This is a genomic window from Streptomyces sp. NPDC012835, assembly GCF_042900885.1.
Taxonomy (GTDB): domain Bacteria; phylum Actinomycetota; class Actinomycetes; order Streptomycetales; family Streptomycetaceae; genus Streptomyces.
This window is the reverse complement of sequence record NZ_JBIBBW010000001.1, coordinates 1,397,561-1,452,916: the sequence shown is the minus strand read 5'-3', so window position 1 is coordinate 1,452,916 and position 55,356 is coordinate 1,397,561. Positions and strand designations below refer to the sequence as shown.

The following is a 55,356-nucleotide window of genomic DNA, read 5'->3' as shown; positions in this document are numbered from 1 at the left end:
CCGGTGTACACGTCGGGGACCTCGTCGAGCGGGACCCAGGCGCCGAGCCGCTGGCCGATCTTGGGGTTGGTGGAGAGTCCGCCGCCCACCCACAGGTCGAAGCCGGGGCCGTGCTCGGGGTGGTCGACGCCCACGAACGCGATGTCGTTGATCTCGTGCGCCACGTCCAGCGAGGGCGATCCGGAGATCGCCGACTTGAACTTGCGCGGCAGGTTCGAGAAGTCCGGGTTGCCGACGATGCGGCGGTAGATCTCGTCGATGGCCGGGGTGCCGTCGATGATCTCGTCCTCGGCGATGCCCGCGACGGGCGAGCCCAGGATCACCCGGGGCGTGTCACCGCACGCCTCGGTCGTGGAGAGCCCCACCTCTTCGAGACGGCGCCAGATCTCCGGCACGTCCTCGATCCGGATCCAGTGGTACTGGATGTTCTGCCGGTCGGTGATGTCCGCCGTGCCGCGCGCGAACTCCTGCGAGATCTCGCCGACGACACGCAGCTGCTCGGTGGTCAGCCGCCCGCCGTCGATCCGTACCCGCAGCATGAAGTACTCGTCGTCCAGCTCCTCCGGCTCCAGGATCGCGGTCTTGCCGCCGTCGATCCCGGGCTTGCGCTGGGTGTACAGCCCCCACCAACGCATGCGGCCGCGCAGGTCGTTGGGGTCGATCGAGTCGAACCCCGCCTTGGAGTAGACCGTCTCGATCCGGGCCCGGACATTGAGGCCGTCGTCGTCCTTCTTGAACTGCTCGTTCCCGTTGAGCGGGGTGAAGTGACCCACGGCCCACTGGCCCTCACCGCGGTGACGGCTCACCTTGCGGCGGGGCGTGGGGGTGGACGGCGTTTCCGGGGTGGCGGCCATGACGGATACGTCCTTCGAGACATGCAGGAGGGCGGCTCTGAACCGCACACTCGCGCGAGGGCGCGGCGGTGCGCGGCAGGGACAGACGGGGGGATCGCGGGGGCGCTGGGACTCTCAGCCCGCCGGACAGATGGCGCTGGACATACGGCCGAGGTCGACGTGGCGCCGACTCACCAAGGCAATACCAGCTCTGGACATGACGGAAGCGTGTCACGCAGATCTCCGGGCAGTCCACTGCCTTCCAGAATATGGACGAAGTCGTCTCGGCGAGCGAGACACTGTGGTGTTCCTTACAGCGCTCCGAGGTTTGCGGGACGTCCGATTCCTTCAAGACCGGCTCCGGGGCCCGCACCACCGTCGAAGCATGATCACCACACCACCGACTCCCCCCGCCGCTCCCCGCTTCGACGCGCTCGGCGTGGTCGACTCCGACCCGGCCGCCTCGCTCGCCTTCTACCGGCGGCTGGGCCTGGCCGTCCCGGCGGAGGCGGACTCCGCGCCGCACGCCGAGGCGGTGCTCCCCGGCGGCCTGCGGATCCTGTTCGACACCGAGAAGACCGTACGGTCCTACGATCCCGGCTGGACCCGGCCGCAGGGCGGCGGCCGGGTCGGCCTCGCCTTCCGGTGCGGCGCCCCCGCCGAGGTCGACGCCACGTACGCCTCGCTGGTCGCCGCCGGATACCGGGGCGCCCTCGAACCGTGGGACGCCGTCTGGGGGCAGCGCTACGCGGTGGTGCTCGACCCGGACGGCTGCGAGGTCTCCCTCTTCGCCGGCGCCGGGTAACCGCCGAGCGTCAGCCCGGCCGGCTCACGGACCTCCCGGGCGGGATGCGCCTGGTCGGCGCGGCCCGCGCCGAGCGCGGCGTCGGCGTACGGCACACCGCGCCGTACGAGGGCCGGCGCCCGCTGGAGCCGCAGCACCCGGGCCGGCGTCTTCGGCCCGTAGCCGAAGGCGTCCAGGGCCCGGCGGTGCAGCCGGCGGGCGCTCAGGCCGACGGCGTCGGCGGTCGCCGCGACCGTACGGCCCGCCTCCAGCGCGCCGACCACGGGACGCGGCAGCCGATCGGGCGGGCCTGCCCCGGCCGCCGGCCCGAGGGCGACGGCCTCCGGGGCCGCCGCCGGGTCGGCGGCCCCGGTCGGCCGCGCGGTGAGCCGGCGCGCCTCGGCCGGGGACCACAGGTCGGCCGTCTCCACCCGCGGGTCGCGCGGTTCGCGCGCCGGGACGCCGAGCGGCGCGGGCGCGGTCCCGGGCGCAAAACGCACTCCCGCGCGGTACCGCGTGCTCGGCCCCTGGGGGACGTGCGCGCGGGTGTCGGCTCCGGCAACCAGCAGCCGGCCGCCGGTCCACAGCAGATCCATGCGGCCGTCGGGCAGCACCGGGTACGGGTCGGAGCGGTCCTCCCGCGTGCCGGTGCGGGTCCACACGACCGCGCCGTCCAGCCGTGACGCCCGCTCCTCGTACAGGCCCGCGGGCTACGCGCGGCGCGCCGGCGGCCGCTCGTCACGGTGCGTCGCGCTGATCACGGTGGTCGCGGCCGGTCAGGCGGGACTTCAGGTCGTCCGGCGGCAGGAACCGGGACCAGCGCTCGGGGAACTCCGAGGGCATGTCCGGGTCCGTGACGTCGTCGTCCTGCGGCCCGTCCGGGGCGTTCTCCGCGAAGGACGCCAGGGCCACCGTCTCCGCGGCCAGGGCCGCGCGCTGCCGGTCGTTGGCGGCGCGCGCCGCCGCCGTGGCGACCGACGGCCAGACCCGGTCGATGGCGGCGTTGACGGCGGCGCCCACCAGGACCGCGAAGGCGGAGACGCCTATCCACAGCAGCACCGCGATGGGCGCGGCGAGGGAGCCGTAGATGGTGGGGCCCTCGACGGTGCTGGTCAGGTAGATCCGCAGCAGGAAGCTGCCGAGCACCCACATGGCCAGGGCCACCAGCGCGCCGGGCACGTCCTCCACCCAGGCCGAGCGGGCCGGTACGGACACGTGGTAGAGCGTGGTGAGGAAGGCGATGGACAGCAGGATCACCACCGGCCAGTACAGGACGCTGACGACCTCCGTGCCCCACGGGATCAGCTCCACGACCCGGTCGGGGCCGACCACCGCCAGGGGCAGGACGACCGCGCCGATCAGGAGCGCCACGATGTAGAGGAGAAAGGCGAGGAGCCGGGTGGCGACGATGCCGCGCCGCCCGTCGAGCCCGTACATCACCGTGATGGTGTCGACGAAGACGTTGACCGCCCGGGAGCCCGACCACAGGGCGATCGCGAAGCCGAGCGAGATCACGTCGGGCCGCCCGCCCTCGGTGATGTCGTCCAGCAGCGGTTTGGCGATCTGGTTGACGCCCCGGTCGGAGAGCACCGTGCCGACGGCCGCGAGGATGTTCCTCTCGAACGAGGCGACGGTGGCGGTGCTGGTCCAGTCGTCCACGTATCCGAGCAGGCCGATCAGCCCGAGGAGCAGCGGCGGGAGCGAGAGCAGAGTGAAGAACGCCGCCTCGGCCGCCAGTCCCAGGATGCGGTACTCGACACACGAGTTGACCGTGTCCTTGAGCAGCAGCCAGGCCAGCTTCCGTTTCGAGACGTTGCGGTAGAGCGCTTGGGCCCGGTGGAGTCGACCCGCTGGTCGCTCGGGTGTTTCTTTTGCTGCCTGCACCTCCTTACCGTATCGGCATGGCAGCGAGCACCCACACAGTGACCAACCAGGTACCTCCGCTGGTCGGATACGACGTTTTCGCCACGGACCGGGCCCTCGCCGAGGGCGTGGAGCGGCACGGAACGCCCGAGCTGCTCGACGCGACCCGGGCGGAGCTGACCGGACTCGGCCTCGCCGCGGGATCCGCCGAGGTCCAGGAGTGGGGCCGGCGGGCGAACGACCACCCGCCGGCCCTGCGCACCCACGACCGCTACGGGAACCGTATCGACGAGGTCGAGTTCCATCCCGACTGGCACCGGCTGCTCGACCGGGCCGTCGGAGCCGGGCTGACGGACGCCTGGGGCAGGCCCGACGGCCATCTGCGGCGCGCCGCGGGGTTCTTCGTGTGGACGCAGGCGGAGGCAGGGAACGGCTGTCCGCTGTCGATGACGCACGCCGCGGTGCCGGCGCTGCGCGCCGATCCGGCGCTGGCGGCCGAGTGGGAACCGCGACTGACCTCCCACCGGTACGAGCCGGGGCTGCGGCCGGCGGCCGGGAAGGCCGGCGCGCTGTTCGGGATGGGCATGACGGAGAAGCAGGGCGGCAGCGACGTACGCGCCAACACGACGGCCGCCAGGGCGCTGGACGCGGCGGGCGAGTATCTGCTGACCGGGCACAAGTGGTTCTGTTCCGCGCCGATGTGCGACGGCTTCCTGGTGCTGGCCCAGGCTCCGGGCGGTCTGACGTGCTTCCTGGTACCGCGCGTGCTGGCGGACGGGACACGCAACGTCTTCCGCGTCCAGCGGCTCAAGGACAAGCTGGGCAACCGCTCCAACGCGTCCGCCGAGGTCGAGTTCGAGGACACCTGGGCGCGCCGGGTCGGCGAGGAGGGGCGCGGGGTGCGGACCATCATCGAGATGGTGGCCGCGACCCGGCTCGACTGCGTGCTGGGGTCGGCCGCCCTGATGCGCCAGTCGGTGGCGCAGGCGGTGCACCACGCCACGTACCGGAGCGCGTTCGGCGGGGAGCTGATCGACAAGCCGCTGATGCGCAACGTCCTGGCGGATCTGGCGCTGGAGTCGGAGGCGGCGACGACGCTGGGGCTGCGGCTCGCGGCGGCCTACGACGCGGACACGGAACGGGACCGGGCGTTTCTGCGGCTCGCGGTGCCCGCCGCCAAGTACTGGGTGACCAAGCGGTGCACGCCGGTGGCGGCCGAGGCCCTGGAGTGCCTGGGCGGCAACGGCTACGTGGAGGAGTCCGGCATGCCGAGGCTGCTGCGCGAGTCGCCGCTCAACTCGATCTGGGAGGGCTCGGGCAATGTGCAGGCCCTGGACGTCCTGCGGGCGCTCCAGCGGGAGCCGGCGGGGCTCGACGCCTTCCTCCGGGAGGTGGGCGAGGCACGCGGCGCCGATCACCGGCTGGACGGCGCGATCAAGGGGCTGCTGACCGAGCTGGCCGATCTGAGCGGTATCGAGGCGCGGGCCCGGCGGCTGGTGGAGCGGATCGCGCTGGTGCTCCAGGGGTCGCTGCTGGTGCGGTGGGCGCCACCGGAGGTGGCGGACGCGTTCTGCGCGTCGCGGCTCGGCCGGGACTGGGGGACGGCCTTCGGAACACTGCCCCATACGCTCGACCTGGCGTCGGTCGTGGACCGGGCGCGGCCCGTCGGCTGAGCCGCTGCCGCTGCCGTGTCGGGGGCCGGAGGTGGCCAGGGGTGGTGCCGCGCCGACACGGCACCACCCCTGACCGGCAGTCACTTTTGTGGACGGGACCGGGGTTTACCAGAGTTGCAGGCCGTTGCAGAAGAATCGTTACCGCACCGCTGGTTCGCAGGGGAACACCGATGAAGGACACACCGCTGAAGAATCCTCCGCTCGACCTGACCAGGCTCATGGCCATGGACCAGGCGCAGGCCGGCCGGCTGCTCCACCAGGTGCGCAGCGCCGCTCTCGCGGGCGAGCGCCCACCGGTGGAGCCCCGGCCGCTGATCGACGCGTCCTGGCGGCGCGGGCTGCGCCTGGGGCTCGATCCCGAGCTGCCGACCGGCGGCGACACGGTGCTGGAGCAGGACGAGCTGGAGCACCACCGCCGTACCGCCTCGATCGGTGAGGCGCTGACCACGATCAACCAGTCCCTCGGCGGAATCCTCGACACCTCGCTCCAGATCATGGTGGTCAGCGACGGCGAGGGCCGGGTGCTGTGGCGCGAGGGCAACCTCGGCGTGCTGCGCCGGGCGAGCGGCATCCGGCTCGAAGAGGGCACCTCCTGGTCGGAGCAGGCCACCGGGACCAACGCCATCGGTACGGCGCTGGCGGTGCGCAGGCCGGTGCGGGTCCACTCCGCCGAGCACTTCGCGCACGCGCTGCGCTCCTGGACCTGCGCTGCGGCCCCCGTCCACGATCCGCGCGACGGCCGGCTGCTGGGCGTGATCGATGTGAGCGGGCCCGCGCGCGGCTTCCATCCGACGACCCTGGCGCTGGTCAGCTCGGTGGCCAGGATCGCCGAGAGCGAGATGCGCGAACGGCACGTGCGGGCCCTGGACCGGCTCCGCTCGGTGGCCTCGCCGATCATGTGCCGACTGGGCGGGCGGGCGCTCGCCGTCGACCCGCACGGCTGGACGGCGGCGGTCACGGGGATGGCGCCCGTGGACCGGCTGCCGCTGCCGAAGTCGTTCCGGGCGGGCCGGGTCTGGCAGCCGTCGCTGGGCATGTGCACGGTCGAGCCGCTGCCCGGCGGCTGGCTGATACAGGTGCACGACGATCCGGGGCAGCGGCCGAGCGAGACCGTGAGCCGGGTCGTACTGGACCTCAGCCGGCCCCGGCGCTGGTCGGTGGCCGTGTCCGGTTCGGCGGGCAGCTGGACACAGGAGCTGACCCCGCGCCACGCCGAGCTGCTCTACGTCCTGGCCGTGCACCGGGACGGCCGCAGCGCGGCGCAGCTGGCCGCCGACGTGTTCGGCGACCCGACCCGCACGGTGACCGTGCGGGCCGAGATGTCACGGGTGCGGCGCCATCTGTCGGGGGTGCTGGCGCACCGTCCCTACCGCTTCAGCGAGGAGGTCGAGGTGGAGGTGATCGGCCCGGACGACCCGGAGCTGCTGCTGCCGCACTCGACGGCCCCCGCGGTACGGGGCACCCGGCCCCCGCCGTACCCGTGACCGGCGCGGACCGCGCGGGCCGGCGGGCGACGGCCGCCGGGCCCGTGGAACGCCGGGGTCCGCTCCCTACCGGCTTGGAGCGCGGACCGGACACGTGTTCTCCTGAGCCGCATGAGCATCACCGTGACCACATGGTCCCTGGAGCAGACCTCCGCCGCCGATCTGCGCCCCGCCGCCGCGGCGCCGGACGAGGTGCGGATCGTACGGGCCGAGGTGCCCTCGCCCGAGTTCAGCCGGTTCCTCTACACGTCGGTGGGCGCCGACGTGAGCTGGACGGACCGCAACCCGATGACGCGGGAGCAGTGGCGCGAGATGCTGGAGCGGCCCGGCGTCGAGACCTGGGTGGCGTACGAGAAGGGCACGCCGGCCGGATATCTGGAGCTGGCGGCGCAGCCGGGCGCCACGGTCGAGATCGTCTACTTCGGCCTGCTGCCGGCCTTCCGCGGCCGGCGTATCGGCGGTCATCTGCTCTCGTACGGCACGGCCCGCGCCTGGGACCTGGCCGAACGCTGGCCGGACCTGACCCCGACCAAGCGCGTCTGGCTGCACACCTGCTCCCAGGACGGCCCGCACGCCATGGACAACTATCTGCGCCGGGGCTTCCGTCTCTTCGACACAAAGACGCAGGACGAGCCGGGACCGGCCCCGACCGCCTGAGCCGCGGGCGCGGCGGGACTTCGCACCACGCCCTAGAGGTCCCAGTCCCAGGTCCGCCCGTCCGGTGCCGCGTAGCTGACGGTCTGCTTGTCCGGCGTGGCGTTGACGGTGAACCACTCCCGTCGTGGGCGGTGCAGGGTGAGCCACCGCTCATGTGCCTCCTCCAGCGGTTTCCACAGATCCCGCCCGCCGGAAGTGACAACCGTCGCGCCGGCTTCCGACGCACGGTCCGCGATACGCGCGTACGAATCGTCCATGGGGTCGTAGAGCGTGGTCACATGCGCGCCGTCCGGTCCGCGGTGGTAGTCGCGAACCGTGCCCGCCGGCATGTGCAGTTGGGCGAAGAACGAGAACGTCCAGTCGTCCAGGACGCTTCCCGACACCTTCGATGCGCGCTGCCGGCCGCCCGCCACGGACTCCGGGATCTTCGGGGTTCGCCGCGAGCCGCTGAGCAACGGCATGAACGCGGCCGGTGTGTGCAGGATCCGGCCGACGGCGGTACCGTCGGGGAGTTTCTGAAGCCGGGCGAGCGCGCCCCCGGCAAGGACGCCCTTGAGCGGGACGACCAGCAGCCCGCCCGGCACGCACTGATCGAACCACGCCGCCGGGATCCGTCGTACCGAGCAGGTCGCGATGACGCGATCGAACCGAGCTTCCCCCGGGGCCCCTTCCGCTCCGTCCGCGCACCTGACCGTGGGGGCCGGGCCGCATGCGCGGAGGCGGGCTTCGGCGGTGGTGGTGAGCCGTTCCGACGAGTCCACCGTGGTGACCGAATCCGCTCCGGCCAGCCAGCAGAGCAGCGCCGCGTTGTAGCCGGTCCCTGTGCCGATCTCCAGCACCCGCGTACCGCGCCGCACGTCCAGGGCGTCGAGCATGTCGGCCATGAGGCTCGGCGCCGTTGACGACGAGGTGGGCACCCCGGTGATGCTGCGGGGCCCCGCGTCCTCCGCGTGCACACGGTCCACCTCCGTGATGAGCGAGTCGTCGCTGTACACCTGTGCCAGCCAGGCGTCGGCGTCCGCATCCGTACGGCCCCACGGTGTGAACCGGTCCCCGTCCCTGCGATAGAACACCGGGACGAACGGCTCTCGCGGCACATTCAGAAAAGCCTCGGCCAGTCGGGCCGACAGAACCACACTGCCCCGCTCCATGCTCCGCACGAGGCCGATGCGCGCTGCCAGGGTGCGCCGCCGGTCATCCGGAAGACGTGTCACGCCCTGCCCTCCAAATAATCTGCGATTGCGGCTGTGATGGGAACACCGGTCGCCACTTCGATGAATCCGTACTGGCCGGACGGATTCACTTCCAGGAATATCCATTCGCCCTCCGGTGTCACCACGAAATCGAATGCACCGTAGGGCAGACCGAGTTGGTTCAGCATCTGCGACACCCCGTCCACCACATTGGCCGGGGGGTCGCACTTCCTGTACGTGTGACTTCCGTAGTCGCTGCGCCAGTCCAGATGGCCTCGTTCCGAGCTCACATGGATCTCGACCGCGAAAAACCGCTCTCCCACCACGGTCAGACGGATCTCATGTGCCTTCGGCACCCATTCCTGGAAGAGGTGTGCCGTCGTGGCGATATCGGAATGCGGCAGATCCTGCGGCTCGACCGGACTGGTGTACACGACAGCCGGCTTCCCGCTCACCGAACCCCGTACGGGATGGAACGGCTTGTACACCACGCGGCCCGTGTCGTCGGCGAAGCGTTTCGCGGTGTTCGGATCGTTCGTGATGAGCGTTCGAGGCACCTTGAGCCCCGACTCGGCCGCGACTCTGAGCTGAAGTGGCTTGTACTCGGCATCCGCCGCGCGTCCGGGCGGGGACAGCCATCGGCACGGAAGCGCGGCCAGGAGTCCGCCGAAACCCAGGCGCGCCTCCCTCTCAGCGACCTTCCGGGCATCCGCCGGCATGTTCTCCGGAGGCTGCGGACGCGTGGGTCGACGGCAGTAGACAGAGCGGACGCTCTCCAGCCGGAGAGTCCTGCGACCGTTGTCGAGCGTGCCGCACCAGCCGTCCCCGGTGAGATCGGCAGACAGCACCAGCCCCACCGGGAATTCCGAGACGTCGGCCCGGAACACGGGCACGGCACGCCGGTTCAGCTCCTCGATCGCCAGGTCCACGGTCGGATCGAAGCGTCCGGCCAGGACGAGAACTGTTCCGGCGTCGGGCATCAATCGTCACTCGCTCCCGGATCGTCCTTCGCGTCTGTCCGTTCGGGCGTGGATGCCGTGGCTTCAGTCGTGTAGTAGGTCATCGGCGGGTTCTTCGTCATGAAGACCCCCGGCGGCAGATCGCCGTAGGTGCTGGTCTGGGTCTCTTCGTCGTACTCGATGTCGTCAGGCAGCACGCCACCCGAGCCGATCACGGTGATGGTGAGGAACCGGAAGGCGAACGGCGCCGGCCCACCCGTCCCGGACAGGTCCGGCAGAACCTGGGACGTGTCCTGTTCCAGCGGAAACCGGCTCTCCGGCCGCTGCCAGGGCGCGGCAACCGCGGCGCCGTCCCCGAACGTGGTCGCTGTGGGCATGGATCCCCCTCTTTTTCTCCCGATTCACTTGCCTTTGAGCGGTCCCACCGATCCTTTCCCCTGTCCACGGGCAGATTCAACACTCGGTCGGGATTCAGGCTTCCGAGTGCTCCAACGCGCCCCTGGCATCACGGAGGCGCGCGCCGGTCGTCCGGAGTCCGTACCGCGATGGACGGGGGCCGCTTCAGCGCCATGCTGCCCGCTGAGGCCGGGCGGGCCCGGGGGCGTACGACGGCGGGCCGCGCACCAGGGAGGTGTGCGGCCCGCCGGTGGGGCGTGGAGCGAGGTCAGGCCAGGCTGACGCCGTACGCGTTCATCGCCTCGACGACCGGCTGGAAGAACGTGGTGCCGCCGGAGGTGCAGTTGCCGCTGCCGCCCGAGGTCAGGCCGTACGCGACGGTGCCGTTGAACAGCGAGCCGCCGCTGTCACCGGGCTCGGCGCAGACGTTGGTCTGGATCAGGCCGCTGACGACGTTGCCGCTGCCGTAGTTCACGGTGGCGTTGAGGCCCGTGACCGTGCCGTTGTGGACGCCGGTGGTCGAGCCGCTGCGCCGGACCGTCTGGCCGACGCTGGGGTTGGCGGCCGAGGTGATGGTCTGGTACGAGCCGTTGTACAGGTAGACGCGGCCCTCGGCGTTGGCCGCGCTGTTGTGCCGGATCAGGCCGTAGTCGTTGCCCGGGAAGCTGGAGCCGGCGCGGGAGCCGAGCAGGGCGGTGTTCGCCGAGTTGGTGTACCAGGTGGCGCCCGCGTTGGTGCAGTGCCCGGCGGTCAGCGCGTAGTACGTGGAGCCGCTGCGCACGTTGAAGCCGAGGGAACAGCGGCTGCCGCCGGTGTAGATGGCCTGGCCGCCCGCGATCAGCTCACGGAAGCGGCCCTCGGTGTGCTTGATCGTCAGGCCGGCCTCGGTGTCGGCCACCGCCTTCTTGATCGTGGCGATCTCGGAGTCGGAGACCGTGCTGTCGACGGTGACGACGACCTTGCCGGTGGCCTTGTCCGTGTACCAGGCCGTGCCGGCGATGTCCGCGTCCTGGACGGCCGCGTCGGCCGTCGCCAGGGCCGCGGCGGAGGGGAGCGGAGCCGGTGCCGGCTGGGCGACGGCGCTGGGGGCCGCAAGCGCGACAGCGGTGACCAGACCGGAGGTGACGGCGAGGAGCCGGACACGTCTGGACACCGAGCCGAGGGGGGAGAAGCGCTTGAAGGTCACAACATCCTCCATAGGTGGGGGCAACGCGCGGCCCGTTGGGTGAGCGGACCGCCGGGGTGCGACCGTCCGCGGCCATGTGGTTTTGACCGTGAACCTGACAATCGCATGACTGAATCGTTAACTTCGTTTGACCTTCGGGCAAGGCTTACTTCTGGACCGGTCTTCCCGCGCGGTCCGTACGAGCCTGGTTCCAGGGTGAATTGACGCCGGGAACCGCCGGACGGCCCGGGTGTGTCGGCTCCCCGGGTGGCCAGGCGGGCAGGATCCGCGTGACCTCCGGGGGTGGCAAGGGGTGAGGTGACGGCCCGTCAGGATGGGCGCGGAGCATGGGAATCGCCCGCTGACGCCATCCGGTCACCTTTCGGTGTGCCGTGCACCCGTATGCGCCACGGTGCGTGCTGGGTGTATGACGCAGTGAGTTCGATATCCGGTGAGGGGCGGGGCGGAGCGCCCCGGTCTACGCGCGACACTCGTCCGCTTGTGAGAGGTAACCCCGAAATGCACTCGTGTTGATCATGGCTGAAAATAACCGGAACGAGACGGAGGAGGGCACGTAATGAGGCCGTGCCGCCCCGGATTCGACCGGAGAGACGGTCTTGCCCGGCCCGCGCCAGGTGTGCTGAGGGGGCGTGGCGGGACCGGCGCGCGCCGGTCGGGGTGCGGTGGGGCGCGGTACCGCAGCCGACGCGCGCCGGTTCGGGGCCGCTACAGGGCGCCGTACACCGCGTCGATCAGTGCCATCCGGCGCGGGTCGTCGGCGACCCTCGACCCCATCCGGTTCATGACGTACCCGAGGCTGACCCCCGCGTCCGGGTCGGCCAGTCCGCAGGAGCCTCCGGCGCCCTCGTGCCCGAACGCCCTGGGGTTGGGACCGTACGAGCGGTTCTCGCCGCTGAGCCAGAGCCCGAGGCCCGCCTCCGTCTCGTGCGCGAAGGCCGGGCCCAGCACCAGGTCCCGGCCGCGGCCCTGGCCCTCCCGTACCCGCTCCACGGTCCCGGCGGACAGTACGCGGTGGTCGCCGTACCGGCCGCGCCCGGCGAAGATCCCGTACAGCGCGGCGACCGCGCGGGCCGTGCCGTGGCCGTTCGCGGCCGGTATCTCGGCGGCCCGCCACGCGGCGCTGTTGGCGACCTCGGTGCCGATCGCCGGATTGGTCATGGCCGCCAGCGCCACCGGGGGCAGACCGGCGAGCAGGGCGGCCGCCTCCTCGGCGGTGAGCGGGGTGGCGGCCGGCACCAGCTCGGCGGCGCGGTGGGCCTCCTTCTCCGGCAGCCCCATGGTGAAGTCGATGGCGAGCGGCTCCGTCACCTCCCGGCGCAGAAACGCGCCCGGCAGCAGACCGGTGATACGCCGCACCACCTCACCGACCAGGAAGCCGTAGGTCATCGCGTGGTAGCCGGACCGGGTGCCGGGCTCCCACCAGGGCTCCATGGCGGCGAGCCGCGCGGTGGTCAGCTCCCAGTCGTAGAGCTGCTCGACCGTGTGCGGCTCACGGAGCCCGGCGAGCCCCGCGCGGTGCGCGAGTAACTCCCGCACCCGCACGCCCGCCTTGCCGGCCGCCGAGAACTCCGGCCAGTACTCCGCCACCGGGGCGTCCGGGTCGAGGAGCCCGCGGTCGATCAGCAGATGGGCGCACAGGGCCGTCGCCCCCTTGGTCGTGGACCACACGTTGACCACCGTGTCCCGCTCCCACGGTCTGGTGCGCGCGCCGTCGGCCCAGCCGCCCCACAGGTCCACCACGGTCTCGCCGCCGACGATCACGGTGACGGCGGCGCCGAGTTCGTCGTGCTCGTGGAAGTTGCGCTCGAAGGTGTCGCGTACGGCGGAGAACCGTTCGGCGCACTCCCCCTCGATCCGCGGTACCAGCTGTGTCATGGAACCCTCCCTCGCCCCGGGCGGCCCCCGGTGGGGCCGCTGAGATCCGGCTCCCGGGCAACGTACCGACTGGTCGGAGGGGTGCGGAAGGGGACGACGGGGCCGCTCCGCGCGGCGGCGCGGGCGCTTCGGCGGCGGGTGCGCGGCGACGGCCGTTCGGCGTGACGCGCCTCCTCAGTCCCGGGAGGCACGCCGCCGGTGGCGGGTGACGGCGTCGTTGTTGGCGCACCGCACCGAGCAGTAGACACGCTTCCCGTTGCGCGACGTGTCGACGAAGGCCAGGGCGCACGCGGCCCGGGCGCACCGGCCGAGCCGGGTGTGGCTGGCGAAACAGACGACATACGCGAGTGCGGTCGCCGAGGCGGCGCGGATGTGCGCGACCGCGCCCAGCGCGGGGTCCGCGTAGTGCAGATGCGGGCCGTGGCCGTCGTGCGTGGTGATGTACGGGCGGCTGGCGGCGTCGGCCAGCAGGCCGTTGACCCGGTCGCGGCGCTCCTCCAGCCCCTGCGGGCCGAAGCACGGGGCCAGCCGGCGGCTCCAGACCTCGACGGCGGCGGCCTCGGACGCGGACAGCGAATGCCGGACGATCCCGCGTGCGATCAGCATCGGCTCCAGCCCCTCCGGGGTGAACGGCGCGGACGCGTTCGCCAGATCGGCGGCGAGCAGCGCGGCCTCGCCGCCGTAGTGATTGAAGCGCATGGGCGCCAACGTATCGAATGTAATGGTTGAACGTCTCTAGGTAATGACGTCACTCTGATGGCATGCGTAGATGCGGCGGGGACGGATGTGCGAGCGACGACCGGTGCGCGGTGTGCGACAGGGTCGGGGCGGCCGACGAGTCCAGCTGGTCCCTGCTGTCCTGTCACACGACATCCGAGGGGACGGTGGAGTACTGCGTCTGCCGCTGCGGCACGGTGGTCGTCCTGACCGACGGCCGGATCACCAAGATCTTCGGCGCGGGGAACCGGCACGCGGCAGGGAGCGGTGTGGCGACGGGGTGACACATCCGGTGCGGGGCCCGTACGGGGGTATCCGTAACCGGAAGCGGCACGGCCGACCCGGCGTGCGGAGCCGCCCGAGCACCAAGGAGGAGAGCGCGTGAGCGACCTCCAGATCCTCATCGCCGTAGGCGCCCTGCTGGTGGCGGTCACCCTGGGCGCCGCGATCATCCTGACCGTCCGGCTCGTCAGGACCCGCACCGCCCTGCGCAGGGCCGGGGTCCCGGTCGAGAACCGCTGGGTGTTCTGGGCGGCCGTCGGCTATCTGATCCTGCCGTTCGACGTGCTGCCCGACCCGGTGTACATCGACGACATCGGCGTCCTGCTGCTGGCGCTGCGCTCCCTGCGCTCGGCCGAGGGCAAACTGCCGTACGCGGCGGACCGGTTGGGCAAGCTGAAGCGTTCGGGCGGTGCCTAGGGTTTCCCCGTTCCGTTCCGGCCGGATGATGATCGGACCGCGCCACTAGAGTCTCCGCTGATGCTCATCCCGGCACGAGAGGTACCAGTGACTCAGCACGGCAGCGTCAACGGAGACGGCAGTGGCAGCGGTGGCGGTGGCGACGGCGGGAGCGGTGGTTCCCGCGACTGGTGGCGAGAGTCGGTCGTCTACCAGGTGTACGTCCCCAGCTTCGCCGACGCGGACGGCGACGGAATGGGCGACCTGCGCGGCATCGCCGACCGGCTCGGCCATGTCGCGGAGCTGGGCGCGGACGCGATCTGGCTCACGCCGTTCTACCGTTCGCCGCTCGCCGACGGCGGATACGACGTCGCCGACCACCGGGACGTCGATCCCCGGCACGGCACCCTGGACGACTTCCGGGCGCTGCTCGCCCGGGCCCGGGCGCTCGGGCTCCGCACCATCGTCGACATCGTGCCGAACCACACCTCCGACCAGCACCCCTGGTTCGTCGAGGCGCTGGCGTCCGCGCCCGGCTCGGCGGCCCGCGACCGGTATGTCTTCCGCGACGGCGCCGGCCCCGACGGCGCGCTTCCCCCCGCCGACTGGCAGTCGAAGTTCGGCGGCGCGGCCTGGAGCAGGGTCCCCGACGGCCAGTGGTACATGCACATCTTCGCCGCCGAACAGCCCGATCTGAACTGGGAGAACCCGGACGTCATCGCCGACTTCGAGCGCACCCTGCGCTTCTGGCTCGACCTGGGCGTGGACGGTTTCCGGATCGATGTCGCCCACGGCCTGCGCAAGGACCTCACCCCGCCGCTGCGCGACACCAGGGGCGGCGACTCGGCCTCCCTCAACTCCCCGCCGAGCGGCGAGGACCACCCGTTCTGGGACCGCGACGAGGTGCACGACGTCTACCGGGCCTGGCGCAAGATCACCGACTCGTACGCACCGCCCCGGATCATGGTCGCCGAAGCGGGCGTCAGCGCGGCCCGGCTGCCCCTCTACACGCGGCCCGACGAGCTACAGCAGGCGTTCAACTTCTTCCATCTGCGCTGCCCCTGGGAGGCCGGGGCCTTCCGCAGTGTCATCGACACCTCGCTGGCCGGCGCCGCGTCCACCGGTTCGCTGCCCACCTGGGTGCTCTCCAACCATGACGTCGTACGCCACCGCAGCCGCTACGCGCTGCCCGAGTCCACCGACCTGCCCGGCTGGCTGCTGACCGGCGGACTCGACCCGGCCGCCGACGAGGAGCGGGGCCGCCGCCGGGCGCGGGCCGCCGCCCTGCTGACCCTCGCGCTGCCCGGAACCACCTATCTCTACCAGGGGGAGGAGCTGGGCCTGCCCGAGGTGGCGGACCTGCCGGAGGACGCCCTGCGCGATCCGATGTGGGAGCGTACCGGCCACGCGCGCAAGGGCCGCGACGGCTGCCGGGTGCCGCTGCCGTGGACCGGTACGGGCCCCTCGTACGGCTTCGGCCCGCGGGGAAGTTGGCTTCCGCAGCCGGACGGCTGGGGCGCGTGGTCGGTCGAGGCGCAGACCGGCCGGGCCGGGTCCTTCCTGGAGCTGTACCGTACGGCGCTGACGCTGCGCCGGGGCTTCCGCGGCGACGAGCGTTTCACCTGGCTGCCGTCGGCTCCGGGTGAACTCGCCTTCCGCAAGGGCGCGGGCCTGGTCTGCCGGGTCAACCTCTCCGGCGGCCCGCTGCCGCTGACCGTACCCGACGGTTCGGTGGCCCTGCTCAGCAGCGACGAGTCGGCGGAGGACGCCGTGCGCGGCGCGGGCGGCCCGGCTCTGCTGCCGCCCGACACCGCGATCTGGCTGGATTCCAGGGGCCACTGACGACACGTGCCCGTCAGCCGGGTGGGCTGACGGGCACGGATGACCACCGGCGGTGCCGGGGGGCGGGTTACGGGTACGTCGGCGCGTTCTTCGGGTTCTCGCCGTGCGCGTTCGCGCCCCGCTCGCCTTCGATGGCGAGGAAGACGATCAGGATGATGAAGCCGACCAGCGGCACCAGACCTATGAGCAGCCACCAGCCGCTCCTGCCGGTGTCGTGCAGTCGTCGCACGGCCACGGCGAGGCCGGGGATGAGGACCGCCAGGGAGTAGATCCCGTTGAGCACGCCGTCCGCGCCGATGACGTTCCCGATGATCCCCAGCGCGACGGTGATCACGAAGTTGATCAGGACGAACATCCAGTATTCCTTGCGGCGCGCGCGCCCGCTGAATACGGCGTACTTCTTCAGGACGTCGAGATACCAGTTCATGTGTTTCCCCCCGAGAGCGGTGAAAGTGACCTGCCGTGACGGCTCCGGTCAGGGCGAAAGGTATGTGGCTTGAACTGCACAGGTCAAATTCACCGCGTATCCCCGGCCCGCTCGCGGGCTCGGAGGGGCGCAGCGGGACTCGGCGGGGCTCGGCGGGGCTTGGCCACGACGCGGTGGACACCGGCTCGCTCGACGAGAGCCGGCGCGGCGAACCGGGCAACCCCGTCCACGTACAGCCGTATCCCCGGACGCGGCCCAGGGGGCTGAGCCGGGAGGACAAGCGGCGCTGGTTCCTCGGCCTTCCGCGGGCGTTCCCGGCAGCGGGCCGCCTTGTTCCGCTCCTTGATTCCGATCCCGGCGGTGATTCCCGCTCCCCGGGATGAATTTCTCGTGCGAGGCAGGGGACCCGAAGAGGAACGGTCCGGGAACAGGGGCGTGGACAGTGACGGACAGCCTGGGCCAGGTGTCTGCGCCTGGCCCGCCGTCACGGTGGTACGGCCCGGAGCCGGCCGCCGTGCCACGTCCCACGAGGAGCTTGAACATGCCTGTGATCACCGTCGACTGGTGGCAAGGGAACGACCGGGAACGCCGAGCGGATCTCGTGTCCGAGCTGGCGGCCACCACCTCCCGGGTGACCGGGTGCCCGATCGATGACGTGACCGTCATCGTGCGGGACTGCGAGCCCGGCTGTTCGTCCGGGCGGCGGCAGGGCCGTTCCGATACCGCGTACCCGGACGCGAACGGCATCGGCGAAATGGGGCTGGGTCAGGGAAGTCCCTGGTGAGGGGCAGCCCTTGGTGAGGCGTGCCGCCGTACCGGGACACCGGGCGGCGCACCGTATTCGGGCCCTGTCCGCGGCTTCGCCGCCCCGGACAGGGCCTCGGCTCTCTCCCGTGACCCCGGCCGGACCCGGGAGCGCCGCGAGGCCACGCGAACCACGCGCGATACGGACGAACGGTTCCGGTGGGCGGTGCTCCGACCCCTCGGGGCTTCGCCGTACCGGTCCCCGGGCGGCGTTCCCGCCCACCCGGGTACCCGAGCGGTAACGAGCCCGTACTCGTTCGGGAACGGCTGACGACAGATTGATGTCCGTCGAAGTCAGTCGAACGAGGGGGCACCGGATGAGCGGGACTTGGTACAAGACGGCGGGGATTCTCTCGGCGGCCGCACTGGCGGCGACCGGGGGGATCGGGGTCCAGGCGGCATGGGGATCCATGACGGAGAACGCGCACGCCGTGGCGTACCGGGTGCTGGATTCGGGTGAGGGTCCGGCTTTTGCCGGATACGCCACCGGGTATCGGGTGCTCGATTCGGGTGAGGGCCCGGCTGATTCGGGTGAGGGTCCGGCCTTCGCCACGCACGCCACTGGATACCGGGTGCTCGATTCCGGTGAGGGCCCGGCCTTCGCCGGCTGAACCGTTTCCGCGCCGTGGTGACGGCCCGGTGTCAGTCGCCGGGGCCGGGACCGGACGCCGACGCGTTCATCGCGCTCAGCAGTGTGGCCGCCTCGTCCCGGTGGGTCGTGGCGGCCACGGTCTCTCCCTGCGCCGCCAGCGCGTCGGCCAGCCCGTTCAGGGCCCGTGCGACCTCGATGCGGTAGCCCACGGCGGAGGCGATCCGGTGCGCGTCGGCGTGCAGCCGGCGCGCCTCGGCGTGGTCGCCGCCGCGGCGGCGGAGGGCTCCGAGGACGTTCCAGACGGCCGCCTGCCGCATCGGCGCGCAGCTGCTGCCGAGGGTCAGCTTCAGCGCCTGTTCCGCGTGCGCCGCCGCCTGCCCGGGATTTCCCAGACCGTGCCACACGTAGGCGGAGAGGGCGAGGACCAGGGCGCTGTCGCCCAGCGGCGCAGCCGACTCGTCGCAGAGCCCGAGGGCCCGGTCCAGGCAGCCGCGCGCGTCGTCGTCCCTGCCGAGGCCGAGATACGCGAGCGCGAGGTCGGTCAGCGCCACGATCTCGTTCTCCCGGGCGCCGATGGCCTGGTTGAGCTCGACGGAGCGCTGGGCCGCCGCGGCCGCCTCGGGGTACCGGCCCATGTGCTCGAAGAGGGAGCTGAGATTCGTCAGTGACTCGGCCTCGGCGCGCGGCGTGCCCAACTCCCGCTTGAGCGCGATCGACTGCTCCAGGTGCGGCAGCGCCTCGCCGAACCGGCCCAGGGTGGCCAGCAGCAGCCCGAGCATCCCCGTGCTCTTCGCCTCGCCCCGCTGGTCCTTCAGCCGCAGCGACAGCTCCAGGCTCTCCCTGGCCGCGGTCAGCCCCTCGGCGAACTTGCCCAGCTTCCAGTCGGCGACAGCCAGGTTGGACAGGCTCAGCGCCAGCAGGTACTGGTTGCCCAGCTCCCGGGAAGCGGCGACGGCGATGCCCGCGACCTCGCGGAACTCCTCGAAGCGCCCCCGGCTGTCGAGCTGGAAGACCACATTGCGGGCCAGCTCGGCGGAGTGCCGGTGCAGCCTGCGGCGCTGCGCGAGGGCGACGGCCGCCAGCAGGTTCTCCTCCTCGCGGTCCAGCCACTGCCGGCCGCGCACGGGGTCGCGCAGTGCGGGCAGCGCGACGGCGGCGCGCGGGGTCCCGTCCGGCTCCGGGGTGAACGGCGCCCGCCCCGGGAACACCAGGTCGCACACGGCGCCCGTGGCGGCCACGTAGTAGTCCAACAGCCGTCCCACGGCGGGCTGGTCGACCTCGCCCGGGTCCTCGCCCGCCTGGCTCCTCAGCCACTTCGCGAAACTGCGCACCAGGTCGTGGAAGACATAGCGGCCCGTCTCGTACTGCTGCATCAGATGCGTGTCCAGCAGGTGTTCGAGGACGTCCTCGGCCTTGCCGGGATCGGTACCCAGCAGCGCGGCGGCGCAGTACGGGTCGAACTCCGCGCCGGGGTGGCTGTCGAGCAGCCGGAACGCGGCCTGGTGCGGCTGGCTCAGGCCCTCGAACGACAGGCTCAGGGTCGCGGTGACACCGCGGGTCCCGGAGCGCAGTTCGTCCAGCCGGCGGGTCTCGTCGCCCAGCCGGTCCACCAGATACTGCACGGTCCACCGGGGCCGGTTGCGCAGCTTGGCCGCCGCGATCCGCAGGGCGAGCGGCAAGTGGGCGCACAGCTCGACCAGTTCGGCGACCGCGCGCGGCTCGGCGGCCGTGCGCTCCTCGCCGAGCATGCGGGAGACGAGCGCCGTGCTGTCCTCCGGTGGCATCCCGCCGAGGGATATCCACTCGGCGCCGTCCAGATCGACCAGCCGGGCACGGCTCGTGATCAGTACGAGGGCGTCGGCCGACGCCGGCAGCAGCGGCTGGACCTGGGCGCTGTCGATGGTGTTGTCCAGGAGCAGCACCAGCCGGTACTGCGTCACGGTGGACCGCCACAGCGCGATCCGGCCCGCCTCGTCGTCCGGGATCCGGTCGCCGGGCACGTCGAGCATGCGCAGCAGCCCCTCGGCGACGGCGCCCGGCGTCAGGGGCTGCTCGCCGGGCGTGTAGCCACGGAGGTCGAGATAGAGGTGCGCGTCCGGGTACCGATCGGCCAGCCGGTGGGCGACCCGGATGGCGAGCGAGGTCTTGCCGCTCCCGCCCATGCCGTCGATCGCCATGATGCGGGCCCCGGGCGTCTCGACCGGCTTGTCCTGGCCGGACAGCAACTGCTGCAACTCCCGCTTGCGGCCGGTGAAGTCCGGCAGGTCGTACGGCAGTGTGCAGCGGTGCGGATCGCCCGGCGGCCCCGCGGCGAAGGCCCCGTGGGCGGACGACGCGTGCCCCGAAGGGGAGGCCGGCGCGTGGCGCGACGACACGGGCGGCGCCTGCCGCGAGGGCGCGGCCGGCGCCGCTTCGGCGGCAGCCGGGCCGCGTTTGCGGCGCGGCGGGGCGGCGAGTTCGGGACTGTTGCGCAGAATCCCTTCGTACAGACTGGTCAACCGGCCGTCCGGGTCCACGCCCAGTTCGTCGGCGAGCAGTTTGCGCATACGGGTGAACTCGGCGAGCGCCTCGGACTGCCGCCCCGACCGGTACAGGGCCAGCATCAGCTGTCCGCACAGCGTCTCCTGGAACGGGTGCGCCGCGACCAGGTCCCGCAGATCGCCGACCACGTCGCCGACCTCGCCCAGTCCCAGCCGCAGTTCGAAGTACAGCTCCAGGGCAGCCAGCCGCCGGTCCTCCAGGGCCGCCGACGCCGCCGTGATGACCGATCCGCCGGAGCCGACCAGCACGGGCCCGCGCCACAGCGCCAGAGCCCGGCGCAGTGTGTCCACCGCGGCCTCGGCGAGGTCGTCCGCCGCCTGGTCGCGGGCCTCGCGCAGGAGATCGGAGAAGACGGTCAGGTCCAGCTGACCGGGGTCGACCACGGCCCGGTAGCCCGGCCCGTCGGTGACGATCAGGTTCCGGCCGTCGGGGATGCGCCGGCGCAGTTCGGCGACGGCCTTGCGCACCTGGTGCGCGGCGGTGGCCGGAGGCTCCTCGTCCCACACCGCCTCGACCAGCCGGCTGACCGGCAGGACCCGGTCCGGCGAGAGCAGCAGCGAGACCAGGACACGCTCCTGCACCGGTCCGCCGGTCGGCAGCTGTTCCCCCGGGCCCGTCAGGCACTCGAGTGTTCCGAGGATGTTGAACCGGGCTGACGGCCGTTCCGGCTCGGTCACGTTTCCCCTTCACCCGTTAACGGGAGCCCCCGCCAATATCCGCATGTCGACGTATGTGCCCATCAACCTAACAACTGCGAGGCCGCCTACACAGTGACTTCCCGGACACTCTCCCGGCCTCCAGGTACCGGAAAGGGATCGGTTCGGGAGTCCGACGCCGCAGTCTGCGGATCAGGAGGCGGGGCGCTCGGTCCCCGTCCCGCAGTCCTGGCGACGGGAGCAGCGATGAAGTACCTGGTGGAACGCCGGCTGAGGAGCGGTGCCGACCTGCGCCGGACGCGGTCCCGGCACCGCTCGTACTGGCAGCGGATGGCCCGGGACCGGGTGCTGCTCTACGGCGGGGTCTGGGCCGAGGGGGAGGGCGACACGCTGATCGTGCAGGTCAACGATCCCACCGCGCTGCGCCGCGTACTGGCCGGAGACCCCTATGTACAGGAGAGCTTCGTCGTCGACATACGGACTCGGCAGCTCGGCGACGAACTGAGCGGGGACACCGCCGGATGGCTCGGCCGGTCCGCCGCCGCGGGGGCGGGCGCCGGGGCGGCCGCCGACGGGGGCCCGTTCGCCGGCTCGGGAACGGTCACGGTGCTGCGGGAACGGGAAGCCCCGCCCGTCGCCCACGCATCGCTCAGCGCCCACGAGTCCCGGCTCACCCGCATGATGCTCGACGGCCTGACCAACCATCAGATGGCGGCCAGCCTCGGCGTCAGCTCGCGTGCGGTGGAGCAGCACATCACCCGGATCTACCGCAAGCTCGCCATCAGCCGCCGGGCCCAGCTCGCCGTCGCGCTGCACGGCCGCCCGGCCGTCTAGGGCCCGTCGTCCGGCGAGGACGGCCCGGGCGGTATCCGGACGTACGACGACCGGGGGGCCCGGCCGGTTCACCACGGCCGGGCCGGACCCGTCGCACGGGCCGCCGCTCACAGCAGACCGCGGGTGGCCCCACCGTCCACCGGAAGGACCGTTCCCGTGATCGAACCGGCCGGCGCCGAGGCGAGGAACGCGGCGGCAGCGCCGACCTCCTCCGGTTCCGCGAGCCGGCCGATCGGGATGTCCGCGCACAACCCCTCGACCCCGCCGTCGAGTTGCTCGGCCCACGCCTGGAGCGTCGGCGTGCGCGTCATACCGGGGGCGATCACGTTCACCGTGACGGCCCCTTCCCCCGCCGCCGCGAGTTCGTGCACCAGCGACTTGGCGTAGCCGACGACCGCCGGCCTGACCGTGTTGGACAGCGCCAGCCCGGGGATCGGCTGCTTGGCGGACAGCGAGGTGACGAACAGCACCCGGCCGTACCCTGCCTCCCGCATGTGCGGCAGCGCCGCGCGGCTCAGGGTGACCGCGGACAGCAGGTTCAGCTCCACCGCCGTGCGGTAGTCCGGTACGCCGAACCGGTCGGCGCCCCCTTCCGACGGGCTCCCCGCGTTGGTGACCACCACATGCGGGCCGCCGAACCGCCCGGCCACCTCACCGACCCAGCCCTCGACCGCACTGTGGTCGGTGACATCCACCGTCGCGCCGTGCACCGGAGCGTCGGTCTCCTTCTCCAGCAGCGCCACCGCCTCCCGCAACCGGTCAGCCGAGCGCCCGCACACCGACACCACGGCGCCCTCGGCGGCCAGTCGGCGGGCGATCGCCAGCCCGATACCGCTCGTCCCGGCCGCCACCATCGCGACCCGTCCCCTCAACCCGAGATCCATCGGGACATCCTTCCAGCCGTCGTGCTCACTGTCGCGCTCTTCCCGCTCTCCGTCCCCGGCACCGGCTACTCCGCCGGCTCCGGCTCCTGCGCCATCAGCGGCGCCGGTCGCGCGGCCGGTACGGTCCGTCCGCGCCGTGCCGTCCACGAGGACCAGCCGATCGCCACCCCGCCCAGCACCAGCGGAAGCAGCAGGAACCATCCGGAGAACAGCAGGACGACGGTCATGACCACGGCGGCCACCACCGCGCCCCACCACACCGAACTGCCGCGCGGCAGCAGCCGTACGCCCGCGGCCAGGCCGGCCACGGTGACCGCGATGAAGCACGCCGAGGCCGCCAGCATGACCTTCCCCAGCTCCGTGCCGGTCACCAGCGCGAAGACGCACACCACGGCGCTGAGCGCGAACAGCAGCGCCAGACTGCGCCGGGGCACCTCGCCCGGACGGTGCCCCTTGGCCAGCGCTGCGGGCAGTACGCCGTCCCTCGCCAGGGCCGCGCCCAGCCGGGAGGCCCCGGCCAGGTAGGAGTTCATCGTGCCGAAGGTGAGCAGCAGGGCCATCAGCGCGGTGACCACGGAGGCGGCCGAACCGGTGCCCCGCTGCAACAGCAGCGTCAACGGCGCATTGGTGTTGGCGAGTTCGGGGCCGAGCACCAGGACACAGGTCAGCGCGAGGCCCAGGTAGAGCACGCCGATCACCGCGAGGGTCAGCATGGTCACCCGCCGCAGGTCCCGGGCCGGATCGCGGAACTCACCGGACAGATGGGTGACCGCCTCCCAGCCGGCGAAGGTGAAGAACAGCAGGCTGGCCGCCTGCCCGACGGCACCCAGGCCGTGCGGCGCGAACGGGGTCAGGTTGTCGGCGCGCGCGTGCGGCAGGGCGGTGAGCACCGCGATGAGCAGCAGTACCACCAGCAGTCCGACCAGGAGCAGTTGCAGCCGGGCGGACATCTGAAGCCCCACCGTGTTGCTGCCGAACGCGGCCAGCAGCAGCACCGCCGCCACCGCGATCGTCACGCGGTCGCCGCCGCCCAGGGTGTGCGCCACGTACTGGCCGCCGACGTAGGCGGTGACCGGCGCGCCGGCGGGCAGCGCGAAGTAGAACCAGTAACCGACCGCCCCGGAGGCGCGCGGCCCGAACGCCTTGGAGACGAAGGTGGCCACCCCTCCGCTGTCCGGATAGCGCGCGCCGAGTGCGGCGAAGCTGGTGGCGACCGGCACGCAGAACAGCAGCAGGGCCAGCCAGGCCAGCAACGAGGCGGGGCCGGCCTTCTGGGCGGCCAGGGCGGGCAGGGCGAGAATCCCGGCGCCCAGGATCGCCCCCACGTAAATCGCGGTGCCCTGCCCCAGCCCGATCCGGTGGGTGCTCATGTCGTTCCCTCCTCGCCCGCGGGGGGCGTCCCCGGCAGGTCTTCGTACGGTGCGAGAGCCTTCCACAACGCGGCCTCGTTGAGGCCGAGTTCGTCCAGAACCTCTTCGTGGCTGCCGCCGTGCACCGGCCACGCCTCGCCCGCGTTGACCGACCGCACCTCGCGGCCGGGCAGCAGCAGGGCGAGGGCGGAGCCGACGCTGCCGGCCGGCCGGTGCTCCTCGACCACGACGAACCGGTCGAAGCGCCCGGCCAGTTCGGCGGCGGCCTGCTCCAGATGCGGCTGGTCGACGAAGCACAGGTGCGCGTGCGGCAGGGCCGGCCGGGCCCGGCGCACGGCCAGGCACAGCTCGGTGCCGACTTCGCCCACGGACACCAGGCAGGTACGGCCCGCCTCCGCGCCCGCGTCGTCCCAGTTGACGACGGGCGGGTCGGTGCCCTCCCAGGGCAGGCTCGCCGGGGCGGCGTTGCGGCCGGTGCGGATGTAATGCGGCTCCCCGGTGCGCGCGGCCCGCCTCACGACGGCGCGCATCTCCTCCTCCCCGTACGGCGCGGCCACCGTGATGCCGGGGATGGCGCGCAGGACGGCGAAGTCCTCCAGGCAGTGGTGCGTGGTGCCGAACCAGCCGCCGGAGACACCGGCGTACGGGGCCACCACCGTGACGCCGGCGCCCAGGTAGCCCAGGGCGAGCTTGAGGCTCTCCGCGGCCCGCAGCGCGGCGAACGGCGCGAAGGTCGAGACGAAGGGCCGGTAGCCGCCCTCGGCCAGCCCGGCGGCCATGTCGATCATCGCGCCTTCGGCGATCCCGACGTTGAAGAAGCGGTCCGGGTACCCGGCGGCGAAGGGGTGACCGCGCCCGCCGAGGTCCGCCTCCAGGCACAGGATCCGCGGGTCGTCCGCCGCGATCTTGGTCAGCTCGTCGCGGTAGGCGGTGCGTCCGGGAAGGGTCATCGCACGATCTTCTTCCAGGCGGCGGCCCTGTCGGCGTCGATGGTCACGTAGTGCGAAGCGGCCTTCCCCTCCACCGGGCGCAGGCCCTTGCCCTTGACGGTGTCGGCGATGATCGCGAGCGGCCGGTCTCGGTCCGCGCGGTCCGGCTCGAACAGCTCCCGCAGCGCCTCCACGTCGTGCCCGTCGACCTGCTCGACGTCGAAGCCGAACGCGGCGAATCTCTCGGCCAGTCGCGGCTCGGGGGAGATGTCCGCGACCATGCCGTCGTTCTGGCCGCCGTTGCGGTCCACCACGACGATCAGGTTCCCGGCCCGCTGGGCCGCCGCGACCTGGAAGGTCTCCCAGACCAGCCCCTCCTGGAGTTCGCCGTCGCCGAGGACCGCGATCCCGAGTCCGGGGGCGCCCGCCAGCCGGCGGCTCAGCGCCCAGCCGAGCGCGTAGGGGGCGCCGTGGCCGAGGCTCCCGGTGGGGAAGCGGACCCCCTCCACACTGGGCCCCGGGTGGCCGGTGAAGTGGTGCGTAGCGGCGCCGTAGTGCTCCACCGGGTCCTCGCCGAGCACACCGGTGACGTACATCGCGGCGTACAGCCCGGCGGCGGCGTGCCCCTTGCTCAGTACGACCTCGCTGTCCTCGTCGGTGGCGGTCCGGTCCAGCGCGGCGATCAGGATGTCCATCACCGACAGGCTTCCGCCGAGATGGCAGCCGGTCGGCGTGGCGGCCATGTCGATCACCATGCGGCGGGCGGCCAGGGCGCGCTTGCGCAGCCCGGAGTCCGCGGAGCCGGCGACGGCGGGAGAGGAGGTGGGGGCGGGGGCGGCGGGGAAGGGGGCCAGGACGAGGCCGGGCGGGGCGGTCTGCTCGACGGCGGTGGTCATCGGGCCACCCCCTGCGAGGCTCGCGGCGCCCGGTCGCGCGCGGCGGCCAGATCGAAGAACGCGGTGACGGCGTCCCGCAGTACGGCGCGCCCCTGCCGGTATTCGGCGGCGCCGATGTGCTCCTCGGCGGTGTGGTCCAACGCGGAGTCACCCGGTCCGTACGCGACCATGGGGACGCCGCGCCAGGTCGTGGCCAGCGTGTTCATGTCGGATGTTCCCTTCTTCAGCAGGAATCGCGGACTGATGCCCCTGCGGTTCAGCGCCCGGTTGAACGCCTTGGCCAGCGGGGTCGAACGGCCGCCGGCGTAGCCGGGGGTGGCCCGCAGGAAAGTGATCGTCACGTCGTCGTCCACCGCCTTGGCGGCCACCGTCCGCAGCGTGTCCAGGTCGGCCATCGGCGGCACCCGGAAGTTGAGGATCGCGGTGGCGCTCTGGCTCTCGGTGCCGGCGGAGCAGGACAGGTCGATGATCGCGCTCAGTGCCTCGTCGGCCTCCTTGAGCACCGCCTCCCGGATCCGCGCCAGCGAATCGGTCAGATGGTCGGGCGCCGACAGGGCCTGGAAGCCGGCCGAGTGGCCGCTGCGCACGGTCGCCGTGACCCGCAGCTTGAACAGCCCGTAGTAGCCGAGGGTCAGCGCGCCGGAGCCGCTGGGCTCGCCCACCACGACGGCGTCGGCGGGGTAGTGGTCGCGGGCGTGGAAGGCGCCCTTGGACGAGGAGACCTCCTCCTCCACCGCCCCGACGACCCGCAGCCGCCAGCCGTCGGGGACCGGTGTGTCCGCCAGGACCTCCAGGAAGGCGACCAGGGACGCCTTGGCGTCGACACTGCCGCGTCCGTGCAGTACGGCGTCCCGCTCGGCGTCGGCGTCGGCATCGGTGGCGGGGCCGGTCGTCCCGGCCGCCGCCACGGCCCCGGCGGACGCGTCCGCTTCGGCGGACCCGCCGGCCGGCTCCCACCGCACCGGCCAGTTGAACGGCACGGTGTCGGCGTGGCCGAGCAGCAGCAGGGTGCGCGGACCGTCGCCGCGTTCCGCCACCAGGTTGCCGGCCTCGTCGGCCCGCGCCTCGATGCCCCGCTCCTGGCACCACCGCACCAGGTAGCGCACCACTTCGTGCTCGTCGTACGAGGTCGACGGGATCTGCACCGCCCGGCTCAGCAGGGCGAGGTCCGCCGAGGGTTCGGCGGCCCAGAACCGGGTCCAGCCGTCCGGGTCGGCCATGGTGTGCGGTCCGGTCACCGCGACATCCGCGGTCCCGAGCAGCCCCAGCTCCGCCGCCCGCACCTTCTGCTTCATCCGGCCGCCCGCGTACCGGCCAGCGGTGCCGGGGAACGCGTCGCGCAGCGTGGCGGTCGGGTCGGCGGGGTCGGTGAGGATTCCGGCGGTCCCGGTGACCAGCCGCAGATGGTCGGCGTCCAGCGCGTTCGCCAGCGTGGCGGCCAGCACGTCGGCGTCCACGTTGAGGTCGCTGCCGCCGTCGGCGTCCCGTACCGGCGGGGAGAGGCAGACCACGTCGTAGGCGTCGAGCAGCACACCGAGCCGCTCGGCGTCGACCGACGCCACCGTGCCGGCCCGGTGGTCCCTGACCACCTTCGAGCGGCCGTCCTCGGCCACCCGGAGCGGCTTGTTGACGGTCCCGGTGACCAGCCCCTCGTGTGCGGCGACATGGGTGAGGACGGTCAGGCCGTGCGCGGACAGACCCGCTTCCACGGCGGGCAGGGTCACCCGGCGGTAGGCGTCCGCGATGTGCGGCATCTCCTCGGGCGGGCAGTAGCGCACGGTGTCGCCGTTGCGCAGGGTGAGGGAGGGCATCGTCCGGCCGATGGAGCCGTAGTGCCGTTCGATGCCCTCGGCCCCGCCGGCGACGACCAGGACGCGGGCGCCCCGGCCGCGCACGGCGGCGATCTCGGCGAAGATCGTCGGATGCAGCAGGGTGCTGCTGCCGACCTTGATGACGTACAGGGGCCGTTCGCTCATGGGGTCACCGCCGTGAAGGGGAGCGCCGTGGACTCCTCGAATCCCTGTACGAGGTTGAACGCCTGTACCGCCTGGCCGGCCGCCCCCTTGATCAGGTTGTCGATCGCCGTGACGGCCACGTACTGGTCGCCGCGGACCGCGACCGCCACCTCCGCCATGTTGGAGCCGACGACGCTCTTGAGCATCGGGAAGTCCGCCGGCGTCTTCAGCTGGGAGCGCGCCTTGACGAAGGGGCTGTGCGCGTAGGCGACGCCGTACGCGCGCTTGACGTCCAGCCGGGTGACACCCGGGCGCAGCAGTCCGTAGGCCGAGACCAGGATGCCGCGGGAGACGTCCATGCTGAAGGTGGAGAACCGCAGCCGCGGGGACCGGCCGGTGAACGTGCGCAGCGCCTGCGAGATCTCCGGGGCGTGCCGGTGGCCGTACGGCTTGTGCACCCTGAAGTTGCCGATGCGTTCGGCGGGGTGCTCGGTCGACTTGTTGCCGCCGCCGCTGGCGCCGGTCTTGGCCTCCACCACCACATCGCCCGCCGCGAGGTCGGCGGCGACCAGGGGGTGCAGCGCGTAGAGGGTGGTGACGGCCATGCACCCGGGCAGATTGAGGAACCGGGCGTCACCGGGCGGGGGTGAGAACTCCGGTACGAAGTACTCGAAGGCGTCGGTCCACTCGGCGGACCGCGGATAGTGGAGGGCGGCCTCCTCGGGGTCGGTGAGCCGGAAGTCCCCGGCGAGGTTGATCACCCGTCCCGCCCGCTCGGACAGTTTGGGCATGTGCTGGGGGAGTGCGCCGGTGGGCAGGCACCCGAAGGCGACGTCCACCTCGTCGCACGCCTCCAGCGGGGCGAACCGCAGCTTCGCGGCGCCGGGGTGGTTGCGGATACCGGGCAGGACCGAGGTGATCGAGTCCCCGCTGTGCCGCTCGGACGAGAGATAGGCGAGTTCGACGTGTGGGTGGCCCAGCAGCAGCCGGATCAGTTCCGCGCCGGTGTAGCCACTGGCGCCGAGGATCGCCACGCGTACGCGGTCGTTGTCAGCCAAGGCGGGCCGCCTTCTCGTAGGGCCGCACGTACTCGCGTTCGGCGACCAGCTTGCGTATGGCGTCGGGACGGGCGGCGACCTTGCGGAAGGCGTCCGCGTAACGGGTGACCCGCTCGAACTCCACGGGGGAGCGCAGCTCGCGGCAGAGCACGACGGTGCTCTCCAGCATCGCGACGATGTTCGGGAAGTCCGTGGGCCGGTGGTCCCTGACCGCCGAGGGGTTGAGGGTGAACGGATAGCCGTTGCCGAAGCCGCCGCGCTCCCGGAACGGCAGATGGCAGGGGATCGGGGTGTTCTGCCACTCGCGGGCCGGCACTCCCTCGGCGGTGAGCAGCTCGTGCACCGCCTCCTTGACCGCCCAGACCGGCAGGTCCCCCAGGTCGACGGCCTCCGGCGTCAGGCCGACCCGGTACATGTTGTAGGCGTGGGTGTGGCCCTCGGGCACGTGCGGCGGGGTGAACAGACCGGTCTCCCGCAGCGCGTCGGCCAGCAGGGTGGCGTTCCGCGCCCGGATCGCGTCGTAGTACGGCAGCCGCTTGAGCTGGCTGGCCCCGAACGCGGCGGCGACCCAGGACATCCCGTAGTCGATGCCGTTCCGGTCCAGGAAGTCCACGGTCCGCTGATATGCCTCGTCGCTCCCGAAGAAGGCGATGCCGCCCTCGCCGCCGAGCGGGAAGTTCTTGTCCGCCATCAGGCTCTGGCCGGCGGCGTCCCCGAGGGAGCCGCACACCTGGTCGCCTATCTTCGCGGAGTGCGCGTGGGACGCGTCCTCCACCAGCGCCAGCCCGTGCCGGTCGCAGACCCCGCGCAGCGCGGCGACGTCCGCGGGCAGCCCGTGCACATGGACCGGCATGACCACGCGGGTCCGTTCGGTGATCGCCGCCTCGGCCGCCTCGGCCGACATGCAGTACGTCAGCGGATCGACGTCCACGAACACCGGCACCGCCTTGGCGGCGACCACGGCCTGCGCGGTGGCGATGAAGGTGAACGCGGGGACGATGACCTCGTCACCGGGCCGCACACCGGCGCCGATCAGCGCCAGATGAAGACTCGATGTCCCGCTGGCGGTCGGCAGGGCGCGGTGCGCGCCGACGTACGACCGGTACTCCTCGGCGAAGTCGGCCACGACCTTGTCCGGGTCGGACCGCTGCGCCAGCAGCATGGTGAAGACGTCCTCCTTGGTGATCACCGGGAAGATGGTGCGCCGCACCTCTTTGGGGATCATCGCCGCGCCGCCGAACCCGGCCAGTTCGGCCTCGATCTCCGCCGGGTCGGGCAGGGCGAGGGGAGCCGTGGGGAAGTCGGTGATCATCGGGAGGTGCCTCCGGTCGTCGCGGGGGTACGGGAGCCGGCCTGCGCGAGCGCCATCCGGGCGCAGGCGGCGACCAGCGGGCTGAGCCGGTAGTTGAACTGCACGCCCGGCGCCATGCCGGGCTCGGCCTCCTCCTGCGTCCACATGGTCCGCAGGTCGAAGGCGCCGAAGATCTTCAGCCGCTCGGCACGCGCCCAGATCTGGTCGTCGTCGGTGAGCACCGCTCCCGCGGGACCGAAGCCGAGGCCGGTGAGGTCCACCACCAGGGCGGGCGCCGTGGCGGCGGCGGCCGCCCGGGCGAAGTCACCGGCGTTCTCCGGGGTGAGCGTCAGCAGGTCGAAGGCGGGCCCGGACAGGGAGGGGGACGGGGCCGCCTCCTCGACGCCCAGCCAGTCGATGAAGGCACGGGTGCGGTCGCCGAGGCCGTCGGGCAGCACCGCCCGGTCGCCGTGGCCTGTCTCCTGGCCGGCCAGCGCGGCGTGCACGGCCGCGCTCCGGCTGTTGACCAGGACCGCTCGGGACCGGCCACTGCGCTTCGTCAGGAACCGTTCCAGCGCGGGCAGTTCCTTGTCGTTCTTCTCGATGCTCATCACGATGCCGGAGGTCAGTACCCGGGATAGGACGAGCGCGGTGTCGTACTGTTCCATGAGGTGTCTCCTCGATCTGCGGACGGCCCTTCACGGCACGGCCCACGGCCGGCCGAAGCCGGGTGCGGAGGGCGGGGGCGTGCCGGGACGCACGGGCCGGGTGGGCCGTGACGGGTGGGCCGTGACGTGTGGGCGCACGGCGCCGGGCGGGTCCGGCGCGGTGGAGGGCGGTGCGGGGGAGGGCGGTGCGGGGACCGCCGGTCAGACGGCGAGCAGCGAGCGGTCCGACTCCAGCAACCGGACGACGTGGCGGGCGTAGAGACCTGCCACGTCCACACCGTGCGTGTCCGACGAGCGGGCGAACTCGGGGTTGGCGTTGATCTCCAGGACCGTCATCTCACCGGTGTGCCGGTCCTGCATCATGTCCACGCCGTAGAAACCGGGGCCGAGCGCGGCGACGGCCTGCGCGCACAGCCGGCGCATGTCGTCGGTGATCTCGACCCGCTCGACCTGCGCGCCGAGGTGGGTGTTGGTGCGCCAGTTGTCGGACTTCCTGCGGATGGCGACGACGGGTTCCTCCCCGACGACCACGATGCGCAGGTCATGGCCGGGCTTCTCCACATACTGCTGCACCAGGACGGGAAAGAGCTTTCCCGCCGCGTCCGCGGACTCTCGTCCGCCGGTCCATGCCTCCAGTTCCTCCTCGTGGGAGAGGCGGGTCACCCCGCGTCCCCAGGATCCCGATACGGGCTTGACCACCACGGGCCAGCCGAACTCAGCGGCGATGTCGCGTACTTGGTCGTAGGTGAAGGCGTGCCGGGTCACCGGGTGCGGGATGCCGCTCCGCGCGAACAGCAGCGCCTGAAGGCCCTTGTCGTTGCAGACCTCGATGGCCGAGGGGGTGTTCAGTGTGGCGACCCCGGCCTGTTCCAGGCGGCGGGCGGTGCCGATGGCCTCGCGGTGCGACAGGTTTCTGAGGACGGTCAGCCGCGGCCGCTCGCCCCCGGCTGCGAGTACGTCCGCCAGGTCGGGCGGAAGGACCGGACGGGCGGTCAGCCCCTGGGCGCGCAGTGCGTCCAGGAGCCGACGCTCGTCGGGGCGCAGCACCGTCACCGACAGCAGGACATCGGTGGCTGCGGTTGTCATTCGCCCCAGTCCTCCTCGACCTCGGGCGCCAGGGAGACCTCGTAGCCGCTCTCCGACGCGCTGGTCAGCTCGTGCTCCTGACCGCAGGTGCCGCACTCGACGATCTCGCCCTTCTCCGAGCCGCTCTCGATGTCCAGGGCGCTGTCACACACAAGGCATGCCACGGCCGTTGTGACGGTGGTCGACATGGTTCTACCCTTCCGTTCGGACTGATGGGAAGTTCCCCGTGGGTGGCGGCCCGGTGCTTGTGGGCCGGACCGCCGCTTCCGGTACTCATGAAGTTAGATTCGGCCGCCGCCGGGCGCACTACGGGATCACGAACCCGATCTTTTATGACGCGCCGTCAGGTCAGGTCGTGGCCCTTGTGTTCCCGGACGGTGCCGCAGGGGGTGTCCACCCGCGTCGGGCCCAGTCCGTAGCCACCGCCCCGGTCATGTGCCTGCCGGTGTGCCCGTCGGCGCGGCACGGTGACTGTCCATCAACGCGGCCGGCCCACCGAAGTCCGGGACAGCCCTTAGGACCTCGCAGGCCGGCCTTCATCACTCCGGAGAGCCACGCGACGTCCGGCACGGCTGCTCGCGGTCACTGAGCCCCGCACACGTGGGAGGCACGCCGAAAGCGGGTTTTTGTGGCACGCGGGTGGGCCAATATCTATTACCGCGGAACGAGAATTGAACGTGTCGCGCGAACAGTGTGTTTACCACAGTCGACGGAGCGGATTTATTGAGCGTACGCAGGCCGCTACCGCATGCTACTGTCGATCCCAGTTGCAGTCGTGGTTCCCAAATCTTCAAGCGCCTCCACCGTTTTTTCCGCCGTGGTAAGCGTTTTTATGTTTCCGGTCATTTTCCGGGCGGGGCATCATCGCGGCGACCCGGTATCCGTGCATCGCGGGTCCCGGCGTACTGCCCCAAAGGAGATATGACATGGCGTCCGGCACCGTGAAGTGGTTCAACGCGGCCAAGGGTTTCGGCTTCATCGAGCAGGACGGCGGAGGCGCCGACGTGTTCGCGCACTTCTCGAACATCGCCGCCCAGGGCTTCCGCGAGCTGTCCGAGGGCCAGAAGGTCACCTTCGACATCGCGACGGGCCAGAAGGGCCCGACGGCCGAGAACATCGTTCCCGTCCGAGGCTGACACGCACTTCGTGGCTGGGGCCCGTATCCCTCGGGGTACGGGCCCCAGCCACGGAATTTCCCGCCCGAGGGTTCCCCCATGGGGCAGCCCCCGCCCACAGCCCCTTCTCCAGGGACGCGGGCCTCTTCGAAGCTGCACCCACAGGCGTCCCGGACTCCATATCCGCAGGCCGGCGCCTATTTCCGTTCCTGCATCCGCACGAATTCACCGCAGGTCGGATTCGCTTTCACTTTCATATTCCATTTCGGCCCGTTCTTGTGATTCCCCGCGCTGCTCCTCCGCTGCGGGAATTCCTTGGTACGTGCCGTATCAAGGAAGGTTCTGAATGAACCCCACACGTACGAACAACCGCTCCTCCCGCAGCCGTACCGGCGGCCCCGCTTTCGGCTCCGGCTCCGCTTCGGGCCGTGGCGGCAGCGTCGGCTCGCCCGCCCCGAGCCGTTCCGGGGGCCCGCGCCGCTCGGGCGGCCACAGCAGGCGGCCCGGGGCGGTCCAGGGCGAGTTCGCCCCGCCGAAGACGATCACCCCCGCGCTGCCCGCCGTCGAGGCTTTCGCCGACCTCGCCATGCCCGAGCAGTTGCTTGCCGCGCTCACGGCGCAAGGTGTGACCGTCCCGTTCCCGATCCAGGGCGCGACCCTGCCCAACACCCTCGCGGGCCGCGACGTCCTCGGCCGCGGGCGCACCGGCTCCGGCAAGACCCTCGCCTTCGGCCTGGCCCTGCTGGCCCGCACCGCCGGGCAGCGCGCCGAGCCCCGCCAGCCGCTGGCCCTGGTCCTCGTGCCGACACGTGAGCTGGCGCAGCAGGTGACCGACGCTCTCACCCCCTATGCCCGTTCGGTGAAGCTGCGCCTGGCCACCGTCGTCGGCGGAATGCCGATCGGCAGGCAGGTCAGTGCGCTGCGCGGTGGGGCCGAGGTCGTCGTCGCGACTCCGGGCCGCCTCAAGGACCTCATCGACCGAGGTGACTGCCGGCTGAACCAGGTCGCGATCACGGTCCTGGACGAGGCCGATCAGATGGCCGACATGGGCTTCATGCCCCAGGTCACCGCGCTCCTGGACCAGGTGCGCCCCGAGGGGCAGCGGATGCTGTTCTCCGCCACCCTCGACCGCAACGTCGACCTCCTGGTCCGCCGCTACCTCACCGACCCGGTCGTCCACTCCGTCGACCCGTCCGCAGGCGCGGTCACCACGATGGAGCACCACGTGCTGCACGTCCATGGCGCCGACAAGCACCGGACGACGACCTGGATCGCGGCGCGCGAGGGCCGGGTGATCATGTTCCTGGACACCAAGCACGCCGTCGACCGGCTGACGCGGGATCTGCTGAACTGCGGTGTCCGGGCCGCGGCCCTGCACGGCGGGAAGTCGCAGCCGCAGCGCACCCGCACCCTGGCCCAGTTCAAGACCGGGCACGTCACCGTGCTCGTCGCGACGAACGTCGCGGCACGCGGCATCCACGTCGACAACCTCGACCTCGTCGTCAACGTCGACCCGCCGACCGACCACAAGGACTACCTCCACCGCGGCGGGCGTACGGCGCGGGCCGGCGAGTCCGGCAGCGTCGTCACCCTGGTCACCCCCAACCAGCGCCGCGACATGACCCGCCTCATGGCGGCCGCCGGCATCGTGCCCCGGACCACCCCGGTCAGCTCCGGGGAAGAGGCACTCAGCCGGATCACCGGCGCCCGGACGCCCTCCGGCATCCCTGTGACGATCACCGCGCCGGTGGCCGCGCGGCGTGAGCGCGGCCGCAGCACGGCCTCCCGCGGCCGGCGCAGCCCGGCCTCAGCTGCCCGGCGCACGGTCGTGCGGCAGTCCTCCTTCGACGCGGCGGCCTGAACCCCTGATCAGGTAACCGGCCCCTCGCTGCGGGAGGCGCGTCTTGGCACTGGCTCGGACGCGGCCCCGCCCGGTGAGCGCCGCCCGCGCGCGGACGGGCCGCCATGGGGACGGCCGGACCGCAGGTCCGTGACGAGCCCGTCTTCGGTGGGGGCCGGGAAAATGCCTCGCGGTGGTGTGCGGAGCCCGGTTAGGGTGGCGTCGTCCGGGGGCGGTGGTCGTAACGTGCCGCTTCCGGGGCGGTGTTGAAGCGTGGAGAAGCAGGAGGTGAGGACATTGATGACGGTCATTGCGCTGGGTGCTGCCCAGGCTCAGAGGTTCATCGTTCCCATCCCTGTGGTCTCCGGCTGACCTTCCCGTTTCGCTTACGCGCCTGTGTGCGCGTGCCGGGGCCACCCTTGTGAAGGGTTTCCCCTTGTCTTTCTCCTCTCTTCAGGTTTCCTCCGCGTCGCACCCGCTGGCCCGGTACGGCTGGGACGCGGGCTGGGAGGCCGAGTTCGTCCCGTACGCCGCCCAGGGCCTGCTGCCCGGCCGCGTCGTTCGGGTGGACCGCGGACTGTGCGATGTCATCACCCCGGACGGCACCGTCCGGGCGGACACGGAATTCGTCGTACCGCGCGACCCCATGAAGGTCGTGTGCACGGGGGACTGGGTCGCCGTCGACCCGGCGGGCAGCGAGCCGCGGTACGTGCGGACGCTGCTGCCGCGCCGTACCGCCTTCGTACGCTCGACCTCCTCGAAGCGGTCCGAGGGCCAGGTGCTGGCCACCAACATCGATCATGTCGTCATCTGTGTGTCGCTCGCGGTCGAACTGGATCTCGGGCGGATCGAGCGGTTCCTCGCGCTCGCGATGTCCAGTTCGACCGGCGAGGCACTGCTGCGTAAGTCGGCACTCGCCGGGGAGAGCGGGGCCCTGCCGCTCGTCGTGCTCACGAAATCGGATCTGGTGACCGGCCCCCACACCGCCGACCACCTGGTCCAGGACGTGGCGACGGTTGCTCCCGGGGTGCGGGTGCTGACGGCCAGTTCGATGACGGGGGAGGGGATCGACGTCCTCTCGGCGGCCCTGTCCACCGGTACGAGCGTGCTCCTCGGTGCCTCGGGAGCCGGGAAGTCCTCCCTGGCCAACGTGCTGCTCGGGGAGGAGGTGATGGGGGTGCGGGCCGCCCGTGAGGTCGACGGCAAGGGGCGCCACACCACCACGACCCGCAATCTGCTCGCGATGCCCGGCGGCGGGGTGCTCATCGACACGCCGGGGCTGCGCGGGGTCGGGCTGTGGGACGCGGAGGCCGGTGTCGGGCAGGTGTTCTCGGAGATCGAGGCGCTCGCCGGGGAGTGCCGGTTCCACGACTGCGCCCATGGCGCGGAGCCCGGCTGCGCCGTGCTCGCCGCGGTGGCGGAGGGCTCGCTGTCCGACCGGCGACTGGAGAGCTACCGCAAACTGCTGCGGGAGAACCGGTTCATCGTCGCCAAGACCGATGCCCGGCTGCGCGGTGAGATGCGGCGCGACTGGAAGCGCAGGGGCGCGGAGGGACGCGCGGCGATGGAGGCCAAACGCGGCCGGATCAGGTGACAGCGCCGTTCGTACCGCACCTGCCCCTTCCCGGGGACGCCTCGGTGTCCCCGGGAAAGGGGCGGGATCCGGACGGCCCTACGGGCCCGGCTCCAGGCCCCAGCTGTGGATCTTGCGCGGGTGAATGCGGATCAGCTCCTCGCTGAGCGGCGCACCGAGGTCGTGCGGGCCGACCAGCAGCTCCGCCTCGCCCCGGATGTCCACTCCGCGCACCGTCCACGGGTCGGTGCTCACGATGTCGTCCACGACGAGCGCCACCCGCGGATTGACCTGGAGATTGCGCCACTTTTTGGTCGTCCCCAGGGCGAAACCTCCGATCAGGAGGGTTCCGTCGTCCTGCGGGTAGTACGCGACCGGGTTCGCCTGCGGCTGTCCCCTGGGATCGACGGTCGCCATCCGGCCCAGTCGCTGGGTCTTCAGATACGCGCGCTCGGCCTCACTGAATCGGCTCATGGGGCCAGCGTCACACGGGCAGCCGCTCACGCGCATCGGTTCCTGGCCCTGGTCCGCGGGTCCTGGTCCCGTTCCCGATGTCGTTGCCGGGCCGGTGCCGGGCCCGCGGGGGTCAGGCCCAGACCACCGTTCCCAGCCACGCGCCCACCACCAGGAGGCACGCGAACAGCTCCACCAGCAGCGAGCAGCCCGCCGCGCGCATCACCGCACGGGTCGACGCCCAGCCGTCCCGGCGGCTGCCCAGCCGTACCCGCTCCGCGCCGTAGATCCCACCGACGAACCCGGCGATCCCGCCCACCACCGGCACCACGAAGAACCCCGCGATCCCCGACACCCCGCCGGTCACCAGGGACCGGTGCGGGGCCCCGGTCCCACGGATCCTGCGCGCCGGCAGCAGCGCGCGCAGCGCCTGGTTGAGCAGGAGCAGGGCCGTCGCCCCGATCAGTACGGCCCAGGCGGGACGGCCGGTGTCGGTCAGCGCCCACCAGAGCACGGCGGCCCAGACGATGGCCTGCCCGGGCACACCAGGGACCAGCACGCCGAGCAGACCGAGCAGCATGACCAGGCCCACCAGTACGAGCTGCCACACCTCCATTCGCCAACTGTGCGGCACACCGGTCATTTCCGCAGGTCGCGTGCCACCCAGTCCTTCTCGTAGGCGTGCCACCCGAGCTGGAGCCGGGTGGTCACCCCGCTCAGCTCCATCAGCCCGCGCACCCGGCGCTGCACGGTCCGCAGCCCCAGGTCGAGCTGTTTGGCGACGCGTGCGTCGGTCATCCCGGCGAGCAGCAGCGAGAGGATCTCCAGATCGGTGGCGTCCGGGCCCGGCAGACGGTCCTCGGCGACCGTACCCGCGCCGCCCCCGCTCGCACCGTCCCCGTCCCGTCCGCCGGCGCCGCCCGCGCCCTCCGTGCGGAGCCGCAGCGGCAGCGCCTCGCGCCACACCGCCTCGAAGAGGCCCATCAGCGACTCCAGGAGCCCGCTGGCGTGCACGACCAGCGCCGCGGGCTCGGCCCCCGGCCCGGTCAACGGGACCATCGCCAGGCCGCGGTCCGCCACGACGAGCTTCGTGGGGACGCGCTCGGTGACACGGACCTGCTCGTCACGGCCGAGAGCCGCGGACAGTTCGCTGACCCCCGCGGGCAACGAGAGCACCTCGCGCTCGATCACCACCCGGTAGGCCACACCGCGTGCCGCCGCGCGCTCCTCCGCCTCGTTGTCGATGCCCGTCACCGCGACGGGCTGCCCGGTGACCAGGGCGCAGACCTCCTCGACGGCGCCCAGCTGGAGCTGGCGGAACCGGTGGGCCACCGCGCTCGCGCCGGTCACCACCTCGATCAGATCGTGCACGGCCTGCTCGGTGGCCTCCGCGCGGTACTCCTCCGCGAGCACCACCGCCGCCAGCTCGGCCCGCTCCAGCTCGTGCCGCTGCTGGATGAGCAGCGCCCCCAGGGCGACGGCGGGCGGCGCCGCGACCCAGCGGCCGGTACGGGACGAGGACTGCGCGGCCAGCCCGTGCCGCTCCAGTTTGCGCAGCGCCTGTTCGGTGTCCGGCTCGGGAAGGGCGAGCCGGTGGGCCAGATCCGCGACCTCGGCGGCGCCGATCGCCACCAGCGCGCGGTACGCGGACTCCTGTCTCTCGTCGAGACCTATCGCTCCCAGCCCCAGCACCCCTGCGACCCTCCCTGTACGACCGGTTCACGACCGGTCCGTGACCGTTGTGCGCGCGGCTTCGCATACGTCCTGCCGACGTACGGTCCGCCCCGGCGCGCCTTCCCCGGACGCGCTTCACTCTCCGGCGGCCCGTGGCGGATACCGGCCACGGCGTAAACCCGCCGTCCCCATCATCCCTGTACGGCCCGCCACTCTGCGAGGGTGGCGCCATCACAGCTGCGACAGGCCGGGTCATATGCCCAACGGGTATTCTTGATCCGGCTCCCGTCCAGGAGCGACGACGCGCGAGGCCACCGCCCCCGCGTCCGCACCGGCCGGGTCTGTGACCGTTCGCCGGGCGTCCTTCCCGTGGGGGGTGGGGCCGCCCGGCGAACTCTTTTCCCGATGTCGGGATACGCGCCCACGGCCCGGTCGACAATGGGGACATGAGCCAGCAACAGGGGGAGACGCCCGCCGCCGACGACGACTGGTGGAACCGGTTGTACGGCGAGTCCGTACCGGACGCCGGTTTCGCCGCCCGGCGCGCGGAGCAGACCGTGGACGACCGCTTCGACGCGGAGGAGGTGAAGGCGGTGAAGGCGGTGAAGGCGGTGCCGGGCCCGGCCGTGGCCGCCGTGCCTGACCGGGACGCCGCCGTGCCGGTGCCCGCGCGCCGGGCCTCCGCGCCCGCCGCGTCACCCGACGGTCCCCGTACCCCCGGCCCCCGGACGCCCCGCGCGCACCTCGGTGACCGCCCGCCCGCCCACGGACCCGAACCGGCCGCGCTGCCCGCCGCCCACGCCGACCGGCTGGACGAACTCGTCCCCGACACCGTGCTCGACGGCGCCGCCCACGGGAGCTACACCCTGCGGGCCGTCTCCTTACGGGGGGACTCCGCGCGCCACCGGGGCGAGCCGCGCAAGGACGCCCTGCTCACCGCCCGCTTCGGGGCCGGCCCCGGCGCCCTCGTGCTGGCGGCCGTCGCCAGTGGCGCCCGTACCGCCGAGGGGGCCCACCGGGCGGCGGCGGACGCCTGCCGCTGGATCGGGGCCGCCGTGGGCCGCGACCACGACCGGCTCTCCGCCGACATCAGGGCCGGCCGCCGGGGCGAGGTGAAGTCCGGGCTGCACCGGCTCACCGACCGTGCCTTCGGCAAGCTGCGCGCCCGCGCCGCCGAGCTGGGCGTACCGCCCGAGGAGTACACCGCGGGACTGCGCTGTCTGCTGCTCTCCGCCGACCCGGAATGCCGGACCCGGGTGTTCTTCGGGATCGGTGACGGCGGACTCTTCCGGCTCAGGGACGGCGCCTGGCAGGACCTGGAACCCCTCCTGCCCGACCCGGCCGCCGTCACCGGCGCGCCCGTCGTGGGCTACGGCTCACCACCCGCGCGGGCGTCCGGGCCCGCCGGGGCCCCGGCGGGCCCGGACCGGCAGGGGGACACCCCGGCCCCGGACATCGTGGCTCCCCGCTCGCCGCACCCCGAGGTCCCGCCGGCGCCGCCCGAGCCGTTCCGCTTCCGGGCATCGGTCGCCCGGCCCGGCGACACCCTGCTGCTGTGCGGGCCCGGTCTCGCCGCGCCCATGCGCGAGCGGCCGGCCCTCACCGAGGAGCTGGCGAGCCGCTGGGCGCCCGCCGAGCCGCCGGGTTTGGCCCAGTACTTCCAGGACACGAGCATCAGGGTCAAGGGGTACGCCGACGATCGCACGGCCGTCGGCGTCTGGGAGGCGTAACCGCGCGTGCGGGACCGCGCCCGGCGTGGGTTGATGGACACCGGGGGCCGGACCGACGCCGGTCCGTGGCGGGCGGCTGCCCGCGGCCCGTCGCCCGGGGCCCCGCCGGCGACCAGAAAGGTGCGCGTCCCATGGCCAAGCAGAACGTGGCGGAGCAGTTCGTGGACATCCTCGTCAGGGCGGGTGTCCAACGGCTGTACGGAGTCGTCGGCGACAGCCTCAACCCGGTCGTGGACGCGGTCCGCCGGACCCCGGAGATCGACTGGGTCCATGTCAAGCACGAGGAGACCGCCGCCTTCGCCGCCGGAGCCGAGGCCCAGATCACCGGCAAGCTCGCCGCCTGCGCGGGCTCCTGCGGCCCCGGCAACCTCCACCTCATCAACGGCCTCTACGACGCGCACCGCTCCATGGCGCCCGTACTCGCCCTCGCCTCGCACATCCCGTCCAGCGAGATCGGTCTCGGCTTCTTCCAGGAGACCCACCCCGAGCAGCTGTTCCAGGAATGCAGCCACTACAACGAGATGATCTCCCACCCCGGGCAGATGCCCCGGCTGCTCCAGACGGCGATCCAGCACGCCGTCGGGCAGAGCGGGGTCAGCGTGGTCACCCTGCCGGGGGACATCGCCTCCGCCCCGGCGCCCGAGAAGGCGGAGGAGCACGCCCTCGTCACCTCCCGGCCCTCCGTACGCCCGGGCGACGCGGAGATCGACAAGCTGGTCCGCATGATCGACGAGGCGGACCGGGTCACCCTCTTCTGCGGCAGCGGCACCGCCGGCGCGCACGCGGAGGTGATGGAGTTCGCCGAGCGGATCAAGTCGCCGATCGGGCACGCCCTGCGCGGCAAGGAGTGGATTCAGTACGACAACCCCTTCGACGTGGGGATGAGCGGACTCCTCGGATACGGCGCCGCCTACGAGGCCACCCACGAGTGCGATCTGCTGATCCTGCTCGGCACCGACTTCCCGTACAACGCCTTCCTGCCCGACGACGTCAGCACCGTCCAGGTCGACATCAGGCCCGAACGCCTCGGCCGGCGCTCCAAACTCGACCTCGCCGTGTGGGGCGACGTCCGCGAGACGCTGAACTGCCTGATCCCGCGGGTGCGTCCCAAGGCGGACCGCCGGTTCCTCGACAAGATGCTCAAGAAGCACTCCGACGCGCTGGAGGGCGTGGTCAAGGCGTACACCCGCAAGGTCGAGAAACACACGCCCATCCACCCGGAGTACGTGGCCTCGGTGCTGGACGAGATCGCCGACGAGGACGCCGTGTTCACGGTCGACACCGGCATGTGCAACGTCTGGGCGGCCCGCTATCTCACGCCGAACGGCCGCCGCCGCGTGATCGGTTCGTTCAGCCACGGCTCGATGGCCAACGCCCTGCCGCAGGCCATCGGAGCGCAGTTCACCGACCGGAACCGGCAGGTCGTGTCGATGTCCGGGGACGGCGGATTCGCCATGCTGATGGGCGACTTCCTCACCCTCGTCCAGTACGACCTGCCCGTGAAGGTGGTTCTCTTCAACAACTCCTCCCTGGGCATGGTGGAGTTGGAGATGATGGTGGCCGGGCTCCCGTCCTACGGCACGGACAACCACCCCACCGACTTCGCGGCCGTGGCCCGCGCCGCCGGTGCCCACGGGGTACGGGTGGAGAAGCCGAAACAGCTGACGGGCGCGTTGAAGGAAGCCTTCGCCCACAAGGGGCCAGCCCTGGTGGATGTCGTCACCGACCCCAACGCGCTCTCTATCCCGCCGAAGATCCGCGCGGAGATGGTCACCGGCTTCGCGCTCTCCGCGAGCAAGATGGTGCTGGACGGCGGTGTGGGCCGGATGGTGCAGATGGCCCGTTCCAACCTGCGCAACGTGCCGCGCCCCTGACGCACCGTACGGAGTCGGCGCCAGGAGGTGACGAACGCCATGAGTGGCCCATTACGGGCTGGGAATGCATCTCCTGAACGCGGCGCGCACGCGGCGCTGTCGGCCACCAGGGGCGGGGGGACAGAGTGACAAGAGGTATCCGGCGCAGAGTGGGGGGCGCCGATCTCGCGGCCGTTCCGGAGGTCAGGCACGCCCTGCGGGAGATGCTGCGGCACTGGCAGGAGCGGGATTCAGCGGAGGTGGCGGAGCTGCTCATCAGCGAGTTGGTCACCAACGCGCTGGTCCACACGGAGACCGGAGCGGTGGTCACGGCGACGGTCGCGGACTCCCGGCTGCGGGTGGAGGTAAGGGATTTCGTCGCCGCGCTGCCCCTGCCGTCCTTACCCGGCCGGCCGGTCCCGGACGACTCCACGCACGGCAGGGGGCTGGCGCTGGTGCGGAGTCTGGCGGACGACTGGGGGATACGGACCAGGCCGGTCGGCAAGGTGGTGTGGTTCGAGCTGAACGGGAAGACCGCCTAGGGGATTTGGCCGTGGTGACTTGACCGTGGGGACTTGGCCGAGGGCGAGGAATAGACGTGATCATCCCCGGGTAGGGATCGGGCATGGGCACAGAAGACACCCGAGACGCGAAGGACCGGCGTGACGGTCGTCCGCCACACCGGTCCCGGTGGTGATCGCGCTTCGTGCTGTCGGTGCTCGGCCCGCTCAGCCCGTTCGTCCGGCCTCAGCCGAACTGCTGCTCCATCTCCTTGAGTTTGCGCTCCAGGGAGTCGAGCCGCGGCAACGCCTGGGTGTCGTCCTCGGCGGTGAGATCCACGGTGCGCGTCTCAGCGGTGTGGGTCTCAGCGGTCCGCGCGGACTGAAGGGAGAGCCGAGATCGCTGGGGCAGCTGTCCCGGCTCGGGTATAGCAGGCTCCGCGGCGGCCTCGACGGCCGGCTGGGAGCCAGAACCTCCATTCGAGGGAGGAAGGGCGACCTGACGGCCCCCGCGGCCCCAGGCCCGGTGCTGCCGGTTGAGCGCCTTGATCTGAGCGCGCTCCATCTTCTCCTGCTCGCGCCGGCTGCGGCGGTTCTGCTCCTTCTGCCGCCGGTCGTCGCGGACCTCGTCGACCGCCTCGTCCAGCGTGCGCACTCCCTCGAGAAGCATCAGCGACCAGGCGCCGAAGGTCTCGCGGGGCGCGCGGAGCCAGCGGACGATCCGGATCTGCGGCAGCGGACGGGGGACCAGCCCCTGCTCGCGCAGCGCCGCCACCCGGGTCTGCTTCAGCGCGCGGTCGAACAGGACCGCGGCCGAGAGGGACATGCCGGCGAAGAAGTGCGGAGCGCCGTCGTGGCCCAGACCCCTGGGCGCGTGCACCCAGTTGAACCAGGCCGCGGCACCCGCGAACGTCCACACGAGCAGACGCGAGCCGAGGGCCGCGTCGCCGTGGCTGGCCTCGCGCACCGCGAGGACCGAGCAGAACATGGCCGCGCCGTCGAGGCCGAACGGGACGAGATACTCCCAGCCGTCCGAGAGGCCGAGGTTCTCCTGTCCGAAGCCGACCAGGCCGTGGAAGGAGAGAGCGGCCGCCACGGCGGCACAGCAGAACAGAAGGGCGTAGGAGGCGATGCCGTAGATCGCTTCTTTGCGTCTACGGCGCTCCTCGCTGCGTTCCCAGGAGTCCTCGGCGGCGGAGGACTTCTGACTGGCGCGCTTGCCGCGCGTGAGCAGAGCCACCGCCACCAGGATTCCGACGATCAGCACGACGCCGGGAAGCAGCCAGTTCAGCGATATGTCGGTCAGTCGCATGCGGTGTTCCTTGCATCGCAGTAGGGCGTGTTGGACGCCATTTTGGCGGAAGTACGGTGCCCCTCAGAGGGTTTCGGGACAAGAGCACACCAACGAGGCGGTGCGGCACACAAATATGCACGATCGGCTAACGCTGCCGTTCGGCAGGTGGCTGTCATGTTCGATTAATATCACCCCAGGGGGTGGCGTGGAATTCGAGGTGACGCGCAGTCAGGGGCGGGTGCCGAGCTTGCGGACCCGGTCGTTGTCGCAGGTGCGCGGACAGGTGACGCAGGTGTCCTCGGGACGCAGGGTATAGAAGAGACAGCAGCTCGCCCGGTCACGGGTCGGCAAAGATTCGCCGTCGGGTCCGGTCAGTTCACGGAAACCGGCCGAGCCCACATACGGCTTGGTCGTCCCCGGCAGCAGCTCCTCCAGCTCCGTCATCGCGCGCCGCTCCTCGCCCAGCAGGTGAGCGAGGTACCAGAGCCCCTCGACGATCTCGTCGGTCGCCATGCCCCACAGCGCCCTGCGGCCACGCCGCATGCGCGGGGCGAAGCCGTCCAGGACCGGTTCGAGATGCTCGGCGACGGCCGTGCGCACCTCGGCGCGCAGCGCCTCCTCGTCCGGGACGACCCGGGCCCCCGGCAGGGTGGCGGCCGGGTCGTCGGGCAGGCAGGCGAACGGGCCGGGCCTGACGGTCATCCGGCCCAGCCCCCGGTGGAACGAGACGGCCTCGACCGGCACGCGGGGCACCCGGCGCAGCAGGAACCACGGCATGGTGATGAGCAGACAGGCCGGCCAGGCGTAACGGTGCAGGGCGAAGCTGGCGATCACGTCGGGGCGGGCCCGCTGTCCGTAGTCCCGCAGCACCTGCGCCTCGTCCCAGGCGAGGAAGGCGTCGAGCGCCGGGCCGCCGGCCGCGAGATCGGCGGCGCCGACCCAGCCTCCACCGAAGGGGGGCCGCTCACCGTCGGTGAGCACGTCGACGCTGAGCGACGGGAACACCTCGGTCAGACGGGCGTACGCGTCCGCCACGGGGAAGGTGGCGGCGGCGGGGAGCAGGGCGGGGACGGTCATGCAGGGGACCACCGAATCGGGATCGTTTGCAGGTAAGCCTTACCTTACCGGATGTGATCGAGGTTTGAACTGCGGCTCGGTCGGCCTATCGTGCACAGGGATGATCCGGTCCGCCGTGCGGGGCGACGGCCGGGCGGTGGAGGAGGACCCGAGTGGAGCAGGGCCGAACGCGTGAGAGCGCGGTGCCGGTGGCGCCCGCACCGGGGGCGGCCGGCCGGGTTCCCGAGCAGCCCTTGCCCGCGGCCCGGCCCGGTGCTGCCGGTCCCGGTGAGCGGGACCGGGTGCGCGGCGAGCACACGCACGGTGACCCCGCCGAGCCCGAGGGCGCGACGGGCCACGTGGTGCGCCGTCACTCCGTACGCGGTCAGATCCTCGACGCGCTGCGCGACGCGCTCGTCGGCGGCGAACTGGTGCCCGGCGAGATCTACTCGGCTCCCGCGCTCGGCGAGCGCTTCGGTGTCTCGGCCACCCCGGTGCGGGAGGCGATGCAGCAACTGGCGCTGGAGGGCGCGGTACGGGTCGTGCCGAACCGGGGCTTCCGGGTCAACGAGCGCAGCACCCGTGAACTCGCCGAACTGGCGGAGGTACGGGCCATGATCGAGGTGCCGGTGATGCTGCGGCTCGCCCGTGGCGTCCCCGCCGAACAGTGGGCGGCGCTGCGGCCGTTGGCCGAGGCCACGGGGGCGGCGGCCGCCGTGGGGGACCGCGCCGCGTACGCGGACAGCGACCGCGCGTTCCACCGGGCGCTGCTCTCGCTCGCCGGCAACCAGCAGCTGGTGATGGTCGCCGAGGATCTGCACCGCAGGTCCCAGTGGCCGCTGAGGAGCGTGCCCGCCCTGCGCCAGGCCGATCTGGTGGCGGACGCGGCGGAGCACTCGGCGCTGCTGGACGCGCTGATCGCCCACGACCTGACGGCGGTTCAGTCCCTGGTACGGGAGCACTTCACCGGCGCCGCCGACTGACCCGCCCCCGCCAGGCCCTGCCCGTCCGGCTCCTGGCCGAAGTCGCGCGGGAAGGTCATGGCGTCGTTCCTCGCGGGTAGGGAGAAGCGTGCCCGGTGGCGCCGGGACCGGCCGAAGCGGTGAGCGTACCGGCCCCGGCCGTGTAGAGGCCGGGGCCGGTACGGATCGCGCCGCCGCCCGGTGAGCGCCGGCACCGGGGGCGCCCCACCGGTGAGCGCCGGCGCCGGGCCTGGCGGGCGCGTCCACGGCAGCGGGCAAGTGATCACCTCGCGGCCGGTGCCCGGGCCCGGCTCAGGGGGCGTTCGGGGGCGGGTGTGGGGTCAGTGGGACCGGGCCGCCTGGGCGGCGGCGACGGAGGCGGTCAGCAGCTCGGCGTCGAGCAGCGTGGCGTCGGCGAGACGGTGGGCCCCGGCGTAGGCGTTCAGCATGGCCTTCGCGGTGCGCAGGGCCGTCGGGGAGCGGCGGAGCAGTGGCTTGGTCCAGCGGTCGACGGCGGCGTCGAGCTGGTCCTCCGGGACGACTTTGTGCAGGATGGCCAGCTCGGCGGCTCGGGTGGCGTCGAATCTCTCGGCGGTGAGGAACAGTTCCCGGATCCGGGCCGCCCCTGTCTCGTACAGCATGCGCGGCGTGATCCCGCCCCAGGCCGGTGGCACACCGAGCGCCAGCTCGGGCAGCCGGTAGTGGCTGTTGTCCGCTCCGACCCGCAGATCGCAGAAGACCGCGAGGCCCACCCCCGCGCCCACCACACCGCCGTGCAGCCGCGCGATGGTGATGACCCCGGTGTTCGCCAGCAGATCGCACACCCGGCGCGCCTTGTTGGCGAGCGCGCGCATGCCGGCGTTTCCGGTTTCCGGGGAGAGCAGTGAGGGGAACTCGGCGCGGTCTCCGCCGAGGCAGAAGTCGGAGCCCTCCGCGGAGAGGACCAGCACGCGGATGGCGGGGTGGTCGTCCAGCGCGCCCAGGACGAGGAGGAGTTCGTCGAGGAGCTGCCCGGACAGGGCGTTTCCGGTCTCCGGGCTGTTCAATCGCACTCTCACCACCGCGTCGTCGTGTTCGACGCGCAGGGTCTTGAGATCATCAATCATGTTTTTCTGGATTCCTGACGGACAGTTCTGGAGGCGGGGCTATGGTGAAACGATTCGCCATTTCTGCGCGGCCCAGCTCAGGCCGCGCTCACCGTGAGGCGGTTGAGCCGGCGGAACGAAACCCGAGGTTCCCAGGGGAGTGATTCGCTAATCCGGAGCCGGGGCATCCGCTTGAGCATCGAGGTCAGCAGCAGTTTCCCTTCCAGCCGGGCCAGCGGCGCCCCGAGGCAGTAGTGAATGCCGCTGCCGAAGCCGAAATGGGGCGGCTTGCGGCGGACGTCGAAGGTCTCGGGGGCGGCGTACTGCCGCGGATCGTGCTGAGCGGCCCCGACCATCAGCTGCACCATCTCACCCTCGCGCACCAGGGTGTCCCCCAGCGTGGTGTCGTGCGGTGCTATCCGGCTGATCGCGTGGATCGCCGGGTCGTAGCGCAGGGTCTCGTCGACCACATGCGGAACGTACTGGGGATGGGCGCGCAGCCGGTCCAGCTGCTCCGGGTGCTCCAGCAGCAGCCGGACCATGCTGGACAGCAGATGTTCCGTGGTCTCCAGTGCGGCGACGATCACGAAGACCGCCATCGAGTGCGCCTCCGCGTCGGCCTTCTCCCGGTCCGGTTCCAGCGTGTCCCAGGTCGCGATCCACGAGGAGACCGGATCGTTCCCCGGCGCCCTGCGACGCTCCCGCACCAGCTCGGTGAAGTACTCCTGGAGGCCGTGGGCCGCCGCGTCCGCCCGCGCCAACTGGCTGGGGGTCGGGAAGAATTCCTGGCTGAGCGTCTGATCGTTGGTCAGGGACCTCAGCAGAGCGTAATCGGAGGGCGGAAGGCCCATCCATTGCCCGATCGACATGACGGGCAGCTCGTCGGCGACCAGGGAAGTGAAATCGGCCGCGCCGCCCAGCAATTCCTTCTCGAAGCGGTCGAGAACTTCCTCGGTGTTTCTCGCGATCGATTCTTTTATTTCCGTCAGCGTCGTCCGGTCGAACATCTTGCCCGCCGAACGCCGCACCCTCGTATGGTGGGGCGGATTGAGCATGGGGAGCGATTTCGCCGTCTGCAGCGAGGCCGGTCTGTTCCAGCGCGCCACGTTGCCCTGGCTGGTCCGCCACTGGGTATCCGGCACTCTCCACGTTCTGCTCCTCATGACCTCGTCGCAGAGAGCGTACGAGGTGATGAGGTGTCCGCCCCAGGGAGAGGGGAATATGTCGCCGAGGTCCCTCAGCTCCGCGTAGAGAGGCAGCGGATTCGACTGACCCTTCCTGGTGCGGAGCCGGGAGAAAAGAGAGGCCACAGTGCGGCGGTCGACGGCTGGGGTGGTCAGGGTGGGCTCCACGAGAATCTTTCTTTCAAAGGATCACGTAAGGTTTCCAACCCTGACTACCCCTCGCGTGGAACGCCCATGCGGCTGTGGCCATCCCTGTGGTGTAGCGGATGTCACCCCTTCCACCAGGAGAGGAAACCGCTCCAGAAAGTCCCCTTTTGGGGGCGTCGCTGCTGTTCGGTCACCGGAGTCGCCGGAGCGGAATGCGTATCGGCCGGGAAACGCGCGGTGACCGGATTTTCCCTCCTTACCGGGGTGAACCGGGCGGGGAGCGCGATGAGCGCGCGGTGGAGCGGGCCCGGCCGCCAGGTCAGCGAGGAGACCGGAACGCTCAGCTCGATGTCCGGCAGCTTGTTGAGGAGCTTCTCGATCGTCAGGATGGAGATCAGCAGCGCGGGGTCCTTGGCGGGGCACGCGTGCGGGCCCGCGCCCCAGGCCAGATGGGCCCGCTTGCTGAGCGTCTGACGGCTCGTGGAGAGACTCGGATCGCTGTTGGCGGCGGCGAAGCTGATGAGCACGGGGTCTCCGGCGTTCAGTTTCGTTCCCGCGAGATCCACGTCGTACACCGGATAGTGGCCGGCCCAGTTGGCTATGGGCGGGTTGTTCCAGAGCACGTCGTTGATGGCGTCCTCGACCAGCAGGCTCGCGCCCTGCTGGCCCCCCGCGTACTTCTCGTCGGAGAGCAGCAGCCGCAGAGCGTTGCCGATGAGGTTCTGGGTGGGCTCGGCGCCGCCTCCGATGAGGGTCATGATCTCGGAGATCAGCTCCTCGTCCGTCAGCCGGCCCGGATGCTGCATCAGCCAGGAGGTGATGTCGTCACCGGGCTGGGCACGCTTCAGAGCGACCAGCTCCATCAGCGTCTCCGTCAGCAACTCGATGGCCTTGTCGGCCTCGACGCCGTCCATGAGGCAGGAGATGCTGAAGACCAGCTGGTCCCCCAGCTCCGCGGGGCAGCCGAAGAGTTCGTTGAAGACCAGCAGCGGCACCAACTGGGCGTAATCGGCGACCAGGTCCACTCTGCCCCGGCCGTTGAACTGGTTGATGAGGTAGTCCGAGACCCGGTCGACATGGCGGCTCAGCCGGTGCGTGTCGATCTTGGCGAAGGTCTCCGTCACCACCTGACGGTGCCTCATGTGCTCGGCGCCGTCCGAGTAGAGGGAGTTCGGCCGGTAGAGCATCATGGGGACGATCGCGCTGTCCAGGGGGACCTCGCCCGCGTTGAGCGCGCGCCAGCGCCGGGCGTCCCGGACGAAGGTCTCCGGATTCTGGAGGACGTGCAGCGCCGCCGCGTAGTCCGTGACGAGCGAAGCCTCCACGCCGGGCGACAGCTCCACGGGGGCGGCGGGGCCGAACTGCCGCAGGTGCTCGTAGAAGGCCGTCGGATCAGCGGCGAACTCGGGACCGTACAGGGGGACGCTCTTGCTGCCGCCACCGCTGCCGTGCGCCGGGCAGCCCGGCGGCGGGGCGGGGAATTCCGAGGGGGATTGCATGGGGCCGAGCTCCTAGGTGAGGCGTGACTGGAGGTAGCGAACGAGCGCGATGAGCGCGTTCGCCGAGGACCGCTGGTCACGGGCGTCGCAGCTGACGAGAGGCGTCTCGGGCAGCAGGTCGAGTGCCTCCCGGATCTCCGGGTCGCCGTGATTCGGCCGGTCGTCGAATCGGTTGACGGCGATGGCGTAAGGAATCCCGTAGTGCTCGACCAGGTCCATCACGGGGAAGGACTCCTCAAGGCGCTCCGGGTCCACCAGCACCAGCGCGCCGAGCGCACCTCGCGACATGTCCTCCCAGACCTGTACGAAGCGCTGCTGCCCCGGCGTCCCGAAGAGGTAGAGGACCAGCCGCTCGCTGAGCGTGAGCCGGCCGAAGTCCATCGCCACCGTCGTCGTGGTCTTGCCGGTCGTGCCCTTGAGGTCGTCGATTCCCTCGCCCGCCTGCGTCATGACCTCTTCGGTGCGCAGCGGCGGAATCTCCGACATCGTTCCGATGAATGTGGTCTTGCCCACGGCGAAATGCCCGACCACCAGGATCTTCGCCGCGGTCTGCACCGATTCGCGCAGATAGACACCATCATCCAAAGCGGGCTTGAAGGCCATGCAGCACCTCCTCCAAAATGTTCCGGTCGACAAGCTTCGCGGCAGGAATCGGGGCTCGCGTGACGAGGTACCCGCCCTGGGTGAGATCGGACAGCAGGATCTTGACGACGCCCACCGGGAACTGGGTGTGCCCGGCGACTTCGGCGACCGAGAGATGACCACCGGAGCACAGCTCCAGCAGGCGGCGCTTCTCGGGGTCGAGATGCTGCGTCGGCGGTGAGTCCTGAGCCGTCGTCACCAGAGTGATCAGCGAGAACTCGTCGTCGTCCAGCAGGCTGCGCCCGTTCGTGATGACATAGGCCGGAACTAACGGGGTGGCGGCCGGTCCCTGGTTCAGTTCCTGATCCGGTTCGTCCGGTGTCGTCATGCCTTGGTGTCAGCAATCTCGCGAGGAGGACTGGTGAGGGCCTTGCCGAGCTGGCCGACGAGCTGCTGCATACGGAACGTGATCTCGGCCATGTCGACCTCGGGCGTCGCGGAAACAGCGAGATAGGCGCCCTCGCCGGCGGATATGAGAAAGACCCAGCCGTGGTCGAACTCCACCAGGGTCTGCCGCCACTGCCGCCGCTGGTTCCCCGGCACGCCGCAGAAGTCGACCACCGTCCGGCTCAGCGACTGTATTCCGCTCATGGCGGCGGCGACGGTGTCGGCCTGGTCCTTGCCGACCTCCTTCGAGCGCGCCATGAGGAGCCCGTCGGCCGAGACGAGAATCGCGTGCTGCGCCTCGGGCACATCCAGGGCACTGTCAAGCATCCATGACAGGTCGTAATTCACTGAGTCTCATGCCCTTCGCTGCTTGCGTTGGTGGAACGGCGGCCGGACTGCGTCCCGCGCTGGAACGCGCCCATGACGGAGGCGGCTTGTTCGCTGGAGCGAGCCGGGACGTCCGTGGCGTCCGCGGCGGGAACGATGGATATCGCACCTCTGCGCCTGCGTTTGGGGAGGCCGCCGAAAGTGGTTGAAGGAGCCACCGGGTTCCCTTCGGGCGGCATCGGGGAGGACGCGGCCACGGCGGGGAACTCCTTGGGCTCGGGCTGGGGATCCGGCTCCGGCGTCGGCATGGTCGTGAGGAGTTCCTCCGGGAGCAGTACGACCGCTCGCACCCCGCCGTACGGGGAGGTGGAGTCCACGGAGACGGTGAAGCCGTACCTGGCGGCCAGCACACCGATCACGGTGAACCCGAACTGCGGCGGATTGCCGAGGCCGGAGACACCGGGGGAACGCTCACTCGAAAGGAGCTTCGCGGCCCGGCTCTTCTCCTCCTCGTTCATACCCACACCGGCGTCGTCGACAATGATGCAGACGCCCTTGGGGACCGGCCGGATATTGATCTCGATGATGGTTTCCGGCGCGGAGTAACTGGTCGCGTTGTCCAGCAGTTCGGCCAGGGTCAGCGCGACCGGTTCGACGGCGCGGCTGACGATCGCGAAATTACTCTGGGCCCGGATCTCGACACGGGTGAAATGGCGGATACGGCCCTTCGCGCTCCGGACCACGTCATAGAGCGACGCGGCCGCGCGCTGTCGGCCCAGCCAGCCGTCGCAGAGCACGGCGATGGACTGCGCGCGCCGCGCGAACTGCGAGTTCATGTGGTCGATGTCGAGGAGGTCCTGGAGAATCTGGAGTTCTCCGTACTTGTCCTGCAACTTCGTGATCGCCAACTGCTGCTCACTGGCGAGACCCTGAAGTGTGCGCATGGCGGACTTCAGCGCGGTCTTCGTCGCCTCCTCGGCCCGGTCCTTGGCCTCTTCCACGGCCTCGGTGTAGTGGTCCTCGAGGTTGGCGTAGTGAGTCTTCAGCTCCTGTTTCTCATTGCGTAGCTCGGCGATCGTCTTTCTGCCGCGAATAATCGCGGTTGCGGCGACAGGAGTTCCAGCGATCAGACCCCAAAACGCTGGATCCTGGAGGTATTGAGTCATAACGCTCTCTTCGGGCGACTAGGCCACCGGTTACTGAATATCTGGCGGGTGCTGTCGAGTACGCCCCCAGTTACAGGCATCTCGCGGCCACAGGTATGTGGGATCGGCCGCGCATACTGGCCTGGCCGGACAGCCTCGAAAGGCCCGGCTGATGGCATAGTTCTCCCCCGGGGGTGGCGGATTTCTGGGCCGATGCGCTGACTTTCCTGTTATGCCATAGCGGGTTTGGCACCACTTGGCAAGCTTGGCGATCTTATCACCACGGCCTGATCGGACAGTGGGCCGGTCTGTTCCTTATCGGATACCTGACGGCTATTCAGTGGTGCTTCCGTTTTGGGGCAGTTGGTAAGCTTTGCTGGCCCCTCGGAGGGCGCGCGGGCCCGGGGGCGTTGCCTCTTTTTCGGGCGAATCATCCCCCCGGCGGTGTCGGGAGGCACGTGCCACGGGCACAGTCGTGATGAGGTCGTGATGAGGTCGTGCGAAGCCGGTGCCGATGTGGCGCCCCCGGCAGCCGCCGCCACCCGGACCTCTCGGGGGGCGGGAGCGCGTTCCCTTCACCCTGCCACCGGCCCCGGACGGCTCGGTGGTCACGCGGGCATGCCGGGGCGCGCCCGGACGGTCCTCGCCGGGCCGGGCCGGAACTGACGGAAGGTCACACGGCGGGAGCCGGGGGCGGGGTGAGCTGCGCCGCCAGCCAGGTGGGGACGCCCCCCAGCAGCCGGAACAGCCGGCCCGCCTCCGCGCGCAGCCGGGTCGCCTCCGGCTCCGGCTCCGCGTCGGCGAGCGCGGCCAGCGCGGGCGCCGTCCCTACCAGGTAGCCCAGCTCCTCGCGGATCCGGAGGGACTCCGCGAAACCGTGCCGCGCTTCCGCCAGTTCGCCCTCGCGCAGCGCCAGCCCGGCCAGATGGCGCCAGGTGAAGGAGAGCAGCAGCGTCTCGCCGTGCACCGTGGCGGCGGCGTGCGCCCGGCGGTACGCGGCGCGCGCCGACTGCGGCGAGTCGGAGAGGTGTTCGGCGATCAGCCCGCGCCGGAAGTCCAGCAGCGCGCGCCCCCTGGCCGTCGGGTCGAGCAGCGCGGCGGCCCGGCCGAGCGCCGCGCGCGCCTCGTCGGCGCGGTCGCGCACGCCGAGGACGGTCGAGGCGTACGCGAGATGCCCCCGCTCACAGGCGGCGGCGCCGCGTTCGTGGTCCTCGCGGGCCGTGGCCTCCGCCGCGCGCAGGGCGTCCTCCGCCTCCGGCCAGCCGGCACCGGTGAACAGGCAGCGCTCCACGAGCAGCGCGGCGCGCTGGAGCGCCGGGGCCGGCGCGGTGGCGTGCGGCGCGAGCAGGGCCGCCGCGTCCGCCCAACAGCCGCGCGAGCGCAGCCGCCATATGGCTGTCTGGAGAGGGTCGTCACCAGAGATGGTTCCGGAACCGGACATGGCGGAATGCGCCACATTGCCCTCCCCTAGCGCGCCATTGTGCTGTTGAGTGTGGAGGCATCTCAGCATGGATCAGCATGTCCGGCCAATAGGTCAGGTGAAAGAATTCACAATCACCCGGCCGCCGGAGGGGGGCCGTGCGGGGCGCCGCTCGGGGGAGCGTGGACGGCCGGTACGGGCCCGCCGGACCGTCGCCACGTCCGTCACCTGGGGCGACGTCCTTCCGACGGTCCGTGGCGGGCGCGCCGCCGACCGTCCCGGCGGCCCGGTGGATCCCTCGGCCAGTATTCCGGGTGACGCGGTCAACGGCGGTCGACGGAGGGCGGGGCCGGCCGGGGGCGGCCGGCGGCGGACGCCGGGGAGATCCGGGATCGGCGGGCGCGCCGGGACCGGTGGGTCAGACCATCCTCAGCGCCAGGAAGAAGTCCAGCTTGTCCTCCAGGCGGGACAGGTCACGGCCCGTCAGCTGCTCGATCCTGCCCACCCGGTACCGCAGGGTGTTCACGTGCAGATGCAGCCGCGCCGCACACCGCGTCCAGGAGCCGTCGCAGTCGAGGAACGCCTCCAGGGTGGGGATCAGCTCCGCGCGGTGGCGCCGGTCGTACGCGCGCAGCGGCTCCAGCAGCCGCGCGGTGAAGGCCCGGCGCACATCGTCCGGGACGAAGGGCAGCAGGAGGACGTGGGACGCCAGCTCGTGGTGGCCCGCCGCGCAGACCGGTCCCGGCCGCGCCGCCGCCACCCGGCGCGCGTGCCGTGCCTCCTCCAGCGCGCCCCGCAGCCCCTCCGCCGAGTGCACCGCCGCGCTGACGCCCAGGGTGAGCCGGCCGTCGTCCGCGAGGCCGCGCGTCAGGGGCGCCTCCACGGCGGCGAGGAGGGCGTCCGCGCGTACCTCGGAGACCGCTTCCGGCGCTCGGGCCGCCGCCGGTGTCTCCGTACCGCCGTCCGGCGTGCCGTCGGTGTCCGGCGCCCCGTCCGGGTCGGGGGCCCGCTCCGGCACGGGCAGCGGCACCAGCGCGATCGCCTCGTCACCGTCCCTGGCCACCGCGATCCCGTCGGGCTCGGCGCCCCCGCCCGTCCCCGGGCCGGCCGCCGTCGGGGAGATCAGGATCTCCTCCAGCAGCGACCGGGCCACCGCGCCGTCCGCCAGGGCCCCCTCCGGCGTGCCCGTGCCCGCCTTCCCGCGTGTCCAGTCGACCCGGGCCACGACCAGCTGCCAGTGCGGCGCCGTCGCCGCCCCCGGCAGCAGTACCGGCGCGGCCACCCGCAGCCGCGCGTCGATCTCGGCGGCGGAGGCCCCCGCCCGCACGAGCTCCAGGAC

General features: G+C 71.7%; 53 protein-coding genes (2 of these 53 only partly in view). 17 read left to right on the top strand and 36 right to left on the bottom strand.

Going from position 1 to position 55,356, the window contains the following annotated elements; translation table 11 throughout:
• Together ACFY6S_RS05985 and ACFY6S_RS05980 are read right to left on the bottom strand one after the other, a co-directional pair.
• On the bottom strand, positions 1-854 hold the 5' portion of the coding sequence (locus tag ACFY6S_RS05985; RefSeq protein WP_388823310.1) for a nitrite/sulfite reductase. 844 nt of this gene lie to the left of the window's left edge; only the first 854 of its 1,698 coding nucleotides appear in the window; the start codon lies at positions 852-854; its stop codon lies off the left edge, out of view.
• Between the two features lie 114 nt (positions 855-968).
• Positions 969-1,052 carry a putative leader peptide gene (locus tag ACFY6S_RS05980; protein ID WP_309471194.1) on the bottom strand — a complete coding sequence of 28 codons (84 nt, stop codon included), beginning with the start codon at positions 1,050-1,052 and terminating at the stop codon, positions 969-971.
• 166 nt (positions 1,053-1,218) lie between these two features.
• On the opposite strand from ACFY6S_RS05980, the gene ACFY6S_RS05975 reads away from it, so the two are divergent.
• Entirely contained in the window at positions 1,219-1,638 is a 420-nt protein-coding gene (locus ACFY6S_RS05975) for a VOC family protein (RefSeq protein ID WP_388823308.1), read from the top strand.
• On the opposite strand, the gene ACFY6S_RS05970 is transcribed toward ACFY6S_RS05975, so the two are convergent.
• Together ACFY6S_RS05970 and ACFY6S_RS05965 are read right to left on the bottom strand one after the other, a co-directional pair.
• Positions 1,578-2,318 (bottom strand): AraC family transcriptional regulator, encoded by a 741-nt coding sequence (locus ACFY6S_RS05970; RefSeq protein ID WP_388823872.1) that lies wholly within the window; start codon positions 2,316-2,318, stop codon positions 1,578-1,580. The two genes, ACFY6S_RS05975 and ACFY6S_RS05970, sit on opposite strands and share 61 nt — an antisense overlap.
• A gap of 37 nt (positions 2,319-2,355) precedes the next feature.
• Positions 2,356-3,501: a YihY/virulence factor BrkB family protein gene (locus ACFY6S_RS05965; protein WP_388823306.1), complete on the bottom strand. Its 1,146-nt coding sequence runs from the start codon at positions 3,499-3,501 to the stop codon at positions 2,356-2,358.
• A 17-nt stretch (positions 3,502-3,518) separates the two neighbouring features.
• Here ACFY6S_RS05965 and ACFY6S_RS05960 point away from each other — a divergent pair, with 17 nt between their 5' ends.
• The 3 genes from ACFY6S_RS05960 to ACFY6S_RS05950 all read left to right on the top strand — a co-directional run bounded on the left by ACFY6S_RS05960 (position 3,519) and on the right by ACFY6S_RS05950 (position 7,294).
• Entirely contained in the window at positions 3,519-5,153 is a 1,635-nt protein-coding gene (locus ACFY6S_RS05960) for an acyl-CoA dehydrogenase family protein (RefSeq protein ID WP_388823304.1), read from the top strand.
• Positions 5,154-5,323: 170 nt separating this feature from the next.
• Positions 5,324-6,637 carry a GAF domain-containing protein gene (locus ACFY6S_RS05955; RefSeq protein WP_388823302.1) on the top strand — a complete coding sequence of 438 codons (1,314 nt, stop codon included), beginning with the start codon at positions 5,324-5,326 and terminating at the stop codon, positions 6,635-6,637.
• Positions 6,638-6,748: 111 nt separating this feature from the next.
• Positions 6,749-7,294: a GNAT family N-acetyltransferase gene (locus tag ACFY6S_RS05950; protein WP_388823300.1), complete on the top strand. Its 546-nt coding sequence runs from the start codon at positions 6,749-6,751 to the stop codon at positions 7,292-7,294.
• A 32-nt stretch (positions 7,295-7,326) separates the two neighbouring features.
• Here ACFY6S_RS05950 and ACFY6S_RS05945 read toward each other — a convergent pair whose 3' ends face one another.
• The 6 genes from ACFY6S_RS05945 to ACFY6S_RS05920 form a co-directional block, all read right to left on the bottom strand.
• Positions 7,327-8,508 carry a methyltransferase domain-containing protein gene (locus ACFY6S_RS05945; RefSeq protein WP_388823298.1) on the bottom strand — a complete coding sequence of 394 codons (1,182 nt, stop codon included), beginning with the start codon at positions 8,506-8,508 and terminating at the stop codon, positions 7,327-7,329.
• Complete coding sequence (gene tgmB / locus ACFY6S_RS05940) at positions 8,505-9,467, bottom strand: ATP-grasp ribosomal peptide maturase (RefSeq protein ID WP_388823296.1); 963 nt, start codon at positions 9,465-9,467, stop codon at positions 8,505-8,507. Before tgmB ends, ACFY6S_RS05945 begins: the two co-directional genes overlap by 4 nt.
• Positions 9,467-9,823 carry a hypothetical protein gene (locus ACFY6S_RS05935; RefSeq protein ID WP_388823294.1) on the bottom strand — a complete coding sequence of 119 codons (357 nt, stop codon included), beginning with the start codon at positions 9,821-9,823 and terminating at the stop codon, positions 9,467-9,469. The genes tgmB and ACFY6S_RS05935 overlap by 1 nt, the downstream gene beginning before the upstream one ends.
• 287 nt (positions 9,824-10,110) lie before the next feature.
• The gene (locus ACFY6S_RS05930) at positions 10,111-11,028 is read right to left on the bottom strand and encodes a S1 family peptidase (protein WP_388823292.1); all 918 of its coding nucleotides are present in this window, start codon (positions 11,026-11,028) and stop codon (positions 10,111-10,113) included.
• A 705-nt stretch (positions 11,029-11,733) separates the two neighbouring features.
• A complete protein-coding gene (locus ACFY6S_RS05925; protein ID WP_388823290.1) occupies positions 11,734-12,903 on the bottom strand; it encodes a serine hydrolase domain-containing protein in 1,170 nt (389 codons plus the stop codon).
• A 174-nt stretch (positions 12,904-13,077) separates the two neighbouring features.
• Positions 13,078-13,602 (bottom strand): CGNR zinc finger domain-containing protein, encoded by a 525-nt coding sequence (locus tag ACFY6S_RS05920; RefSeq protein ID WP_388823288.1) that lies wholly within the window; start codon positions 13,600-13,602, stop codon positions 13,078-13,080.
• 62 nt (positions 13,603-13,664) lie between these two features.
• Here ACFY6S_RS05920 and ACFY6S_RS05915 point away from each other — a divergent pair, with 62 nt between their 5' ends.
• The 3 genes from ACFY6S_RS05915 (at position 13,665) to ACFY6S_RS05905 (ending at position 16,140) form a co-directional block, all read left to right on the top strand.
• A complete protein-coding gene (locus ACFY6S_RS05915) occupies positions 13,665-13,904 on the top strand; it encodes a hypothetical protein (protein ID WP_388823286.1) in 240 nt (79 codons plus the stop codon).
• A 97-nt stretch (positions 13,905-14,001) separates the two neighbouring features.
• On the top strand, positions 14,002-14,319 hold the full coding sequence (locus ACFY6S_RS05910) for a DUF1232 domain-containing protein (protein ID WP_388823284.1): 318 nt from the start codon (positions 14,002-14,004) through the stop codon (positions 14,317-14,319).
• An 87-nt stretch (positions 14,320-14,406) separates the two neighbouring features.
• Positions 14,407-16,140 (top strand): glycoside hydrolase family 13 protein, encoded by a 1,734-nt coding sequence (locus ACFY6S_RS05905; RefSeq protein WP_388823282.1) that lies wholly within the window; start codon positions 14,407-14,409, stop codon positions 16,138-16,140.
• 67 nt (positions 16,141-16,207) lie between these two features.
• Here ACFY6S_RS05905 and ACFY6S_RS05900 read toward each other — a convergent pair whose 3' ends face one another.
• Positions 16,208-16,567 (bottom strand): DUF805 domain-containing protein, encoded by a 360-nt coding sequence (locus ACFY6S_RS05900; protein WP_388823280.1) that lies wholly within the window; start codon positions 16,565-16,567, stop codon positions 16,208-16,210.
• A gap of 541 nt (positions 16,568-17,108) precedes the next feature.
• Between ACFY6S_RS05900 and ACFY6S_RS05895 the strand changes: the two genes are divergently transcribed.
• Positions 17,109-17,351: a 4-oxalocrotonate tautomerase family protein gene (locus tag ACFY6S_RS05895; RefSeq protein WP_388823278.1), complete on the top strand. Its 243-nt coding sequence runs from the start codon at positions 17,109-17,111 to the stop codon at positions 17,349-17,351.
• A gap of 337 nt (positions 17,352-17,688) precedes the next feature.
• On the top strand, positions 17,689-17,982 hold the full coding sequence (locus tag ACFY6S_RS05890; RefSeq protein WP_388823276.1) for a hypothetical protein: 294 nt from the start codon (positions 17,689-17,691) through the stop codon (positions 17,980-17,982).
• Between the two features lie 31 nt (positions 17,983-18,013).
• Here the strand turns inward: ACFY6S_RS05890 and ACFY6S_RS05885 are convergent, their stop codons facing one another.
• The gene (locus ACFY6S_RS05885) at positions 18,014-21,085 is read right to left on the bottom strand and encodes a BTAD domain-containing putative transcriptional regulator (protein ID WP_388823274.1); all 3,072 of its coding nucleotides are present in this window, start codon (positions 21,083-21,085) and stop codon (positions 18,014-18,016) included.
• A 321-nt stretch (positions 21,086-21,406) separates the two neighbouring features.
• On the opposite strand from ACFY6S_RS05885, the gene ACFY6S_RS05880 reads away from it, so the two are divergent.
• Positions 21,407-21,994, top strand: a complete 588-nt coding sequence (locus ACFY6S_RS05880; RefSeq protein ID WP_388823272.1) for a LuxR C-terminal-related transcriptional regulator — start codon at positions 21,407-21,409, stop codon at positions 21,992-21,994.
• A gap of 107 nt (positions 21,995-22,101) precedes the next feature.
• Here the strand turns inward: ACFY6S_RS05880 and ACFY6S_RS05875 are convergent, their stop codons facing one another.
• The 10 genes from ACFY6S_RS05875 to ACFY6S_RS05830 all read right to left on the bottom strand — a co-directional run bounded on the left by ACFY6S_RS05875 (position 22,102) and on the right by ACFY6S_RS05830 (position 32,319).
• Positions 22,102-22,878, bottom strand: a complete 777-nt coding sequence (locus ACFY6S_RS05875) for an SDR family NAD(P)-dependent oxidoreductase (RefSeq protein ID WP_388823270.1) — start codon at positions 22,876-22,878, stop codon at positions 22,102-22,104.
• Positions 22,879-22,943: 65 nt separating this feature from the next.
• Positions 22,944-24,248 carry an APC family permease gene (locus tag ACFY6S_RS05870; protein WP_388823268.1) on the bottom strand — a complete coding sequence of 435 codons (1,305 nt, stop codon included), beginning with the start codon at positions 24,246-24,248 and terminating at the stop codon, positions 22,944-22,946.
• On the bottom strand, positions 24,245-25,198 hold the full coding sequence (locus ACFY6S_RS05865) for a transketolase family protein (RefSeq protein WP_388823266.1): 954 nt from the start codon (positions 25,196-25,198) through the stop codon (positions 24,245-24,247). The genes ACFY6S_RS05870 and ACFY6S_RS05865 overlap by 4 nt, the downstream gene beginning before the upstream one ends.
• Complete coding sequence (locus tag ACFY6S_RS05860; RefSeq protein ID WP_388823264.1) at positions 25,195-26,073, bottom strand: 1-deoxy-D-xylulose-5-phosphate synthase N-terminal domain-containing protein; 879 nt, start codon at positions 26,071-26,073, stop codon at positions 25,195-25,197. Before ACFY6S_RS05860 ends, ACFY6S_RS05865 begins: the two co-directional genes overlap by 4 nt.
• The gene (locus tag ACFY6S_RS05855; RefSeq protein ID WP_388823262.1) at positions 26,070-28,049 is read right to left on the bottom strand and encodes a M20/M25/M40 family metallo-hydrolase; all 1,980 of its coding nucleotides are present in this window, start codon (positions 28,047-28,049) and stop codon (positions 26,070-26,072) included. The genes ACFY6S_RS05860 and ACFY6S_RS05855 overlap by 4 nt, the downstream gene beginning before the upstream one ends.
• Complete coding sequence (gene argC / locus ACFY6S_RS05850; protein WP_388823260.1) at positions 28,046-29,086, bottom strand: N-acetyl-gamma-glutamyl-phosphate reductase; 1,041 nt, start codon at positions 29,084-29,086, stop codon at positions 28,046-28,048. The genes ACFY6S_RS05855 and argC overlap by 4 nt, the downstream gene beginning before the upstream one ends.
• Complete coding sequence (locus ACFY6S_RS05845; RefSeq protein ID WP_388823258.1) at positions 29,079-30,398, bottom strand: aminotransferase class I/II-fold pyridoxal phosphate-dependent enzyme; 1,320 nt, start codon at positions 30,396-30,398, stop codon at positions 29,079-29,081. Before ACFY6S_RS05845 ends, argC begins: the two co-directional genes overlap by 8 nt.
• Positions 30,395-31,045 (bottom strand): DegT/DnrJ/EryC1/StrS family aminotransferase, encoded by a 651-nt coding sequence (locus ACFY6S_RS05840; protein ID WP_388823256.1) that lies wholly within the window; start codon positions 31,043-31,045, stop codon positions 30,395-30,397. Before ACFY6S_RS05840 ends, ACFY6S_RS05845 begins: the two co-directional genes overlap by 4 nt.
• 201 nt (positions 31,046-31,246) lie before the next feature.
• Positions 31,247-32,131: a RimK family alpha-L-glutamate ligase gene (locus ACFY6S_RS05835; RefSeq protein WP_388823254.1), complete on the bottom strand. Its 885-nt coding sequence runs from the start codon at positions 32,129-32,131 to the stop codon at positions 31,247-31,249.
• Positions 32,128-32,319: a lysine biosynthesis protein LysW gene (locus ACFY6S_RS05830; protein WP_388823252.1), complete on the bottom strand. Its 192-nt coding sequence runs from the start codon at positions 32,317-32,319 to the stop codon at positions 32,128-32,130. The genes ACFY6S_RS05835 and ACFY6S_RS05830 overlap by 4 nt, the downstream gene beginning before the upstream one ends.
• A gap of 738 nt (positions 32,320-33,057) precedes the next feature.
• Between ACFY6S_RS05830 and ACFY6S_RS05825 the strand changes: the two genes are divergently transcribed.
• From ACFY6S_RS05825 to rsgA, 3 genes are all read left to right on the top strand, one after another.
• Positions 33,058-33,267 carry a cold-shock protein gene (locus ACFY6S_RS05825; RefSeq protein WP_388823250.1) on the top strand — a complete coding sequence of 70 codons (210 nt, stop codon included), beginning with the start codon at positions 33,058-33,060 and terminating at the stop codon, positions 33,265-33,267.
• Positions 33,268-33,592: 325 nt separating this feature from the next.
• Complete coding sequence (locus ACFY6S_RS05820; protein ID WP_388823248.1) at positions 33,593-35,107, top strand: DEAD/DEAH box helicase; 1,515 nt, start codon at positions 33,593-33,595, stop codon at positions 35,105-35,107.
• Between the two features lie 415 nt (positions 35,108-35,522).
• Positions 35,523-36,680, top strand: coding sequence for a ribosome small subunit-dependent GTPase A (gene rsgA, locus ACFY6S_RS05815; RefSeq protein ID WP_388823246.1), 1,158 nt, complete (start codon positions 35,523-35,525; stop codon positions 36,678-36,680).
• Positions 36,681-36,758: 78 nt separating this feature from the next.
• Here the strand turns inward: rsgA and ACFY6S_RS05810 are convergent, their stop codons facing one another.
• The 3 genes from ACFY6S_RS05810 to ACFY6S_RS05800 form a co-directional block, all read right to left on the bottom strand.
• On the bottom strand, positions 36,759-37,133 hold the full coding sequence (locus ACFY6S_RS05810; protein ID WP_388823244.1) for a PPOX class F420-dependent oxidoreductase: 375 nt from the start codon (positions 37,131-37,133) through the stop codon (positions 36,759-36,761).
• 112 nt (positions 37,134-37,245) lie between these two features.
• The gene (locus ACFY6S_RS05805; RefSeq protein WP_388823242.1) at positions 37,246-37,728 is read right to left on the bottom strand and encodes a DUF456 domain-containing protein; all 483 of its coding nucleotides are present in this window, start codon (positions 37,726-37,728) and stop codon (positions 37,246-37,248) included.
• A gap of 23 nt (positions 37,729-37,751) precedes the next feature.
• Positions 37,752-38,804: a helix-turn-helix domain-containing protein gene (locus tag ACFY6S_RS05800; protein ID WP_388823240.1), complete on the bottom strand. Its 1,053-nt coding sequence runs from the start codon at positions 38,802-38,804 to the stop codon at positions 37,752-37,754.
• 428 nt (positions 38,805-39,232) lie between these two features.
• Here ACFY6S_RS05800 and ACFY6S_RS05795 point away from each other — a divergent pair, with 428 nt between their 5' ends.
• The 3 genes from ACFY6S_RS05795 (at position 39,233) to ACFY6S_RS05785 (ending at position 42,911) form a co-directional block, all read left to right on the top strand.
• Positions 39,233-40,516 carry a protein phosphatase 2C domain-containing protein gene (locus ACFY6S_RS05795; protein ID WP_388823238.1) on the top strand — a complete coding sequence of 428 codons (1,284 nt, stop codon included), beginning with the start codon at positions 39,233-39,235 and terminating at the stop codon, positions 40,514-40,516.
• Positions 40,517-40,647: 131 nt separating this feature from the next.
• Entirely contained in the window at positions 40,648-42,390 is a 1,743-nt protein-coding gene (locus ACFY6S_RS05790) for a pyruvate dehydrogenase (protein WP_388823236.1), read from the top strand.
• Positions 42,391-42,527: 137 nt separating this feature from the next.
• Positions 42,528-42,911: an ATP-binding protein gene (locus ACFY6S_RS05785; RefSeq protein ID WP_388823870.1), complete on the top strand. Its 384-nt coding sequence runs from the start codon at positions 42,528-42,530 to the stop codon at positions 42,909-42,911.
• 205 nt (positions 42,912-43,116) lie between these two features.
• Here ACFY6S_RS05785 and ACFY6S_RS05780 read toward each other — a convergent pair whose 3' ends face one another.
• Both ACFY6S_RS05780 and ACFY6S_RS05775 read right to left on the bottom strand, forming a co-directional pair.
• Positions 43,117-44,181 carry a DUF2637 domain-containing protein gene (locus tag ACFY6S_RS05780; RefSeq protein WP_388823234.1) on the bottom strand — a complete coding sequence of 355 codons (1,065 nt, stop codon included), beginning with the start codon at positions 44,179-44,181 and terminating at the stop codon, positions 43,117-43,119.
• Positions 44,182-44,391: 210 nt separating this feature from the next.
• A complete protein-coding gene (locus tag ACFY6S_RS05775; RefSeq protein WP_388823232.1) occupies positions 44,392-45,240 on the bottom strand; it encodes a (2Fe-2S)-binding protein in 849 nt (282 codons plus the stop codon).
• A 152-nt stretch (positions 45,241-45,392) separates the two neighbouring features.
• Here ACFY6S_RS05775 and ACFY6S_RS05770 point away from each other — a divergent pair, with 152 nt between their 5' ends.
• Positions 45,393-46,202 carry a GntR family transcriptional regulator gene (locus tag ACFY6S_RS05770; RefSeq protein WP_388823230.1) on the top strand — a complete coding sequence of 270 codons (810 nt, stop codon included), beginning with the start codon at positions 45,393-45,395 and terminating at the stop codon, positions 46,200-46,202.
• A 320-nt stretch (positions 46,203-46,522) separates the two neighbouring features.
• Here the strand turns inward: ACFY6S_RS05770 and ACFY6S_RS05765 are convergent, their stop codons facing one another.
• The 9 genes from ACFY6S_RS05765 to ACFY6S_RS05725 all read right to left on the bottom strand — a co-directional run.
• On the bottom strand, positions 46,523-47,287 hold the full coding sequence (locus ACFY6S_RS05765; protein ID WP_388823228.1) for an enoyl-CoA hydratase/isomerase family protein: 765 nt from the start codon (positions 47,285-47,287) through the stop codon (positions 46,523-46,525).
• Between the two features lie 77 nt (positions 47,288-47,364).
• Positions 47,365-48,618 carry a cytochrome P450 gene (locus tag ACFY6S_RS05760; RefSeq protein WP_388823226.1) on the bottom strand — a complete coding sequence of 418 codons (1,254 nt, stop codon included), beginning with the start codon at positions 48,616-48,618 and terminating at the stop codon, positions 47,365-47,367.
• 101 nt (positions 48,619-48,719) lie between these two features.
• Positions 48,720-50,096, bottom strand: coding sequence for a cytochrome P450 (locus ACFY6S_RS05755; RefSeq protein ID WP_388823224.1), 1,377 nt, complete (start codon positions 50,094-50,096; stop codon positions 48,720-48,722).
• A gap of 12 nt (positions 50,097-50,108) precedes the next feature.
• Positions 50,109-50,699 carry an ATP/GTP-binding protein gene (locus ACFY6S_RS05750; RefSeq protein ID WP_388823222.1) on the bottom strand — a complete coding sequence of 197 codons (591 nt, stop codon included), beginning with the start codon at positions 50,697-50,699 and terminating at the stop codon, positions 50,109-50,111.
• Entirely contained in the window at positions 50,674-51,066 is a 393-nt protein-coding gene (locus tag ACFY6S_RS05745) for a DUF742 domain-containing protein (protein WP_388823220.1), read from the bottom strand. The genes ACFY6S_RS05750 and ACFY6S_RS05745 overlap by 26 nt, the downstream gene beginning before the upstream one ends.
• Positions 51,063-51,473 (bottom strand): roadblock/LC7 domain-containing protein, encoded by a 411-nt coding sequence (locus ACFY6S_RS05740; protein WP_388823218.1) that lies wholly within the window; start codon positions 51,471-51,473, stop codon positions 51,063-51,065. Before ACFY6S_RS05740 ends, ACFY6S_RS05745 begins: the two co-directional genes overlap by 4 nt.
• Positions 51,470-52,618: an ATP-binding protein gene (locus tag ACFY6S_RS05735; RefSeq protein WP_388823216.1), complete on the bottom strand. Its 1,149-nt coding sequence runs from the start codon at positions 52,616-52,618 to the stop codon at positions 51,470-51,472. The genes ACFY6S_RS05740 and ACFY6S_RS05735 overlap by 4 nt, the downstream gene beginning before the upstream one ends.
• 652 nt (positions 52,619-53,270) lie before the next feature.
• Positions 53,271-54,038, bottom strand: a complete 768-nt coding sequence (locus tag ACFY6S_RS05730) for a hypothetical protein (protein ID WP_388823214.1) — start codon at positions 54,036-54,038, stop codon at positions 53,271-53,273.
• A gap of 397 nt (positions 54,039-54,435) precedes the next feature.
• Positions 54,436-55,356: the 3' portion of a PucR family transcriptional regulator gene (locus tag ACFY6S_RS05725; protein ID WP_388823212.1), read on the bottom strand. 849 nt of this gene lie beyond the right edge of the window; 921 of the gene's 1,770 nt are visible here — the last part of the coding sequence; its start codon lies beyond the right edge, outside the window — the gene reads right to left on this strand; the stop codon is at positions 54,436-54,438.

Excerpts from the sequence above, each read along its gene's own strand:
- ACFY6S_RS05955 (WP_388823302.1), top strand. The coding sequence starts at position 5,324 with ATGAAGGACACACCGCTGAAGAATCCTCCGCTCGACCTGACCAGGCTC.
- ACFY6S_RS05840 (WP_388823256.1), bottom strand. The coding sequence starts at position 31,045 with ATGGAACAGTACGACACCGCGCTCGTCCTATCCCGGGTACTGACCTCC.
- ACFY6S_RS05865 (WP_388823266.1), bottom strand. The coding sequence starts at position 25,198 with ATGACCCTTCCCGGACGCACCGCCTACCGCGACGAGCTGACCAAGATC.
- ACFY6S_RS05775 (WP_388823232.1), bottom strand. The coding sequence starts at position 45,240 with ATGACCGTCCCCGCCCTGCTCCCCGCCGCCGCCACCTTCCCCGTGGCG.
- ACFY6S_RS05790 (WP_388823236.1), top strand. The coding sequence starts at position 40,648 with ATGGCCAAGCAGAACGTGGCGGAGCAGTTCGTGGACATCCTCGTCAGG.
- ACFY6S_RS05900 (WP_388823280.1), bottom strand. The coding sequence starts at position 16,567 with ATGAACTGGTATCTCGACGTCCTGAAGAAGTACGCCGTATTCAGCGGG.
- ACFY6S_RS05870 (WP_388823268.1), bottom strand. The coding sequence starts at position 24,248 with ATGAGCACCCACCGGATCGGGCTGGGGCAGGGCACCGCGATTTACGTG.
- ACFY6S_RS05875 (WP_388823270.1), bottom strand. The coding sequence starts at position 22,878 with ATGGATCTCGGGTTGAGGGGACGGGTCGCGATGGTGGCGGCCGGGACG.
- ACFY6S_RS05745 (WP_388823220.1), bottom strand. The coding sequence starts at position 51,066 with ATGACGACACCGGACGAACCGGATCAGGAACTGAACCAGGGACCGGCC.
- ACFY6S_RS05935 (WP_388823294.1), bottom strand. The coding sequence starts at position 9,823 with ATGCCCACAGCGACCACGTTCGGGGACGGCGCCGCGGTTGCCGCGCCC.
- ACFY6S_RS05730 (WP_388823214.1), bottom strand. The coding sequence starts at position 54,038 with ATGTCCGGTTCCGGAACCATCTCTGGTGACGACCCTCTCCAGACAGCC.
- ACFY6S_RS05925 (WP_388823290.1), bottom strand. The coding sequence starts at position 12,903 with ATGACACAGCTGGTACCGCGGATCGAGGGGGAGTGCGCCGAACGGTTC.
- ACFY6S_RS05825 (WP_388823250.1), top strand. The coding sequence starts at position 33,058 with ATGGCGTCCGGCACCGTGAAGTGGTTCAACGCGGCCAAGGGTTTCGGC.
- ACFY6S_RS05975 (WP_388823308.1), top strand. The coding sequence starts at position 1,219 with ATGATCACCACACCACCGACTCCCCCCGCCGCTCCCCGCTTCGACGCG.
- ACFY6S_RS05755 (WP_388823224.1), bottom strand. The coding sequence starts at position 50,096 with ATGCAATCCCCCTCGGAATTCCCCGCCCCGCCGCCGGGCTGCCCGGCG.
- ACFY6S_RS05750 (WP_388823222.1), bottom strand. The coding sequence starts at position 50,699 with ATGGCCTTCAAGCCCGCTTTGGATGATGGTGTCTATCTGCGCGAATCG.
- ACFY6S_RS05860 (WP_388823264.1), bottom strand. The coding sequence starts at position 26,073 with ATGACCACCGCCGTCGAGCAGACCGCCCCGCCCGGCCTCGTCCTGGCC.
- ACFY6S_RS05920 (WP_388823288.1), bottom strand. The coding sequence starts at position 13,602 with ATGCGCTTCAATCACTACGGCGGCGAGGCCGCGCTGCTCGCCGCCGAT.
- ACFY6S_RS05765 (WP_388823228.1), bottom strand. The coding sequence starts at position 47,287 with ATGATTGATGATCTCAAGACCCTGCGCGTCGAACACGACGACGCGGTG.
- ACFY6S_RS05780 (WP_388823234.1), bottom strand. The coding sequence starts at position 44,181 with ATGCGACTGACCGACATATCGCTGAACTGGCTGCTTCCCGGCGTCGTG.
- ACFY6S_RS05735 (WP_388823216.1), bottom strand. The coding sequence starts at position 52,618 with ATGACTCAATACCTCCAGGATCCAGCGTTTTGGGGTCTGATCGCTGGA.
- ACFY6S_RS05820 (WP_388823248.1), top strand. The coding sequence starts at position 33,593 with ATGAACCCCACACGTACGAACAACCGCTCCTCCCGCAGCCGTACCGGC.
- ACFY6S_RS05915 (WP_388823286.1), top strand. The coding sequence starts at position 13,665 with ATGCGTAGATGCGGCGGGGACGGATGTGCGAGCGACGACCGGTGCGCG.
- ACFY6S_RS05895 (WP_388823278.1), top strand. The coding sequence starts at position 17,109 with ATGCCTGTGATCACCGTCGACTGGTGGCAAGGGAACGACCGGGAACGC.
- tgmB (WP_388823296.1), bottom strand. The coding sequence starts at position 9,467 with ATGCCCGACGCCGGAACAGTTCTCGTCCTGGCCGGACGCTTCGATCCG.
- ACFY6S_RS05950 (WP_388823300.1), top strand. The coding sequence starts at position 6,749 with ATGAGCATCACCGTGACCACATGGTCCCTGGAGCAGACCTCCGCCGCC.
- ACFY6S_RS05830 (WP_388823252.1), bottom strand. The coding sequence starts at position 32,319 with ATGTCGACCACCGTCACAACGGCCGTGGCATGCCTTGTGTGTGACAGC.
- ACFY6S_RS05835 (WP_388823254.1), bottom strand. The coding sequence starts at position 32,131 with ATGACAACCGCAGCCACCGATGTCCTGCTGTCGGTGACGGTGCTGCGC.
- ACFY6S_RS05810 (WP_388823244.1), bottom strand. The coding sequence starts at position 37,133 with ATGAGCCGATTCAGTGAGGCCGAGCGCGCGTATCTGAAGACCCAGCGA.
- ACFY6S_RS05980 (WP_309471194.1), bottom strand. The coding sequence starts at position 1,052 with ATGTCCAGAGCTGGTATTGCCTTGGTGAGTCGGCGCCACGTCGACCTC.
- ACFY6S_RS05960 (WP_388823304.1), top strand. The coding sequence starts at position 3,519 with ATGGCAGCGAGCACCCACACAGTGACCAACCAGGTACCTCCGCTGGTC.
- ACFY6S_RS05845 (WP_388823258.1), bottom strand. The coding sequence starts at position 30,398 with ATGATCACCGACTTCCCCACGGCTCCCCTCGCCCTGCCCGACCCGGCG.
- ACFY6S_RS05880 (WP_388823272.1), top strand. The coding sequence starts at position 21,407 with ATGAAGTACCTGGTGGAACGCCGGCTGAGGAGCGGTGCCGACCTGCGC.
- ACFY6S_RS05795 (WP_388823238.1), top strand. The coding sequence starts at position 39,233 with ATGAGCCAGCAACAGGGGGAGACGCCCGCCGCCGACGACGACTGGTGG.
- ACFY6S_RS05805 (WP_388823242.1), bottom strand. The coding sequence starts at position 37,728 with ATGGAGGTGTGGCAGCTCGTACTGGTGGGCCTGGTCATGCTGCTCGGT.
- ACFY6S_RS05890 (WP_388823276.1), top strand. The coding sequence starts at position 17,689 with ATGAGCGGGACTTGGTACAAGACGGCGGGGATTCTCTCGGCGGCCGCA.
- ACFY6S_RS05855 (WP_388823262.1), bottom strand. The coding sequence starts at position 28,049 with ATGAGCGAACGGCCCCTGTACGTCATCAAGGTCGGCAGCAGCACCCTG.